Source organism: Haloleucobacter ellipsoideus (assembly GCF_052491725.1).
The window spans coordinates 224,005-278,063 of sequence record NZ_JBQWAR010000017.1 but is presented as its reverse complement, the minus strand read 5'-3'; the positions used below and the strand labels follow the sequence as shown (position 1 = coordinate 278,063).

The following is a 54,059-nucleotide window of genomic DNA, read 5'->3' as shown; positions in this document are numbered from 1 at the left end:
ATATCCCTTCGTAGATGAAGTCCGGCCATTCGCCAAAGTAGAATTCGACCGGTTCGCCGCGACGTAGGGTCATGAAAGCTATAGGAACGGTTGCCAGCAGCACGTAGCTGCGCCAGCGAAAGAGCCAGTGCCCCTGACGGACAATTGTGTCTCTGATCAACTCGAAGCTCCCCAATGCGGATAATAACTGCAAGCGCCTCAGTTGTGGCAATTTTGCGGCAAATCCGTTGGCGCTGAAGTACCTTACATCGAAGTGGCAGCGAGGCCGGACGAGCGTAAACGCGGATAGAGCCCAAGATAGGGTTGGAACCTGCCGCAAGACTGGTCAAAAGTTATGGCTTTGGCGTGAAGGTTGTTGCTCCAACAACATGGAGCACAAGCAATGGAATCGTCCGACCAGCCTACTTGCGTCGATCCGTACATCGCATCGTTCGAAGAAAGTCTTTCAGCCAGGAATTACAAACCAGCCACGCTGAACAACTATCGTTGCCTGCTTCGGCGGTTCGGCCGCTTGCTCGACGCCGAGGGAGTTGCGCCGTCGGCGTTGACGCCAGACCTTGCCGTCGAAGTGGGGCAGCGGTTGCCGGCCACGCCAAAGAGCCAGGTGAAGATCCCCAATCTTGCGAGGCTGTTCGTCACGCACCTGATTGAAATAGGCGTTGCGACACGACCGCCACTAACACCTGCGCAAGCTGAACGCGCCGATCTGCTGGGTGACTTCGAAACCTATCTCGTCCGGCAGCGAGGTCTCAGCCCACGCACGATCTATCATGTGCTCCGGTTCGCGGACCGCTTCCTCGATCATCGCTTCGGCGAGAACCGGCTCGATCTGCCAGCGCTGAATGCTCAGGATATCGCAGCGTTCATGGAGTACCTTGTGACGCGCAAGCGTCCGTTCCGCGACAAGACACCGGCCACGCATCTGCGCAGCTTCTTCCAGTATCTGTTCGCTCAGGGCCTCACGACGACCAACCTGTCGCTCTGCGTCCCTCGGGCGCACAAGCCCTGGGGCGCGAGGCTCCCCCGATACCTGTCGCCTGATGAGGTCGAGGCCGTGGTGGCCTCGGTGCGCCACAATCCGCGGCGCGGGGCCCGGGACTACGCCATGTTGCTGTTGATGGCCCGTCTCGGCCTGCGTGCACCGGAGATCATCGCGATCCAGTTAGATGATATAGACTGGCGCGCCGGCGAACTGATGGTTCGTGGGAAAGGCCAGCAACATGATCGTCTACCTATCCCGCCGGACGTCGGCGAAGCGATCAGCGAATATCTGCGCGAGGATCGCTCCTCCGCAACCACGCGCGCGCTGTTCGTGACGCATCGAGCGCCCAATCGCCCGTTCAAGGACAGCCAAGTCATCAACGCCATATTGAAGGAGGCATTCGCGGCGACGGGTGTGAAGCCGCCAACCCCCTACGTCGGATCGCATGTTCTGCGGCACAGCCTGGCAACGAACATGGTTCGCGCTGGTGCCTCGCTGGAAGAGATCGGCGATCTGCTGCGACATCGGTCGCGGGCGACGACGATGATCTACGCAAAGCTCGACACGGACGGTCTGCGTTCCATTGCCCAGCCCTGGCCGGTCGCGGAGGTGGCACGATGAGCTTCCTCACCGAAATGGAACGATACCTCACCATCAGGCGGCAGCTCGGCGCCGACCTGAGCACCGATGAACGGATATTGCGCCGCTTCGTCACGTTTGCCGACCGAGATAGAGCGCAGCACATCAGCACAAGCCTTGTCATGCGTTGGCTCGAAAGCCTGCCTCTCGCCAGCGCCGGAACCAGGGCGACGCGCTTCAGGGTCGCCCGCCAGTTTGCCGAATGGTTGCACGGTCTGGACCCCAGGCATGAGGCACCTCCGCGGGGAATGGTGCCGGGCCGTGTTCAGCGTTCTCACCCCTATATCTACAGCGATGCCGAAATCGTTACGATCATCGAGCATGCGCGAATGCTGCCTTCCGTCTATGGCCTTCGCGGCCTGACCTGTTCGACGCTGTTCGGCCTGATCGCTGTGACCGGGCTTCGGATCAGCGAAGCTCTTGCTCTTGACCTTGCCGACCTTGATGTTGAACCCGGCGTGCTTCGCATCCGGCAGGGCAAGCTCGGCAAGGAACGGCTGCTGCCGCTGGACCCGAGTGTTGTGCATCGGCTGCAAAGCTACGGTCGCGAGCGGGATCGACTGCTTGGCCGCCGACCAGAGGCATTCTTCGTGACCTGTGAGGGGCGACGCTTTGGCGATTGCAGTGCACGCTACAACTTCGCGCATGTCTGCCAGCAGATCGGATTGCGAGAACCGCAGCTCTATCTCCGGCACGGTCGTGGACCGCGTATCCACGATCTTCGCCACACCTTCGCGGTGCGCACCATGCTGAGTTGGTACCGATCGGGCAAGGACGTCGGCCGCGAAATGATCAAGCTCACGACATGGCTCGGTCATGCGAACCCCGCTCACACATACTGGTATCTGGAAGCAGTCCCGGAGCTGCTGGAACTGGCTTCTGCCCGAATAACCGGCTCAGCGGCGGAGGTGGAAGTCCGATGAAGACGAGCAACTTCTCCGCCCTGATCCAGCGCTTCTTCACCGATCGGCTCTGCACCCAGATGGAGGCAAGCCGTCATACCATCGCCGGTTATCGCGACACGTTCCGGCTGCTGATCCAGTACGCGAGCGCGCGCTATGGAAACCCTACAAGGACACGTCGCGCAAGCGCGCGGCGTTCCACCGCAAGCAGCGCCTCGAACGCGAGGCGCTGCCCCTCTTCGCCGACCAGATCGCCGACGGCCAGCATGACGTCGACGCGGAAATGGCCCGTCGCGCCGTCTGGTGGGACGAGGCCGAGCGCGAACGGCGCCGGATGCGGGCGGCCACCTGGCGCAAGGCCCGCGCGCGCCTCTTCGCGCTGCCCGACGCGCTCAGGCGCACCGTGCGCGAGATCTGGCGGACCTGCCCCTATCCGGCCGATCCGGGCTATTTCGCCGACCTCCTGCACCAGATCGACGTCGGCCGCGTCGATCCGCACCGGCCACCCTGGAAATTCCACCCGGAACTGAAGGCGCGGATCACGCCGGACCCGTCCAGCTTCGATGCGGCTTTCCGCCAGATCGGCCACCGCAAGGTCGGCGGCGGGCCGAAGACCACCGAGGCCGACGAGTTGCTGTTCTGCGGCAATCTCGGCGCCGGCATCCTCTTCCTGCGCTCGCGCGTCCGTCTCATCGAGCGGCACGAGAGCTTCTACACCTCGTCCAACCACCGCCTGCGCGACTCCAAGGTCGGCAGCGGTGGTCATTTCGTGGAGATCGAGGTGACGGGCGATTGCCCGGACGCCGATCTCGCCACGATCCAGCGTATCGCCCAGGCGGCCGACACGCGGCCCGTCGTGGTCCGCCGCGCGGTGCGGCCAGGCCGGGCAAATATCGGGAGGGCGGTGTGATGGTTCCGCATCCCCATCCCCGGCGCCTGCTCATCCTCGCCTGCTCGGCGACTAAGCGCGACGGCGAAACCTACATGCCGGCGATCGAACGCTATGACGGTCCCTTGTGGCGCACGCTGCGCGCCACCGATCCCGACAACCGGCTTGCGCGGGTCGCCTTCCTGTCGGCCCGTCTCGGCTTTCGCGCCGCCGATGCACCGATCAAGACCTACGACGCGCGCATGACCCCGGAACTTGCGGAGCGCATGAAGGCCGGCGGTCTCGGCACCCGCTGGCCGCGCCCGGCGACCCGACGGAACGTCATGCCGGAAGGTGAGCATCCCGGCATGCACATCGCCCCGCTTTGTGATTGGCGCAGGCAGCCTTTCGTGGATGTCGCCCTGGTCGGCGGCCAGTTCTACATCGACGTGATGCGGCATTTCGTCGGTCTGTTCCGCCAAGGCGGATATGTCGCCGCCGAGGCCACGATCACCGAGATCAACGGCCCTATCGGCCGCATGCGTCAGGAACTTCGACGCTGGCTGCTGGCGGCCTCGGCCGGGGAGGTTCGCCATGACTGACCGCCGGCCTCCGTCCGGGCACAATGGCGGGCCGCCGCTCGACGATCCCGCGCCCGACCGGCCGGGCCGATGCCGCGACTGCCGCCATTGGCAGCCGCCGCCGGAGAACCTCGAACGCGACTACGAAGCGTTCCGGCTCGGCCTTTCGCGTCGCCGCGTCAAGCGGCCGGCGGGCTTCTGCGACCGTGTGCTGCTCGACCATGCCAAGATTCCCGCCTTCTCGGCGACGGCGGGGAATTTCAGTTGCCGCAACTTCGAGCCCGCGCCGCCGAAGCCGCCGCCAAAGGGGGGTGGCTTCGTCACCATCTGGAGCGGCAACCGCATCCTCTGGAAAGGCCCCGAGGACGAGATACCGCCGCGGTTCCGGGGCGACGATCCCGATCCCGACGCCTCCTGACGGCCTTCCCCGCCCGCTCGCCTCAAATGCCGCCGGCCATGTCGCGCCGGCGGCCCATCACGATGGAGATTACCATGATGACCCGCGACGCGCTGCGCGCCGCCCTGGCGCGCATGGAAGACGCGCTTGCCGAGACCCGGCGCAACATCGCCGGCGTGGAACGCCGGATGCGCGACCACGCCGAGGGCGAGACGATTCGCAGGCGCCCGAAAGCGCGACACTATCATCGCCGGATGAGCCGATGGACCGGCGCGGACGAGGCCGAATACCAGCGCATCCTCGAAATCCTGGCCGGCGTCACCTTCGCCGAGCTGGCGCGGCTCGACGCCAAGGCAGCGCGGCAGGACCGCGCCATCGAGGCGCTGCGCCGCAAATACGGCGTCAATGAACCTCGGCCGCGCTTCGTGCCGGATTGAATGTCGTTTTCAGGCTGCCCCGGAAGAAAATCCGGGCGAGCGCCCGCAGCCGGTCCACGATCGGGATTCTCGGCTATAGAATGGGCGTCCTCGCTCGAAATCCGCCGCCCCGGCGCGTTGGACGAACTGGAAAGGTCCTCGAACATGCCTGCCCTCGATCACACCCTTGAAACCGCCCGCACGATCGAGGACCACGCGATCCGCTGCGACCGCGAGCCACTGAGCAAAACCCACAATCTGGAGATGCTCCTCCTCGACCTGATCGCCTATGCGCATAAGGAAGGCATCGACTTCGACGAGGTGCTCGACGACGCCCGCACCGTCGCCTATGTCCACATCCCCCGACCCATCCGGGCGCCTGCGGGACGCCATACCGCGCGACAGCCATGGCCGAAATTCGAGGGCGGCCGCACCCTCGAACACTATGTGCAGGACAGGCTGCGATCCGGCCAAAGATACCCCTTCGACACATTCGATTCCGAAGTCGAAGGCGAAGACGGCGCGCTGCCGGAGCCGGGCGATTGGGCCTTGCGCGCGGCGCGCGGCATCATCGCCGACTTCGACGACCGCGGCGCCGAGATGAACGAGGCTTTCCACCCCGAGAAAGTCGCCGAGGAAGATCGCATCGAAATCGTCGACGTCATGGCCGCGATCATGCGTGAGGCGCTCCGACAGGAAGAGGAGGACGCCCCCACGCCGTGAACGATGCCGCTGGTCCTTCGCTGCGCTTCGCCGGAAATCCGGCCTTGTCACGCACGGAATGTCGTTTTTCGGAACCTTCGGCGGTTTTGACGGTTGCGGTTTTCAGCGCAGGAACGACTATAATAGTCGTCGGCGCACATGACCGGAGGTGAAAACAGCCAGGGGGGCTCGCATTGGAAACGGCACCGGACCAACCACAGACCATCCTCGTCGTCGAAGACGACATCCTCATCCGTATCGACATAGCGGACTTCCTGCGCGACTGCGGCTGGCATGTCGCGGAAGCCGGCACGGCCGCCGAGGCGGTTGCCCTGCTCGAATCCGGCGCACCCGTCGATCTCGTCTTTTCCGACATCCAGATGCCCGGACCGATGGACGGCTTCGGCCTCGCGGCCTGGCTGCGCAAGCACCGGCCCGGCATCCGCGTCATCCTCACCTCTGGCGTCATCCAGAAGACCGAAGCCGCCGCGTCGCTCTGCGATGAAGGGCCGATCGGCAAGCCCTACGATCATCAGCGCCTTGCCGAGCGCATCCGCCACCATCTCGGCGCGGCCGCTGGCGGGCCGGCGGGCGCGTAAGCCGGCAGGCGTCGGCGTAGGCGGCGCCGTCCAGAGAAAGAGAGGGGGATGGGATTTTCGTGACGGGTTGATGGTCGAGAGAGTGGCTCTCGGCGCCCGTCGCGGAGAAACCACCATGGCCCGAGCTGCCAAGAAGAAGCCCGTCCTCGAATTGATCGAGTTTTCGCGGGCGCGCGATATTCCCTTCAACCGCATCCATCTGTCGAATGACAATGTGCGCGAGGTCGACGCCGATTTCGGTCTCGATGAGCTTGAGTTCGACGTCGAGCGACGCGAGGATCTGATCCTGGGCATCAATGTCCGCGCGATCCTCGACGCCGACGGCAACGAGACCGGCGATTTCGAGACCCCCGCCGGCGGACGGCGCTATCGCGTCATCGCCCGCCTGGTGGCGAAGGGCCGCTTCCCCGCGGACGGCCTTGTTCCCTGCATCGTCAAGAAGGCCAACGCCAAGACTTCGGCGGTGGACGATTCGCTGGCCGAAAACACGTTCCGGCAGGCGCTGCATCCACTCGACCAGTTCCGCGCCTTCAAGCGGATGGTCGACGGCGGCATGAAGATCGAGGAGGTCGCCAGCGCCTACTTCACCACCGATCGCTATGTCGAGCAGCGCCTGGTGCTCGCCAAGGTCTCGCCCAGGCTGCACGAGGTCTATGCCGCCAACGGCATGACGCTCAAGATGCTGGAGGCGTTCACGGCGCATCCCGATCACGAGCGCCAGGAGCAGGTCTGGGAGGCCGTCAAGCAGACGCACCGCGACGAGCCCTGGCAGATCCGGGACATGCTCACCGAGACCACCGTGCCGTCGTCGGACAAGCGCGCGCGCTTCGTCGGCCTCGATGCCTATCTCGCGGCGGGCGGGCCGGTCCTGCCGCGCTACCTCTTCGACGATGACGAGGACGGTTGGCTGGAGGACGTGAAGCTCCTCGACCGGATGGTCGCCGAGAAGCTGAAGGCCGCCGCCGACGCGATTGCCGCCGAGGGCTGGAAGTGGGTCGCCGCCGATCTCGAACTTCCCTATGGCTACGACCATGACCTGCGCGGCATCGTCGGCACCTTCGCCGAACTGAGTGCGAAGGAACGCCGCCAGCGCGAGAAGCTGCGCGACGAGCAGGAGCGTCTCGAAGCCGAATATGCCGGCCATGAGGAGCTTCCCGACCACATCGACCGACGCCTTGGCGAGATCGAAAAGCAGCTCGATGCCTTCGAGCGCCGCCCGGTCGTCTTCGACCCGGCCGAGATCGCCATCGCCGGCGCCTTCGTCACCGTCGATGAGGACGGCGAGCTTGTCGTCGATCGCGGCTGGGTTCGTCCCGAGGACGAGCCGGTCGAGGCCGTCGAAGCCGGTGACGCGCCGGAGGCCGAGGCCGATGCCAATGACGAGGCGGACACCGAGGCGGAGCCGGAGGCGCAGCGCACGGTCATCACCGTCGGCGGCGAGGCCGACGAGCCCGAGGAAGACGAGAAGGCGGTCAAGCCCCTGCCCGAGCGGCTGGTGATCGAGCTGAGCGCGCATCGCACCATCGCGCTGCGCCACGCCGTCGGCGACAATCCGCGCATCGCCATGACGGCGCTGCTGCACAAGCTGGTCCACGACGCCTTCAAGCGGCAGACGCATGGGGCCGGCCTTCACGTCTCCGTCCGCGAAATATACTGCGGTGAGCAGGGCGTCGATCTCAAGAACGCTCCCTACGCCAAGGCGGTGAACGAGCGGCACGAGAACTGGAAGGCCAGACTGCCGGCCGACGGCGATGAGCTCTGGGACTGGCTCGAGGCGCTCGACGACGACGGCCGCATGGCGCTGCTCGCCCATTGCGTCGCCTTCGGCGTCAACGCGCTCTATGAGCGGCCCAACCCGCTGAGTGCCTCGGGGATCTCCGAAGCGGGCCTTCAGCGCCGCTTGTCGGAAGCCGACCGGCTGGCCATCGTCACCGGGCTCGACATGGCCGAAGCCGGCTTCCGGCCGACCGTGGCGAACTATTTCGGCCGGGTGACGAAGCAGCGCATCCTCGAAGCCGTTGCCGAGGCGTGCGGCGCGAACACCGCCAACCTCTTCGAGCTTCAGAAGAAGGACAAGCTGGGGCTGGCGGCCGCGGCCGAGGAGCGGCTGGCCAATACCGGCTGGCTGCCGGAACCGCTGCGCCTCATCGTCGAGGAGCCGGCGATCGAGCCCGCCGCTGACGCCGGCGAGGCTGACGTCGAGCTGCCCGACTTCCTCGCGGGCGAGGAGGAGACCGACGCGGAATCGGTCATCCCGGCGTTCCTCAAGCGCCGCGACACGGAGGTCGCCGCCGAGCCCGATGCGGACCCCGCGCCGCTCGTCGCCGCCGAATAGCGCGCACCAGCGGGGCGGCTTCGCACGCCCCGCTTCTTTCCCATCCATCGCACGGCCCGGCATCCCGCCGGGCCGTTTCCGTTTCAGGAGACACCTTCCATGTCCGCATCGCTTATCTTCGACATCGCGCCGCTCGGCTCGCTCGTCGCCTATTCGGACGGCACGCCCCGGCCGCCAGCCCGCTTCACCAAGAAGCTCGCCGCCTGGGAGCGCCGCAACGGTCTCGGCCGCCTCGTGCGCAAGGAGCCGGGCCGCGAGCGTCCGACCTATTCGTCTCCGCCCTGCTTCACGCTGCACGAAGGCGACTTCAGCTCGGGCGGCATCGTCCTCGTCACGGTGCCGCGAACCTACGGGATCGACAGCGATCTGCGCTTCCGCGTGGTCGAACGCCCCAGGGTCGGCCAGGTCCGCGTGGTCCAACAGGTCGGCGAAAATGTCGAACTGCTGCATCTCGCCGACAGCCGCGAGGCCGCGGAACTCTGGCTCGCCAAATCGGAACACAGCCGCGCGCGGCTGGAGGAGGTCACGGCCGACGAGGTGGGCGCGGATGCCGTCGAGGGCCGCGCCGCCGCCTGACATTATTTTCCGACCCACCCGGCCCGCCGTCAGCACGGCGAGCCTTTTCGTCTTGAGGAGATCATCATGGCCATTCCCGACCATGCCCGCACCAATTTCAATACGCTGCTGCGCGCCGCAGGCGACGGCAATCTCGCCCTCATGGAGTGCCTGGATGCCGTCACCGGCGAGCATCGCTACGTGCTTTGCGCGGTCGGCCGCGCCGATAACGGCGATGTCGTCATGACACCGTTCGGCCACCTTGCCGACGGCAACCCCTACGACGCCTATCTGCCGCCCGATCCGAACGATCCGAAAGGCCTTCTCCCGAAACCCGATGCGGAGGTGTCGCCATGATTACGGTCGATGAACTCTTCGCCGACGACCGCCGCAACCCTCCCCCGGAGCGATCGCTTCCTTGGCAGGAAACGCGCGGCGGCGTCACCGTCGTCGTGGAGCCGAAACCGCATTGGGCCGAGGATATGACGGCGTTCCGGCTGACCGATCGCGCCTACTGCTACTACGCCGACTGGACCCTGAACGGTCCCCGAGCGCGCTTCTTCCGCCACCCCGAAACGTCCGGCGAGGCCGTGATGGCGAAGGCGCGCGCCATGATCGCGCGTGAGATCGTCGGACGCTGGAGGACCTGATGAAGAGAAAGAGGCCGGGCGGGCGGGGACAGGTTCGGGCGGACATAGAGAGAGCGCCGTCCGGCCTTGTCCCCCTAATCTCTCTGGAGACCAAACGCCATGACGATCGAACTCACCACGCGCCGCCCGGCCACCATCGTTCCCGAAAGCCGCCGCGAGAAGTTCCTGCCGGTCCTGTTCGGCTTCCCGATGATGATCCTGGCCGAAAGCGCCGTCTATGCCTTCATGTCGCGCCTCAGCCCGCGTGACTATGGTGGCGGCTTCTGGAATTTCTACGAGCACCACGGAAAGCCGCTGTTCCTCGCGCCCGCCACGGATCGGCGCTTCCGCATCGAAAGCGACATCACGGAATTTCGCGGCGAGGTGTCGGCCGAAGCGGCCGGCATCATCGCCACGCTCTTCACCTTCTCGCACCTGTCCTTCAAATTCGAGTCCGAACGCCTGTCGGACGGCTACGAGCTGCTGTTTCGCTATTGCGACGGACACCCCGAAGCCTCGGCGATCTTCGCGGCCATCGACTGACCGAAACGAGCGCCCTGCCGCACCGCAGGGCGCTTTTTCCATGCTCGCATGGCCGCCGTTGCCGGCGGCGAGAGGGAGAGAAAGGCCGGTTTGGCCGTGACGGGTAGGAAGGCGGGAGAGAGCTTCCGCCGCCCGTCGCGGAGGCTTTCCCGATGAACCATGACCATCACACCACCTTCAGAAAGATCGGCGATGTCCTCGTCCGGCAGGTCATGCCGGCATTGCATCACGCCGCGAGGTTTCCGCTGCGCGTGAGCTATATCGGCGTGGCCAGCTTCGACGGCTGCGACGAGGCCGACGGCTTCGAGCGCGTCGTCGACATCGGCCTGTTCCCCTCGCCGGAGGAGGCCATGTGCGTCGCCAGCCAGCGCGTCGCGCGCGGCGACATATGCGTCGGCACGGACGCGACGCTGCGCTTCCAACCCCGGTTCGCCACCATCCTCGACCGCGAACACAGCCTGGTTCTCGCCGGCGCGATCCGGGCCGGGATCATCCTCTGGCAACAGCCGGTCGGCTCGAACGCCGAGGCACGCCAGATCGTTGCCGACGCCAGCCGCCTGCGCGGCCGCGCCTTCGCCGCTGAAGACCGCGGCGAGCGTATCTCGGCCCGCGAGTTTCGCTTTTGCGCCGCAATGCTCGAGGCCCGGCTGGTCGATCCCGCCTGGCGCGAGACGGCCGCCGACCTGCTGCGGCTGCCGCAAGCCGCCTGATCTTCATCCCTGTTTCCATCCTTTCCCCGGCCGATAGCCGGTCATTCACCAATGGAGTTTCCCATGCCCAAATTCGTCGTCAGCAAAGGCCACGACGCATTCGCCTATTACGAAACCGTCATCGAGGCCGACACGCCCGACGAGGCGAGAAGCCTCGCGCGGAGCGTCCACTACGATGGCGAATGGCTCGCCACCGGCTACGTGCAGGAGTTCGACGACTACGAGATCGACGAGCATAGCGGCGTTCGCCCGCTCGAAGATGGCGAAATCGTCGAGGCGTTCGTGAGCCTCGCCGTCACCGCCGAGGAACGCGATGCGGCCCTGGCGGGCCTTCGGCTCCTACAGCTCGCCCTCGCACGCGCCGACATGGACCCGGCGCTCAGGAGCATCCTCACCAATGACGGCGCGCATGCCGGCCTTGACCTCGCCAGGATCGACGCCTTGTGCGAACGCATCAACGTCTAGGTGGTCGCCATGTATGCCACCTATCTCCGGCTCGGCGTCCCGGTCTGGGACGGCGAGCGCGCTGTCATCCGCGCCGCTCGCGGAAGGCTCGCACGATCCGCTCTGCGCGACCCCGCCTGGCGGGACGCGCGCAAGCGGTTCTACCGCGAGATGCTCAGCCACCACGCCGATGCCCAGCGGCTGGTGGCGCAGTTCCGCCTCTGACGCCAGCCGCGTCTCCATCCACATCCCTTCCTAGCCCGGCCTCGCGCCGGGCTTTCTCGTTTCAGGAGGCTCCCATGAGCCATTACACCATAGAGACCGCCTATCATCTGCCATGCTACCGGCATCGCACCTATCACGCGAACACCGTCGCAGATGCCTGCCGCCAGGCCGTCGAGGACAAGGACTGGTCCGGCAGCAAGCTCGACCGCGAGTGCATCGGCGAGACCTTCGTTTCGGGCATCTGGCGCGGAGCCGGGGCAGCCTATGCTTCCACCCCGATCCCGGTTCCCTCGCATTTCGAGGAATCCATCCAACGCAGAGCGCGGCAGTTCGAGATCCTGCATGGCCTTCTCAAGATGCTCCTCGCCGATGTCCGGGCCGGCCAGCCGTCCTCCGACGAGTGGATCGAGCGCGCCGCCTCGGCCGTGGCGCGCGGCGAGGCGATCATGGCCGATGCCCGCGATCCGGGCGAGTCTGCGGAGCACGGCTCTCCATCGAGGGAACGGACATGATGTGCTCATCCATGCCGATCTCGCCATCACGGTGCTCGACACCGAGCGCACGGTTCTGCGCGCCGCCGTGAAGCGCGCGCCAGCCTGGATTCGGCGCGACCCACGCCGCCGACCCGCTCGCCGGAGCTTCTTCCGCGAAATGCTGCGCTGCCACGCACGGGCGCAGCGCGGGGCCAGCCCGACCCTGCACTGACCAGATTCCGCCTTCCCCCAAATCCGCCCCGGCCATTGCGCCGGGGTTTCTCGTTTCAGGAGCCCGACATGGCCAATTACTACACCCATTTCTCATGCCTGCTCGACGTCGGCAAGGCGGACAATGCCGCTCGCGCACTCGATCTCTACAACACGCTGTCCGCTGAGAATGCCGCCGAAGATCCGCCCTCGGAAGACTTCGCGCTGTCGATCCAGCCCGAGCATGGCGGCACCAAGCTCTGGATACGCGATGATGTCACCGGCGATCCAGAGCATGTCATCCAGTTCGTCAAGCGTTGCGCTGCCGCCTTCGGCCTCACGGGCAGATGGGGCTTCCAATACGCCTACACATGCTCGCGGCCGCACCCCGACGCCTTTGGCGGTGGCGCGCATGTGCTCGATCTCGCCACCGGCGAGACCGTGGCCTGGACCTATACCGGCGGCTGGCTGGCCGACGTGCTGGCCGGAGGCGATCCCGATGCCTGAGATCATCGAAACCGCCGTCTATCGCTTCGACGAACTTTCCGATCACGCGCGAGACAAGGCCCGCGCTTGGTATCGGGAGGGCGGACTGGACTATGACTGGCACGAGTTCGTCTTCGAGGATTTCCAGCAGATCGCGGAAATCCTCGGCATCCGCTTCAAGACCCGCACCGTCCGCCTGATGGGCGGCGGGACCCGCCAGCAGCCGTGCATCTGGTTCAGCGGGTTCTGGTCACAAGGCGACGGCGCGTGTTTCGAGGGCCGATACGCATATCGGAAATCCGCATCCGCCGCCATTCGCGCCCACGCCCCGCGCGATGCCGAGCTGCATCGTATCGCCGACGGGCTCAAGGCCATCCAGCGCCGCAATTTCTACCAGCTCTATGCCGACATCGACCATCGTGGACATTATTATCACGACGGCTGCATGGAGATCGTCGTGAGACGCGATAGCCCATCCTGGCAGGACATGACCGACGATGCCGAGGAGGCCGTCACCGAGGCGCTGCGCGACCTCGCCCGCTGGCTCTATCGCCAGCTTGAACGGGAATACGAGTTCTTGACCTCGGACGAGTCGGTCGATGAAGTGATCCGCGCCAACCTCTACACTTTCACCGCGTCGGGCGAACGCTTCGGCTGACCCCGCTCAAACTTCCCGCACATCCTCGTAGCCGGCAGCCCTCGCCGCCTTCACGAATTTGCGGTCGAAGCTCGCCATGCCATCGCAATGCGCGGCCTTCCCCAGATGCAGCGCATCGGCGAAATCCATGCCACGCTCGGCAAGGTCGAGCGCGCTCGCCACGACCGCGCCGTCCTCGACGGTGACGGTCGGAAGGCCCGCGAACGATCTCATGGCGCGGGCCACGTCGGTCGGCCGATACTCATAGGTGCTTCGCAGCACCCACTCGACTTCCAGCATCACGGTGACGGAGACGAATACCGCCTCACCGTCGATCAAAGCCCGCGCGCGCGGCGATTGCTTCGGATGATCGTTGGTCAGGTAGCGAATGACGACGTTGGTATCAATCGCCAGCATGTCGCCGCTTCGCTTCGGCCAGGACGCCCGCGTCCATCTCGGCGATCGTCTTCGGCTTGCCCTTGTAGGGCAGCGCGCCGAAGACGTCTTCAGGCCGCGTCTCGGCGAAGGCCGGCGCCGGCTTCAAAAGCACGCCGCCATCCGCTTCCTCGACCGTCAGCTTCGTGCCGGCGCTCCATTCGCGCCGCTGCGGCAACCCGGCCGGCAGGATGATCTGCCCCTTGGTGGAAACCGTCGTGGTCAGTTTTTCGGCACCGGCCATCGGCCTGATCCTTCCCGATGTAAGACGAACGTAAGATAGCGCGTCGCGCACCGCGCTTCAAGGCGTGCCCCTGGAAGGGACAGAGAGCTATCAGGTGAACCGTGCGGCCCCGAGGGAAATCGGATCGCCGGCCGCAGCCGGCGTTGCCCCATCCGCGCCGGCGTCGTCTCGGGCGACCGCGACCATCACCGTGTTCTTGCCCGCGCGCTTGGCCTGGTAAAGCAGCCCGTCGGCGTCCTCCAGATGCAGCGCGCCGTCCTATAGCGCCCCGGCGGGACGATCAGCGCGCCCATGCTGACGGTGACGGCATAGCCCGTCGCTTCAAGGACATGAGATACCCGCTCGTGAATGTGCCGGGCGAGCTGCTTCCCCTCCATGGCCGATGCCGCCTGCAGCACAAGCCCGAACTCATCCCCGCCGATACGGCCGATGCGATCGCTGCGGCGGATTTCCCGCGCCAGCCCGAGCGAGAAGTTCTTCAGCACGGCATCGCCGGCACCGTGACCATGCTCGTCGTTCAACTGCTTGAATCCGTCGAGGTCGAGGACCGCGATCAGCATGGTGGCGTCGGCCGCGCGGTGCCTGGCCAGCATGGCCGCCGCCTCCTGCTCGAAGGCGCTTTTGTTGAGAACGCCGGTCATCTGGTCCCGTTGCGCTGATGCGAGCGTGCGATCATAGAGCCGCCGGAAGCTCAGGACGAAGGCCGCCACGGTCGAATAGGCCAGCGTGCGCGCCGTCGCGCTGCCGACCAGCGACAGAAACTCCGGCGTGCCATAGCTCAGCTCCACCTTGAGAAAGAGGAGCGCGATGGTTGCCGCCGTCACGGTGACGGCATGAACCGGCCGCAGCGTCCAGCAGGCGAGCGCAACCGGGACAACATAGAGCGTCCGAAAATTGGCCGACGCAGCGACGCTCGACAGATCGAGCATGGTCACGGCGACGATCGAGCCGACGACGATCATCCATTTCTGCCAGCTCTCGCAGCGGATCAGCCATAGCGCGGCGGCCTCGAAAGCGTCTATCGCCGCGTCGAGCTTGCCTGGCGCGCGGTCGCCCTTTTCCGGTGTCACATCACGCTCCTCCGTCGGGACCGGGTTCGAGTGCTGTTCGGCGCATCACACCAAAGGCAGCTATAATAGCCGGAGTTTGCTGAACATCCGGTAAAACCGTCCTGCGAAATTTGACACTGGCACCCCGCGGAAAGCGTGGGCCGGGTTCGGGATGGGCCGGTCGCTGCGCGGCATCGCGCGGCTTTGGAAACCTCGTTCGTCGGCAGAGGGAGAGAAAGGCCGGGAAGGATTCGAGCCTGCGCGGTCGAGAGAGAGCGCGGCGCGGGCTCGATCCTGTTCCGCTCTCCCGAGGTTCCCACCATGTCCATGATTTCCGCATCCGCGGCGGCGTCCGCCGCCGCTTCGCTTCCGCTCGGCCACGACAACGACACCGCCGCCAACGTCTTCGCGGCCGCCGGCCTGATGCTACCCCACCTCGAACGTGGCCAGCGGATCGACGCCGCCATGCTGCGCGGCGCGATGGAGACCGCCTTCGGCGCCTCCGACGCCGCCGGGGCATGGGACTGGAAAACGGCCTACGAGGCGTGCGAGGCCGCCACCGTCCTGTTCCTGCGCAAATACGGAAAGACGCTTTTGCGCAAGTCCTGCTCGGCGGCTCAAAGCCTGCCCATGCTTGAAAAGATCGCGGGTCTCCTTCCCACTCACACCCGCCGCTCAGAGGAATCGCAGACCTACCAGCAGTTTTCGACGCCGATCCCGCTCGGCCTGGTCGCGGCAACGGCCGCCTCCGTCACCCCCGCCGATCGCGTGCTCGAACCCTCGGCCGGCACCGGCCTTCTCGCCATCCTGGCCGAGATCTCCGGCGGCAGCCTGGTTCTCAACGAGCTGGCCGACATGCGGGCCAGCCTCCTTTCTTCCCTCTTTCCGGCGCTGTCCGTCACCCGCTACGACGCGGCCCAGATCGACGATCACCTCGACCCGGCCGTGGTTCCGTCCGTCGTGCTGATGAATCCCCCATTCTCTGCGCTAGCCAATGTCGAGACGCGCACGGCAGATGCGACTTTCCGCCATATCGCCTCGGCGCTGGCGCGACTCGCGCCCGGCGGCCGGCTGGTGGCGATCACCGGGGCGAACTTCGCACCCGACAATCCCGCCTGGTCCGATGCCTTCATCGGCATGCAGGAGCGCGGCCGCATCGTCTTCTCGGCCGCGATCGACGGCTCGGTCTATGCCAAGCATGGCACCACGATCGCCACGCGGCTCACCGTCATCGACAAGCTGCCGGCAGACGATCCGGCGATCTTCCCGGCCGCTCCCGGCGTCGCGCCGGATGCCGCGACGCTGCTGGCCTGGATCGGCGCGCAGCTTCCGCCCCGCCCCGCCGTCGAGCTTCCCGGGCTGCCCGTCACGTCGTCGACCTCGGCCGCGCCCCGCACCGTGCGCGGATATATCAACCGCGCCGCCAGGATCGCGCGCCCCGTCGCTCCGGCCGAGCCGGAGGCCGTGCCGCTCGAATACGAGACGCAGGACTGGCAGGCCGCCGAGGGCGGCCATATCAGCGATGCGATCTACGAGGACTACGGCCTTCAGGCCATCCGTATCCCCGGCGCTCAGGCACATCCCACCCAGCTCGTCCAGTCGGCGGCCATGGCGAGCGTCGCGCCGCCAAGGCCGAGCTATCGGCCGCATCTGCCGAAGAACGTCCACGCCCTCCTGTCGGACGCGCAGCTCGAAACCGTCATCTATGCCGGCGAGGCCCATTCCGATCATATCCCCGGCTCCTGGACCGTGGACGCGACGAACGATGTCGTGTCGGTCGCCGCCGAGGATGCCAAGGACGCCGTGCAATATCGCCAGGGCTTCATGATCGGCGACGGCACCGGCGTCGGAAAGGGCCGGGAATCGGCCGCCATTATCCTCGACAACTGGTTTCAGGGGCGGCGCAAGGCGGTCTGGATCTCGAAGTCCGACAAGCTCGTCGAGGACGCCCAGAGGGATTGGGGCGCGCTCGGCATGGAGCGATTTCTGATCGTGCCGCTGTCGCAATTTCCACAGGGCCAGCCGGTCACGCTCAACGAAGGCATCCTATTTACCACCTATGCCACGCTGCGCTCCGACGCCCGCGGAGCAAGGGTTTCCAGGGTCGAGCAGATCGTCCAATGGTTGGGCAAGGACTTCGATGGAGTGGTGATTTTCGACGAGGCGCACGCAATGCAAAACGCTGGCGGAGGTAAAGGAGAACGCGGTGACGTCAGCCCGTCCCAACAGGGTCGCGCCGGGCTGCGCCTGCAACACGCGCTGCCCAATGCCCGCATCGTCTATGTCTCGGCCACCGGCGCGACGACCGTTCATAACCTCGCCTATGCGCAGCGCCTCGGCCTCTGGGGCGGCGAGGATTTTCCGTTCGCCAGCCGCGCCGAATTTGTGGAGGCGATCGAGGCCGGCGGCGTCGCGGCCATGGAAGTCCTCGCCCGCGACCTGCGTGCGCTCGGCCTCTACACGGCCCGCTCGCTCAGCTTCGCCGGTGTCGAATACGAGCTGCTGGAGCACGCTCTGACGCCCGAGCAGACCCGCATCTACGACGCCTATGCCGGCGCGTTCTCCATCATTCACAACAATCTGGACGCGGCGATGCAGGCGGCCAACATCACCGGCTCCTGCGGCACGCTGAACCGGCAGGCGAAGTCGGCGGCCCGCAGCGCCTTCGAGTCCGCCAAGCAAAGGTTCTTCTCCCACCTCCTCACCTCGATGAAGACCCCGACGCTGATCCGCTCGATCGCGGCCGATCTGGAAGCCGGCCATTCGGCCGTGATCCAGATCGTATCGACGGGCGAGGCCCTGATGGAGCGCCGGCTTGCCGAGTTGCCCACCGAGGAATGGGGCGACGTCCGCGTCGACATCACTCCGAGGGAGTACGTACTGGACTACCTCGCCCATTCCTTTCCGGTGCAGCTCTATCAGCCGTTCACCGACTCGTCCGGCAACCTTTCTTCGCGCCCCGTCATGCGCAACGGTCAGCCGGTCGAAAGCCGCGAGGCAGTCGCCCGCCGCGACCGCCTCATCGCCAATCTCGCCAGCCTGCCGCCGGTCCCCGGCGCGCTCGATCAGCTCATCCAGCATTTCGGCACCGATACCGTCGCCGAGGTGACGGGCCGGTCGCGCCGCATCGTGCGCAAGGCCGGCAATGGCGTCACAATCGACCGGCTCGTGGTCGAGAACCGGGCGGCTTCGGCCAACCTCGCCGAGACCCAGGCGTTCATGGATGACGCCAAGCGGGCGCTGGTGTTCAGCGACGCCGGTGGCACTGGCCGCTCCTACCACGCCGAGCTGTCGGCGAAGAACACGCGGCTGCGCGTCCATTATCTCCTCGAGGCCGGCTGGAAGGCCGACACCGCCATCCAGGGACTCGGCCGCACTCACCGGACCAACCAGAAGCAACCGCCGCTGTTCCGTCCGATCTCGACCAATGTGAAGGCCGAGAAGCGGTTTCTCAGCACGATCGCCCGCCGCCTCGACACGCTGGGCGCGATCACACGCGGCCAGCGCCAGACGGGCGGCCAGGGGCTGTTTCGGCCCGAGGACAATCTAGAGTCGCACTATGCGCGCGATGCTCTGCGCCAGCTCTATCTCCTGCTCGTTCGCGGCAAGGTCGAGGGCTGCTCGCTCGAACGCTTCGAGGCCGCCACCGGCCTCAAGCTGATGGACTCCGCTGGCATCAAGGACGAACTGCCGCCGATCACGACGTTCCTCAACCGCCTGCTCGCTCTCACGATTGAACTTCAGGGCGTTCTCTTCACCGTCTTCGAGCAGCTCCTGACGGCGCGCATCGAGGGCGCCATCGCGTCCGGCACCTACGATACCGGACTCGAAACGCTGCACGCCGAGAGCTTCGTCGTCACCGACCGGCAGACGATCTACACCCATCCGCGCACCGGCGCGGAAACCCGCCTGCTCACGATCGCCGAGCGCAAGCGGAACCGGCCGGTCTCGCTCGATGCCGCGCTTTCCGAACTCGCCGATCCGCGCGCCCGGCTCCTCGTCAACGAACGGTCGGGGCGACCCGGCCGACGCCGCATCTTCCTATTGGCGGCACGTCCACAACCGGCTGACCGCCGGTGTGGAACCGCGCTTCTATACGCGCGAGCAGCACGACGCCTGGCGGGCGCGCAGGAGCGTCATGCCATGAGCCCGCGACGCTCCACGCTCCTTGCCATGCTCGCCGGTGCGGCTCTGATCGCCGCGCCTGTCGTCACCGGCCATGCGCCGCGCTTCATCTGGAACGCTTCGGCCAGCGTTCCGATCGGGCTCTACGCGCTCGCCCCGGCCGGTCCGGTCGAAGTCGGCGATCTGGTCACGGTGCTGCCGCCCGACGACCTCGCCGCTTTCCTCGCCATGCGCGGCTACCTGCCGCGCGGCGTGCCGCTCATCAAGCGCGTGCTGGCCCTGCCCGGCGCGCAGGTCTGCCGCCGGGGCGCGTCCGTGATCGCCTACGATCACGTCTATGGCGAGGCGCAGGCCCACGACCGCTTCGGCCGCGAGCTGCCGCAATGGGACGGCTGCCGCGTCATCGCCGATGGCGAAATCTTCCTGATGAATTGGGACGCCCCCGACAGCCTCGACGGCCGGTATTTCGGTCCGCTTCCCCTCTCCTCCATCACCGCCCGGGTGAGGCCGATCTGGACCGACGAGTACGGCGACGGCCGCTTTCGCTGGCGCTTCACCGATCCGGCCCTTGAGCCGTGAGCAACCCGCAACCAGCACACACAGGAGACAAGACAATGGCAGATCTCGGGGACTTCACCCGCACGGAAACCGGCTTCACCGGGCGCTTCCGTGCGCTCGGCATCAACGAGCCGCTCACCTTCGTTCCGGCCAAGCCTTCGGAGGCTGAGAACGCGCCGGCCTACCGAATCCTGCTCGGCGACGAAGACGGCCTCGACATCGGCGCAGGCTGGTCGCATGTCGGCGAAAAGGCCGGTGAGTTCGTCTCCATCGAAATCTACAGCCCACCCATCGGCTGGTTGCGCGCCTACCTCTTCCGCGACGCCGACGACGATACGGCCTGGAGCCTCCAGTCCAACGAGCCGAAAAAGAAGCGGACGGAGAGCTGAACGGTGGCGGCTCAACGTCCTGCGCGCGTCGGACGGTCTTCCGCCGTCCGGCGCTCCGCACTCCTCCTTTCCCTTTCCGGCCTTCTGCTGGGCCTCGCACAAGCGCCCGCGATCCGTGCTCAAACCGCGCAGGCCGCGCAGCCGCCGGTCGGCGGTCCCTATGCCCTGGACATCGCCGAGGCAGCGCACCGCTTCGGCATCCCGGCCGGCTGGATCGCGGCGGTCCTCGGCGCGGAGAGCGACGGCGATCCGCTCGCCGTGTCATCGGCAGGGGCGATGGGCCTGATGCAGCTCATGCCCGCGACCTGGGAAGAACAGCGCGCGCTTCACCAGCTCGGCAGCGATCCGTTCCAGCCGCGCGACAACATCCTCGCTGGCGCGGCCTACCTGCGCGCCATGTGGACCCGCTACGGCAATGTCGGCGGGATGCTCGCCGCCTACAATTTCGGTCCCGGCCGGTATGACGAATACCTTGCCGGCGAACGCGGCCTGCCGCAAGAAACGCGCGATTACGTCGCCGCGCTCGCGCCCGTTCTCGGCGGCGAGCCGCTCGCGCCGGACACCCTCGCCGGCCCGTCGCGCGTCACCGACTGGCGCAATGCTCCTCTCTTCGTCACGGCACCGGCTGGCCCGGAAAATGCACTCGGCCAGCACGGCGAACGCATCGCCGGCGCACCTTCGGATGCGCCAGCCGCGTCGCCCGGTTCGCTCGCACCGGGACCGGCCGAGGCGCTTTTCGTGGCGCGATCTGACACGGGAGGCGCGCCATGAGCTTGATCGCACGGTTTCGTGCTGTAGCGGCGTGCCGGAAAGGAATGGGAGGGTCGCGGGCCGGAGGGGGCACGGCGACTGGAATACGGCAAGGTAAAAGCCATGGCGCAAACCACCGTCAAGCCATTGGAATGGCTTGGTGTTTTGCGCATATGGCGGTCGGTCGTGCATACGCATGGGCGATTTTGCCAGCAAAATCAAAGGCGCTTCATATGGGCGGCTTCGCCGTGCCTCTCGGGGGGCGCGCATGAGCGGCGACGACAACGAGTTTCGCATCCGCCCCGGCAAGCCGCGCTCGACGCGAGCGCCGCGAGCCAAGACCTTCATCAACCAGGTGCTGCGCGCCGCCAAGCAGGCGAGCAACGCGCCAGGCAGCGCGACGGGATCTGGGCCGAGGCGCGGCGGAAGCTCGGCCAGCCGCTCGACCTTCGGCCGCGGCCGCAATGTCGTATCGCGCAGCCGTCTGCTCGGCTCACGCCGCCGCGTCGTCGCCAAGGCGCGCATCGCCCGGCACAAGGGCCGCGCCTTTCGCTCCGCGCCGATCTCGGCCCACCTCTCCTATCTCAAGCGCGAAGGCGTCAGCCGCGACGGCGAGAAGGGCGTCATGTTCGACGCGGAGAATGACCGCGCCGACGATCTCGGCTTCGCCGATCGCTGCCAGGACGACCGGCATCATTTCCGCTTCATCATTTCCCCGGAAGACGCCGGCGACATGGAAGACCTGCGCGCCTTCACGCGGGATCTTGCCAGGCAGATGGAAGCCGATCTCGGCACCCGTCTCGACTGGATCGCCGTCGATCACTGGAATACCGACAACCCGCATGTGCATCTCATCGTGCGCGGCGTCGACGAGACCGGCGCCGATCTGGTCATCTCGCGCGACTATATCAGCCACGGCCTGCGCGGACGGGCCGAGGAGCTGGTCGATGCCGAACTCGGCCCCAAGCCCGAACACGAGATCCGCTCCAGCCTCGCCCGCGAGGTCGATGCCGAACGCTGGACGCGGCTCGATCGGGAGATCGCGCGCCAGGCCAACGAGTTGGGCTATATCGACCTGCGGCCCGAAGCGAAGGGACCGGATGATCCCGAAATCCGCCGGCTGCTGGTCGCGCGGTTGCGCCATCTCGAAAAGATGGGCCTCGCCGTCGATGCCGGTGTCAACGAATGGTTCGTCGAGCCGGGCGCTGAGCGGACCCTGCGCGATCTCGGCCAGCGCGGCGACATCATCAAGACGATGCACCGCGCCTTCGCCGGGCTCGGCGAGGAGCGCGCCGTCGCCGACTTCACGATCGACCCTAGCAAGGACGGGCCGCCGATCATCGGCCGGCTGGTCGACAAGGGCCTCCATGACGAGCTGAACGGCGAAGCCTATGCCGTGATCGACGGCACGGACGGCCGCGCCCATCACGTCCGGCTGCGCGGCATCGAAGCCTTCGAGAACGCCCCTCCCATCGGCGGCATCGTCGAGGTCCGCCGCTTCGGCGGCCCGGACGATCCACGGCCCACCATCGTCCTCGCCAACCGTTCCGACCTCGATCTCCAGAGCCAGATCACCGCGCCCGGCGCGACCTGGCTCGATCATCGGCTGGTCGAACGTGACGCCATGCCGCTCGCCATGGGCGGCTTCGGCCACGAGGTGCGCGAGGCGATGGACGCGCGAGCCGAACATCTCGCCGATGAGGGCCTCGCCCGCCGCGAAAGCCAGCGCATCGTCCTGCAACGCAATCTTCTGGCGACCCTGCGCCGACGCGAGCTCGACGCCGTGGGCGAGCAGCTCTCGGCCGAGACCGGGCTAGCGCATGTGAAGGCACAGGCTGGCGAATATGTCTCCGGCACCTACCGCCGCCAGCTCGCGCTCTCCTCCGGCCGCTTCGCCGTGATCGAGGGCATCGCCCCGGACGGCGGGCGCGGCTTCCAGCTCGTCCCCTGGTCCCGCGAGATCGAACACAAGCTCGGCCAGCACATCTCCGGCGTCGCTCGCGGCGGCGGCGGCATCGACTGGTCGCTCGGCCGCAAGCGCGACCTCGGCCTCTGACGAAAGGAGCTTCCCATGTCCGGCACGAAAATTCTCTGGGGCCAGATCAGCATCGTCTTTCTGATCGTCCTCGTATCGGTCTGGAGCGGCACGCAATGGGTGGCCTTCCGCCTCGGCTACCAGCCCCAGCTTGGGCCGGCCTGGTTCGAGGTCGCCGGCTGGCCGGTCTATTATCCACCCGCGCTATTCTGGTGGTGGTATTTCTACGAAGCCTATGCGCCGCGCATCTTCGCCGAGGGCGGCATCATCGCCGCCTCGGGCGGCTTCCTCTCCATCGCCGTCGCCATCACCATGTCGGTGATGCGCGCCCGCGAGGCGTCCGACATCGACACCTACGGCTCGGCGCGATGGGCCGAGCGGTCCGAGATCGAAAGTGCCGGGCTTCTCGGCCAGGACGGCGTGGTGCTCGGCCGCTACGAGCGCGACTACCTGCGGCATGACGGCGCCGAACACATCTTATGTTTCGCGCCGACGCGATCGGGCAAAGGCGTCGGGCTTGTGGTGCCCAGCTTGCTGACCTGGCCCGGTAGCTGCATCGTCCATGACATCAAGGGCGAGAACTGGCAGCTCACCGCGGGCTTCCGGGCGAAGCATGGCCGTGTCCTTCTCTTCGATCCGACCAACGTGGCCTCGGCGGCCTATAATCCCTTGCTCGAGGTGCGGCGCGGCGAGTGGGAAGTGCGTGACGTCCAGAACATCTCCGATGTGCTGGTCGATCCCGAAGGGTCGTTGGAGAAGCGGTCGCATTGGGAAAAGACCAGCCATTCGCTGCTGGTCGGCGCGATCCTGCACGTCCTCTATGCCGAGAAGGACAAGACGCTCGCCGGAGTCGCCGCCTTCCTCTCCGATCCGCGCCGCACGATCGAGGCCACGCTGGATGCGATGATGGCGACACGCCATCTGGGCGAGGCCGGGCCACACCCCGTCGTGGCGTCATCGGCTCGCGAGCTGCTCAACAAATCCGACAATGAACGCTCCGGGGTGCTCTCGACCGCCATGAGCTTTCTCGGCCTGTATCGCGATCCGGTGGTCGCGGCCGTTACCTCGCGCTGCGACTGGCGCATCGCCGACCTGATCGCAGACCCGCAACCCTCGACGCTCTACCTTGTGGTGCCGCCCTCGGACATATCGCGCACGAAGCCCTTGATCCGCCTCGTCCTGAATCAAATCGGGCGCAGACTGACCGAAGATCTCCACGCCAAGGACCGCCGGCATCGCGTGCTGCTGCTGCTCGACGAGTTTCCTGCGCTCGGCAGGCTCGACTTCTTCGAGTCCTCGCTGGCGTTTCTCGCGGGCTACGGGATCAAGAGTTTCCTCATCGCCCAATCCCTCAACCAGATCGAGAAAGCCTACGGCCAGAACAACGCCATCCTCGACAACTGCCACGTCAGGGTGAGCTTTGCCACCAATGACGAGAGGACCGCGAAAAGGGTCAGCGACGCCCTCGGCACGGCGACCGAGATGAAGGCGATGCAGAATTACGCCGGCAGCCGTTTGGCGCCCTGGTTGGGGCACATCATGGTGTCGCGCTCCGAAACCGCTCGTCAGCTCCTCACCCCCGGAGAGATCATGCAGCTCCCGCCCGACGACGAGATCGTCATGGTGGCGGGCTCTCCACCGATCCGGGCGAAGAAGGCGCGCTACTATATCGACCCACGGCTGACCGAGCGCATCCTGCCGCCGCCCGACCCCGCGACGATCGCCAGCTCGGCACGGCCCGATGGATGGTTGGCGCTGAAGCCGCTTGCGCCCGACGCCGCGCTGGTCGCGGTCGCCGAAGAAGCCGCGAGGAAGAAGGAGGAGGACAAGGCCAATTCCGGCCTGCGCCGCGAACCGGACATGCCCCAGCATGTCGAAATCGTCCACGAGAAGAAGGAGCCCGCATGCGCGAGGCCGCCTTCACGCGCCGCCTCGATCGCCTGTCGCGCCAGACGTCACGGCTCGAGCGCGATATGCGGCTCACCGCCGACACGCTCGCGCTGTTCATCCGGCACTGGCTGACCGTCACCCCGCAGCTTCCGCCCGAGGAGAACGCGACCGCCCACACCAGGGGCCTCAAGCGGTTCGACGGCTTCATCCAGACGCTGGGCATGCGGCTTCAGCAGGGCAACAGCTTCCTCAACGAGATCCCCGACGACATCGCCGCGAAACCGGAAAAGGAAGTCAATCCGGACGGCCTGCGTTGAAGGCCGGACGACCACCCCTGGAGGTCGCATGCGCCGCGCAGGGTGATGTTCTCATTGACAACACGAAGACACCGCTGATATGGAGAACAACATGGATGCGGTATTGATCGCCAAGGAACGCACGTCACTTAGCGAAGATGCCTTCTATGAAATCGTGGTCTGGCAGGTGCCTTCCCCGGTTCCCGGCAGCGGCCATGGCTTCAAATACCGTCTCGCCCTCGTCGTGCGTGGGGAATGTATTCTTCGCTACGACAATGAGCGCGGCAAAGGCGATCACCGCCATATCGGCGAACGCGAGGAACCCTTCGCGTTCACCACGCTGGAGGCGCTGCTGGCCGCGTTCGAGCGCGACATGGAAAGGATGCTGGCATGAAGACCTTGACCGTTCGCTTGGGTGGCATGGCCGAGATCCGCAACCGTATCGCCGCGGCCAGCAAGAAGGCGCTTGCCGGTCAGCCCGTCGATGTTCAGCCCTGCCTCAATTTCGGCACCTACGAGGACATGCACCGCGTTCTCGCCCCCTCCCGCCTTGCCATCGTCAAGACGCTTGCCGGGCAAGGCGCGCTGTCGATCCGCGAGGTCGCCCGGCGCGTCGGCCGCGACGTGCAGGCCGTCCATCGGGACGTGACCACGCTCATCAATGCCGGCGTCATCGACCGCACCGAAAGCGGCGTAGAGTTTCCCTACGAGACCATCCATTTCGACTTCGACGTGAGCGCAGCCGCTTGATGGCCTGACCCATCCCTCTTCTGCGAGCCGGCTCGAAGCCCCCGGCGATCGCTTTACCGGGCCGCGCCATGACGTCCGGCTTGTCGCCGCGGCAAAACTGCCCTTCTCGCCCCACCGACTGATTCGGCCGCCACAATGCCAGCCGCACGGTCTCGGCGCGGGACCGAATCCGCCGTGCTCCTGTATTATTGCGCTGCACTACTACTACGACCGAAACTTGTTGAATCGGCCCGTTTTGCCGTTCTTTTAGTCATCCCCATCCGGGGACCGCCTTCGCCCTCCTCCCCGGAAACGGGGATGAGATGGCAGGCAACAATCGCAAACAGGCGACCTACGAACGCGGCGCGCGCATGCTCCGCACCGCGCTCGGACCTGCCATCTCAAACCTGCTGCTCGACAGGTCCATCGTCGAGGTGATGCTGAACCCGGATGGCCGCATCTGGGTCGATCGTCTCGCCGAGGGGCTGGAAGACACCGGCGAGCGGCTGACCCCGGAAGATGGCGAGCGCATCGTTCGCCTCGTCGCCCATCACGTCGGAGCCGAGGTCCATGCCCGCTCCCCGCGCGTCTCGGCCGAGCTGCCGGAAACGGGCGAAAGATTCGAGGGCCTGCTTCCGCCTGTCGTCGCCGCGCCGACCTTCGCCATCCGCAAGCCGGCCGTCGCCGTGTTCACGCTCGACGATTATGTCGCCGCCGGGATCATGGCCGAGGCGCAGGCCGCCGCGCTGCGCCAGGCCGTCTCGGCCCGCGCCAATATTCTCGTGGCCGGCGGAACCTCCACCGGCAAAACCACGCTCACCAATGCGCTCCTGGCCGAAGTCGCCAAGACGGCCGATCGCGTCGTCATCATCGAGGACACCCGCGAGCTGCAATGCGCCGCCCCGAATCTGGTGGCGATGCGAACGAAGGATGGCGTTGCGAGCCTGTCGGATCTCGTCCGCTCCTCCCTGCGCCTGCGCCCCGACCGCATCCCCATCGGTGAGGTGCGCGGCGCCGAAGCCCTCGACCTTCTCAAAGCCTGGGGGACAGGCCACCCCGGAGGCATCGGCACCATTCATGCCGGCTCCGCCCTCGGCGCGCTGCGCCGCCTTGAGCAACTCATCCAGGAGGCCGTCGTCACGGTCCCGCGCGCGATGATCGCCGAGACAATCGACCTCGTTGCGGTGCTGTCCGGCCGCGGCGCTGCCCGTCGCCTTGCCGAGCTTGGTCGCGTCGACGGGCTCGGCCCTGACGGCGACTACCGACTTTCCCCCGCCCTTCCAGTCCCGACCCCCAACCACGATCAAGGAGATCCTGCATGATCCGCCGTGCCTTCCGCGTCCGCCACCACATCGCGACCGCCGCCGCCTTCACCTGGGTTGCGCTGCTGACTTCGCCGGCCCTGGCCTCGGGCTCCTCCATGCCCTGGGAAGCCCCGCTCCAGTCGATCCTCGAATCCATCGAAGGCCCGGTGGCGAAAATTGTCGCCGTCATCATCATCATCGTGACCGGCCTGACGCTCGCCTTCGGCGATACCGGCGGCGGCTTCCGGCGGCTGATCCAGATCGTTTTCGGCATTTCGATCGCGTTCGCCGCCAGCTCCTTCTTTCTCAGCTTCTTCTCCTTCGGCGGCGGGGCGGTGATCTGATGGCGGTCGTCCTCGAACAGCTCGACGCCGTGCCGGGATTCACCGCCCCGGTTCACCGCGCGCTCAGCGAACCCATCCTGCTGGGCGGCGCGCCGCGTTCGGTGGCGATCCTCAACGGCACGCTCGCCGGGGCCGTCGGCCTCGGCCTTCAGCTCTGGCTCGCCGGCATCCTCATTTGGGCCGTCGGCCACCTCGCTGCCGTGTGGGCGGCCAAGCGCGATCCCCTCTTCGTCGAGGTCGCGCGCCGACATCTGCGCGTGCCCGGCCATCTTTCGGTGTGAGGCGCGCAAGATGATGAACCTCGCAGAATATCGCCGCACCGCCGCGCGCCTCGCCGACTACCTGCCCTGGGTGGCGCTGGTCGGTCAGGGCGTCGTCTTGAACAAGGACGGATCGTTCCAGCGCAGCGGGAAGTTCCGCGGGCCGGATCTCGACTCCGCGGTCGCGGCCGAGCTGGTCGGCGTCGCCGCGCGCCTCAACAATTCCTTCCGCCGCCTCGGCTCCGGCTGGTGCATCTTCGTAGAGGCGCAGCGGTCCGAGGCTGGCACCTATCCCAACGACGTCTTTCCCGATCCGGCCTCCGCTCTGGTGGACGCCGAGCGCAAGGCGGATTTCGAGGAGGAAGGCAGCCACTTCGTCTCCGACTACTATCTGACCTTCCTCTGGCTGCCGCCGGCCGAGGAGGCCGCCCGCGCCGAAAGCTGGCTCTATGAGGGCCGCGAGACCTCTGGCGTCAATCCCTGGGAGCTGGTGCGCGGCTTCGTCGATCGCACCGATCGGGTGCTGGCGCTCCTCGACGGTTTCATGCCCGAGTGCCGCTGGCTCACCGACGCGGAGACGCTGACCTATCTTCATTCGACCGTCTCGACCAGACGGCACCGCGTCCGTGTGCCGGAGACCCCGATCTATCTGGACGCGCTGCTCGCCGACGAGGCGCTGACCGGCGGGCTCGAACCGCGCCTCGGCGCCGCGCATCTGCGCATCCTCACCATCACCGGATTCCCGAGCGTCACCACGCCTGGCCTGCTCGATGACCTCAACCGGCTGGCTTTCCCCTATCGCTGGTCAACCCGCGCCATCCTGATGGACAAGACGGACGCGACCAGGCTGCTCACGAAAATCCGCCGCCAGTGGTTTGCGAAGCGCAAGAGCATCGCCGCCATTCTGAAAGAGGTGATGACGAACGAGCAATCGGCACTCGTCGACACCGACGCAGCCAACAAGGCCGCCGATGCCGACCTGGCGCTACAAGAACTCGGCGCCGACGTCGCTGGCATCGCCTATGTCACCGCGACCGTCACCGTCTGGGACGAGGATGCCCGCCGCGCCGACGAGAAGCTGCGGCTGGTCGAGAAGGTCATCCAGTCCCGCGATTTCAGCGTCATGGTCGAGACGGTCAACGCCGTCGACGCCTGGCTCGGCTCACTGCCGGGCCACGCCTACGCCAATGTGCGTCAGCCTCCGATCTCGACGCTCAACCTTGCCCACACGGTCCCTTCGTCCGCCGTGTGGGCGGGGCCGGAAAGGGATGACCACTTCGGCGCACCCCCGCTGCTCTATGGCAGGACCGAAGGGTCGACTCCTTTCCGGCTCTCCCTTCATGTCGGTGATGTTGGCCACACGCTGATGGTCGGTCCGACCGGCGCCGGCAAGAGCGTGCTGCTCTCGCTCATGGCGCTGCAATTCCGGCGCTATCCCGGTGCGCAGATCTTCGCCTTCGATTTCGGGGGCTCCATCAGGGCCGCAACGCTGGCCATGGGCGGCGACTGGCACGACCTCGGCGGGCGGCTTACGGAAAGTGCGGACGGATCGGTCTCGCTCCAACCGCTCGCCCGCATCGAGCAGACGCAGGACCGCGCCTGGGCCGCCGACTGGATCGTGGCGATCCTCCAGCGCGAAGGCGTCACGATCACGCCCGAAGCCAAGGAGCACATCTGGACGGCGCTGTCCTCGCTCGCCTCGGCCCCGATCGAGGAGCGCACCATCACCGGCCTGTCGGTGCTGCTCCAGTCCAACGACCTCAAGCTCGCTATCCAGCCCTATTGCGTCGGCGGCCCCTATGGGCGGCTGCTGGACGCCGAGGGTGAAAACCTCGGCGACGCTTCGGTCGTGGCGTTCGAGACCGAAGGGTTGCTCGAAACCGGCGCGGCCCCCGCCGTCCTGGCTTACCTGTTCCACCGGGTCGCCGACCGCCTCGACGGCCGCCCGACGATGATCATTATCGACGAGGGCTGGCTGGCGCTCGGCGATCCGGCCTTTTCCAAGCAACTGGCCGAATGGCTGGTCACGCTGCGCAAGAAGAACGCCTCCGTCGTCTTCGCCACGCAATCCCTCGCGCAGCTCGAAAAGAGCAGCATCGCGCCGGCGATCATCGAAAGTTGCCCGACGCGGCTGCTTCTGCCCAACGACCGCGCCGTTGAACCGCAGATCACCGCCATCTACAGGCGCTTCGGGCTGAATGATCGGCAAATCGAGATCCTGGCCCGCGCCATCCCGAAGCGGGACTATTACTGCCAGAGCCGACGCGGCAACCGGCTGTTCGAGCTGGGCCTGTCCGAAGTCGGCCTCGCGCTCTGCGCGGCGTCCTCCAAGTCCGACCAGGCATTGATCGCCGACATCCTCGCCGAGCATGGCCGCGACGGTTTCCTCGCCGCATGGCTCACGGCGCGCGGCGTCGAATGGGCGGCCGATCTCATTCCCAACCTCACCAACATCGCCGCCGCTGCGGAGCCCCTCGCGCCAGACGCGGCGCTCGCGGCGGCGCTCGACCTCACCGAAGCCCTTGAACTCGACCCAGAGGAGATCATGCCATGACCCGACACCACTTTCCCCGTCTTGCCGGCGCTTCGCTGCTCGCGCTGTCCCTTGCCGCGCCGATGGCGCTTTCGCCGGTCTTCACCACTCCGGCCCACGCCCTCTTCGGCTTCGGCCGGATCGTTTACGACCCGAGCAACCATGCCGAGAACCTGCTGACCGCGGCGCGGACGCTGGAGCAGATCAACAACCAGATCACGTCGCTCCAGAACGAAGCGCAGATGCTCATCAACCAGGCAAGGAACCTGGCGAGCCTCCCCTTCAGCTCGCTTCAGGCGCTTCAGCAGAATGTGCAGCGCACCCAGCAGCTTCTCGGAGAGGCTCAGAACATCGCCTTCGACGTGCAGTCGATCGACAGCATGTTCCAGCAAGACTACGGCAAACTCTCCCTCTCGGCCACCGACAGCCAGTTGATCGCTGATGCGCGCAGCCGCTGGGAAACCACCGTCGGCGGCTTGCAGGACGCGATGCGTGTCCAGGCCGGGGTGGTCGGCAACATCGACACCAACCGCTCGCAGATGTCGGCCCTCGTCGGCGAGAGCCAGGGCGCAACGGGCGCGCTTCAGGCGACCCAGGCCGGCAACCAGCTCCTCGCGCTGCAAAGCCAGCAGCTCTCCGACCTCATTGCCGTGATCTCGGCCAATGGCCGGGCGGACGCCTTGTCCGAGGCTGAACGCGCCACGGCGGCCGAGCAGGGCCGCATCCAGCGCGAACGCTTCCTGACGCCCGGCTCCGGCTACCAGCCGGGCAATGCGAGCATGTTCAACAACTGACGGGCCGGAAGGGGGACATCATGGACGGCAAGGTGCTGGCCCGGATCGCGGCCATCATATTCGTCGCCGTCGCCATCACGGCGACGATCATCGAAATGACCCGCGAGGAAAAGGCCGGGCCAGTACCGGCCGCGCCCGTGCTCCAGCCCGCAGCAGACCCGCTAAGGCTGGAGCAGCGCCGTTGCCAGGAGCTGGGTGAAGCCGCCGCAAATGACGCCGCGTGCCTGCGCGTCTGGGCCGAGACCCGCGATCGCTTCCTCGGCCGCTCGCCCGCACCGTCGGCTCCTGCCCCGAACGAAGGGCGGTGAGCCATGGGCGGGACCGGCGTAATCGACAACTTCCTCGGCATCTTCACCAGCTACATCGACAGCGGTTTCGGCCTGCTCGGCGGTGAGGTCGCCTTCATCGCCACGACCTTGATCGTCATCGACGTCACGCTGGCCGCCCTGTTCTGGGCGTGGGGCGCCGACGACGACATCATCGCCCGCCTCGTCAAGAAGACGCTGTTCGTCGGCGTCTTCGCCTACATCATCTCCAACTGGAACAATCTCGCCCGCATCGTCTTCGAGAGTTTCGCCGGCCTCGGCCTCATGGCCTCCGGCACCGGATTCTCCACCGCCGACCTTCTGCGCCCCGGCCGCGTCGCCCAGACCGGCCTCGATGCCGGCCGGCCGCTACTCGAATCCATCAGCGATTTGATGGGGTGGATCGCGGTCTTCGAGAACCTCGTCCAGATCCTCTGCCTGTTTTTTGCCTGGGCGCTCGTCATCCTCGCCTTCTTCATCCTCGCGGTGCAGCTTTTCGTTACGCTGATCGAATTCAAGCTGACCACGCTCGCGGGGTTCGTGCTGATCCCGTTCGGGCTATGGGGCAAGTCGGCCTTCATGGCGGAGCGCGTTCTTGGCAATGTCGTCTCCTCGGGCATCAAAATCCTTGTCCTGGCGGTCATCATAGGGATCGGCTCGACCCTGTTCGGCCAGTTCACCGCCGGCTTCGGCGGCGCAACCCCGACGATCGACGATGCGATGGCTATCGTCCTTGCCGCCCTATCCCTTCTCGGCTTGGGGATTTTCGGCCCCGGCATCGCCACCGGCCTCGTCTCCGGTGGCCCGCAGCTCAGCGCCGGCGCCGCCGTCGGCACCGGCCTTGCCGTCGGCGGTGCTGCGATCGCGGCAGGCGGCGCGACCATGCTCGCCGCGCGAGGTGGCGGCGCCGCACTCTCCGGCGGGGCCGCGCTCGCGCGCGGCGGCGCATCGGCCGCCGGAGCCGCCTCCTCAGCCTACACCCTCGCCTCGATGGGCGAGTCCGGCGCCTCCGGCGTCGCGGCGGGTCTCAGCGGCGTCGCCCGCGCCGGAGCGTCCGCCGCGGTCTCACCCCTGAAGCGCGCGGTCTCCCGCGCCGCCGACAGCCTCAAATCCAGTCATAGCGCAGGCGTGAAAGGCGGCTTCGAGACCACCGGCGGCAGCTCCACGATGGGGACGGTCGGCGGCGGTCCAGCCCCCTCGCCTGCAAGCGCGCCCGCTCCCAATGACGCGCCAGCCTGGGCGCAGCGCATGCGCCGCAGCCAGGCCCTGAGCCACGGCGTCTCGGCCGCCGCCCATGCCGTTCGTTCGGGCGACAGCCATGGCGGCGGCTCCTCCATCAGCCTTTCCGAAAGCGACCGCACATGAACATCTTCAGACGGCCCACCACCCACTACGGCAAGACGCCGGAACCCGTCACGCCCTATCAAAAGGCCGCCCAGGTCTGGGACGAGCGCATCGGCTCGGCCCGCGTGCAGGCCCGCAACTGGCGCTACATGGCCTTCGGCTGCCTGATCCTCTCGGCCGGCTTCGCCTCGGCTCTGGTCTGGCAATCGGCCCGAGGCACTGTCGTCCCCTGGGTGGTGGAAATCGACCGCCACGGCGAGGCTCGCGCCGTCGAATCCGCCGTCGCCGACTATCGGCCGACCGACCCGCAAGTGGCCTGGCACCTTGCCCGCTTCATCGAGCAGGTCCGCGGCCTGCCCTCGGACCCCATCGTCCTGCGTCAGAACTGGCTCCGCGCCTACGAGTTCACCACCGACAGGGGCGCGGTGGCGCTGAACGAATATGCCCGCTCGAACGACCCCTTCACGCGCGTCGGCCGCCAGCAGGTCTCCGTCGAGGTTTCCAGCGTGATCCGCGCATCGCCCGACTCGTTCCGCGTCGCCTGGTCCGAACAGCACTACGAGAACGGCCAGCTCTCGCGCACCGAACGCTGGACCGCAATCCTCACCATCGTCCTTCAGCAGCCGCGCACGGCCGAGCGCCTGCGCGCCAATCCCCTTGGAATCTATGTGAACGCGATCTCCTGGTCGCGGGAGATGTCTCAATGATCCGCAAATCCCACAAAGCCGGACCCACGGCTTTCCGTAAATCCGCCTTGGCGGCTTTGCTGGCCGCAACCATGCTCGCCGGCTGCGCCACCAACCGCCCCCCGCAGTTCAGTTACGACGACAACGTGCCGGCTCTTCCGGTCGTCAGGACGGCCGTCACCGATGGCGCGCCGCGGCCGCTGCATACGCCACCCGGTTGGACCGTCGCGCGCGGCGGCGCGGCAGCCGGCACACCGGAGGCCCGCGTCGGCAACGCCAATGCAGCCGCGCGCGTCGAGCCGCGGCGCGAAGGCTACTATAACGCCATCCAGATCTATCCCTGGTCGGAAGGCGCGCTGTTTCAGGTTTATGCCGCCGTCGGGCAGATCACGACCATCGCTCTCGAACCCGGCGAGAGCCTGACCGGCGCCGGTCCGATCGCGGCGGGAGATACAGCCCGCTGGATCATCGGCGACACCGAAAGCGGCTCCGGCATGACGCGCCGCGCCCATGTGCTTGTCAAGCCCACCCGCGCCGGCATCTCCACCAATCTGGTAATCACCACGGATCGCCGCACCTATCTCGTGGAACTGCGCGCGAGCGAAGACACTTGGATGCCGGCGATCGCCTGGGCTTATCCCGCACCGCCTGCAAGCCAGCGCGTCACCGCGCCCGCCGCTCCGATCATCCCGGTCGAGGCCGCGCGCAACTACCGCTACAGTCTTACCGGCGACAATCCCCCCTGGCGCCCGACCACCGTGTTTGACGATGGGCGGCGCGTTTACGTGGTGTTCCCGCGCGGTATCGTCCAGGGCGAGATGCCTCCCCTGTTCCTGATCGGCTCGGGCGGCGAACCCGAGATCGTCAATAGCCGCATCTATCAGAACGTCCTCATTGTCGATCGCCTCTTCGGCGCGGCCGAACTGCGGCTGGGCTCCAGCAACCGGCAACAAACCGTCAGGATCGTCCGCGTTCGGCCCGGCCAGACCGCCGCAACCAGCGGACAAACCACGGCAACGGGAGGAGCGCCGTCATGAGCGACTCCGAAGGCCGGAAGGAGGAAGAGATAGAGCTGGCCGGAGCGGCCGACAACAAGGCGGGCTCCATGCGCCTGCGCGCCGAAGCACCGCGTGTCACGCGCATCTCGCGCAAGGTTCTCATGGGCGCGGGCCTGGTTGCCGGTATCGGCATCGGCGGCGCACTGATCTATGCGCTTCAGGGCGTCGATCGCGGCGGCCAGCCCGAGGAGCTGATCTCGACCGATCGCCGCCAGACCGCAGACGGCTTGCAGGGGCTGCCCGGCAATTATGGCGACGTCCCTGTCCTCGGCCCGCCGCTGCCCGGCGATCTCGGCGGGCCGGTGCTGCGCGCCCGCGAGGAAGGTCAGCCCATTCCCGCGACCCCGATGCCGGTTCCCGCGGCCGATCCCGAGGAGCAGCGCCGCCTCGCCGAGCTGGAAGCGGCCCGCACCAGCGAAATCTTCTTCCAGATCAGGGCCGGCCAGAACACCGGCTCGCCCTCGATCCCGGCCGTTTCGGGCATGCCCAGTCTGACGGGCGCCGGAACGCAGGACAGGCACCTTGCGTTCCTCAATGCCGAGGTGGATCGGCGTACCGTTGCGACGGATCGCGTCATGGCGCCGGCCTCGCCCTACATCCTTCAAGCCGGCGCGGTGATCCCTGCCGCGCTGATCACCGGCATCCGTTCGGATCTGCCGGGACAGATCACCGCCCAGGTGACGCAGAACGTCTATGACAGCCCGACCGGCGCGCTCCTTCTCATCCCGCAAGGAAGCCGCCTTATCGGCGAATACGATTCCGGCGTGACATTCGGTCAGCGCCGCGTGCTCTTGGTGTGGAACCGCCTCATCCTTCCCAACGGCCGGTCGATCGTGCTGGAGCGGCAGCGTGGCGCCGATGCCTCCGGCTATGCCGGTCTCGAGGACGGAGTTGACTACCATTGGTGGGATCTGATGAAGGCGGCGGGCCTCTCCACGCTTCTCGCCGTCGGCGCAGAGCTGGCGACCAGCGATGAAGACCGGCTGGTTCGCGCGATTCGCGACGGCGCGCAGGATACGGTGAACCAGGCCGGCCAGCAGATCGTCCAGCGGCAGCTTCAGGTCGCCCCGACGCTCACCATTCGCCCCGGCTTTCCCGTCCGGGTGATCGTCGCCCGCGATCTGGTCCTCGAACCCTACGGAGCCCACTGATGAGCAATCTCAAACTCGGCCCGCTGCCCAAGCTCGGCATCGTCCGCATGACCGTTCCGATGCCGGAACCTCTGAAGGAAGAACTCGACCTCTATGCAGCCGAATACGGCCGCCAATATGGTGAGGTCGATTCCACCACGCTGATCCCGCACATGCTGGAAGCCTTCCTGCGATCCGACCGCGGCTGGCGCAGCCGCAAGGCCAAGCGCGCCGGCAAGGCCGAATCCGCCCGCATCGACAAGTCGAATGCAGCCTCGACCGATCATTGATTGCGGCGGGCACGGCGGCGCGCGGCCAGCTCTCGCGCGAAGCTCAGGAAGCGGCGCAGCGCCGGATTGTCGCTCGCTGGCGACCATACCGCGCTGAACGGCACGATGTCTTCGCGGGCCGTGAGCGGACAAAGGACCAGATCGGGATAAACCATGCTGGTCCAACCTTCCGAAACCAACGTGATGCCCTCGCCGATGGCGACCATGTGCATCAGGGTCTCCTCAGTGACATGATGATAGGTCACATCTGGATAGCTGCTGTAGTCGGCAACCCGACGCACGATATAGTCATGCACTTCCGGTCCCGGTTCCAAGGCCGAGACGATGAAATGTTCCTCTCGGAGCTGCGGCCAGTCGAGCGAATTGCTCGCAGCGAGGGGATGCCGGACGGCAATCGCCACGTGAACCCGCTCATGCCAAAATTCCTCGACCTCACAGCCTGCCAGCGGCGCGTTACCGGTGAAGAAGGCGACATCGAGCTGGCGCGAGCGGATCGCACGTAGATGGTCCCGCCGACCGCCATCCAGAATAACGAGCGCCACACCCGGATAGCATTGCCGATAGGAAGAGATCAGTTCGCGCAGGAAGCCACCTGCCAGCGTCGTGATGATGCCGACCCTAACGGTGCCTTCCTCGACCCGGCCGGCCGCGCCCGCTCGCTGGAGGATGGTTTCGGCCATCTGGAGAACGGGGACGATATCGTCGAGAAGTCGCCTCCCACCATCGGTTAGGCGTACCCCGGATGGGGTGCGCTCGAACAGAGAGATACCAATCGCGTCCTCGAAATTGCGAACTCGTCGGCTGACACTCGAAACCTTCATGCCGAGAGCGTCGGCAGCAGCCGAAAAACTCGTTTGCTCGGACGCCGCCAGCACATAGCGCAGCGGTCTCATATCAAATGGAAGCCCTTTCGCCGGCCAGCGTACGGGGCGCTCGATCAAAGGCGCATCCACAATGGTCGAGCCAATATTGCGACCAAGCCGGCTTTCTGTAGTTGATGGTTCCTGTCCGCGTTTCAAAAGATATCCCCCAACCACAGGTAACTAGTGAGCGTCGCCATGATCATGGGAAGGATCGAATATCGATCCAACCGTTTTGGACTGAAGCGTGCTTTCGGCACCACGCAATAAAAATAGCGCATTCAGGCGCTCGCGCTCGGCAAGCTGCGTTCCGGCTTTCGGGCCGAGGACCATCAGAGCCGTAGCCCAGCCATCGGCTTCTGCGCAGGTTCGCGCGATGACGGTGACGGAAGCCGGCGGTTCAGGCAGCGGCGCCCCGCGGCGCGGGTCCATCGTATGCGACAACCGTCGGCCTCCGGCCATGAGCCAATGCCGGTAGTCGCCGGAGGTTGCGACTGCTGCGTCATGCAAGGCAAGGATCGAATGCGGAGCGCGGCGGTCGGGATCGGGCGCCTCGACGGCGATCACCCACGGCTCGCCGGCGGGATGCAGGCCGAATGCGCGCATCTCGCCGTCAATCCCGACCAGACCTGAAGCGATGCCGAGGCCGTGCAGCACCGCAGCCAGCCTGTCCACGCCGTAACCCTTGGCGATGCCATTGAGGTCGAGGTCTACGGGCGCCAGTTTTCGTACCCTTCCGCCCTCGACATCCAGGTCCACGATCTCATGCGCGGGCGGATGCCGCATTTCGAGCGCCTTTCGAATCCGGACCTCGTCGACCGCTTCCGGACCGAACCCCCATGCACGCACGGCCGCACCGACGCCTACATCGAACGCTCCGCCCGAGGCGCGGCCGATATCGAGGGCGAGCCGCAGCACCTCCATCAGGCAGGGCGGAACTTTCACCCACGCACCGGCACGCCCGGCATTCAAGCGCATGAGATCGCTGTTCGGATTCCAGGTCGACATTTGTGTGTCGACTTCATTCACGGCGGCTTGCAGCGCCTGCCGGACCGCTTCCGAGTCAAGGCCATCCGGCGCATAGAACGACGCCGACCAGCGTGCGCCCATCGTCGGTCCGTTCATTGAGAGCCGGTTCTGTTTAGTAGATGTCTTCAACATAGCGTCCCTGCGCCTTCAGCAAGCTCGGCGTTAGCCCCATCGGGGCAAGAATGTCGCCGAGCGCGGTGGAAACACCGGCCGCCATATCCCGGCCGCCGCAGACCATAATCCGGGCGCCTTCGCGCACGAGACGCACGATCTCCGTCGCCTCGTGGCGCAGACCATCCTGCACGTAACGAGGGTTTCGCCCGCGCGAGCAGGCGGTCACGATCCGCCGGAGGTGCCCTTGCGCCTGCCAGGTCGCAAAATCCTCGCGATAGAGAAAATCGCTATCGGGATGGCGCATGCCGAAAAACAGATAAACCGGCCGGCATCGCGTATTGGCGCGCACGAACCCCGCAAGAGGACCGATCCCCGTTCCGGCTCCGATCAGGATCAGCGGCCTGCGCGTGGTTCCGACATGGAAGCCGGGATTGCGCCGAACGAAGCCCCTGATCCGATCGCCGGGCCTCAGTTCGAAGAGTTGACCCGAGCACAAGCCGGCAGGATGCTTCTTCACGACGATCTCGACAAAGCCGTCGCGGCGGCCCGAAGCCAGCGAATAGAACCTGGGAACGGCTGAACCTTCGGGCAGGATGCCCAGTAGATCGCCGGCGACAAAATTGCCGGGCGCGCGGCTGACAAGCCGCTGCCAGAGCGCAGCCTGTGGCAAGGCAAATCGTAGGATGACCATGGGAGCCTGCACCTCGGCGCCATAGTCGCGGCGCGAGACGAGCGTCAGATCGATAGAGGCGGGTTGTACCGGCTGATGGACGAGATCGAGGTCGAGACCTGTCGCCGCGCCCAATGAGAGGCCCCAACGGGCGAAATCCTGTGGTGACTGCCGATCCACCGTGTCGAAGGGAATGAGCGTCTCCCAGCCTTTACGCTCCGCGGTTTCGGTAACGGCTCGCGCATAGGCGCAATAGCCGGGAAAGCTGCGGTCGCCGAAGCCAAGCACAGCCATGGGGATCGCCGGAGCGGCGGCAAGAGCGTTCATGCGTTCGAGGAACCCTTTAGCAGAGGCAGGGGCATCGCCATCGCCATAGGTGGCAGCAAGGATAAGGATACGCCTGGCCCGCCCGTAGCGCGCGGGATCGAAAGCGGACATCGGGGCGGCGTGGACAGTCTGTCCTGCCTTGGAGAGCACCGCATGAAGCGTTGCCGCAAATCCCCAGGTGCTGCCGCTCTCGCTGCCGACCAGCAGGATCGTCTCGGCACGGCTGGCAGGAACATTGCCGCGAATGCGAGGTCGCCCGCGCCACCCGGCAAGCCACAGGACGAAGCCCGTCACAGCCATGACCGGAACACCGAGCGCCATCAGTCCGAGAACCAGTCCCAACGTGGCCGCTCCTCGTCCGGTGTGCAGCATGTAGATCGTTTCCGTGGCTCGCTGCCATCCGGTAAGATCGGTCCATGCTAGGAGCTTGCCATCGCCCTGATCGATGTAGCCGGTTCCTCGATCGGTTTTCAGCGTGAAGACATCGCCCGCATCATCTGGCGTGGGAAACGACAGGCTACGCAATTCGGCAACAGGTATGGCCCGAAGGGCGGCCATGTCTGCGATAGCCATGCCCGTTCGACCGCTCGCATCCGTCTGCGCAATCGGAGATGCGGCTTCATCCGGCAAAAGATCGAAGGTCGAGGCCGTCATCCACAGCGCCGTGGCTGAGGACAGCAACAATCCAGCGACCACCAGCCGTGCGATCTCGACATGCAGTCTTCCGGAAAACGGGCCGCGCATCGGCGAGAACCAACGCTGCCAGCCTCCGGCCCGGCGGGCGATAAGCACCACTCCGGAAATCGCCAGCACCAGCATTGCGGCCGCGCCCGCGGCTGTCACCATGCGGCCTCCATCTCCAAGAAACAGCGACCGATGCAGGTTCGTCAGCCAGCGTTCGACCGGATTCGGATCGGCAGAAGCGATGCTTTGCCCTGTCGCCGGATCGATCACCGCCGCCTGTGCGGCGCCGTTCTCGAACCAATAGGCAGTGATCCGGCCCGACGGCGCTCGCCGGATCTGTTCCAGTTCTGGATGGGCGGCCTGGAGGCGCCCCGCCACATCGGCGACGGACACCGCCGCCGTGGCCTGCGGCGAAGACAGGCGCTCGACGGCCGGGAAAATCGAAAGGGCCGCGCCGCTAAGGCTGAGCATCAGAAGCAGAAGCCCGGCGATGAGCCCCGGCCAGCGGTGAATGAAACGAGACATACCGTTCACCGCCTAGCGGGAATAGGCGAGCGAGGCGACATAGAGCCGGCCACGCGCGGGCGTCCCTGCGCCGTCACTCGTCAGCGGGATCGCTACGTCGTTCGGGCTGTCGCGCATGTCTTCCACGGCGGCATCGACATGCAGCGTATAGCCCGCGTCGAATAGCGCATCGGCCAGGTCGAGCGAGATTTCCAGTGTGCGCCCAGCACCAACGCTGGCGCCGGTGATACCATCGATCCCGGAGGGATTACCGCCCGTCGCACGATACCAACCCGACAGGTGCCCGTAATACTTCGACTTGCCCCCGGCGACCCAGACCGTGCCTGCGTACTTCCCCTGTGGATCGGTGACATAGAAGGCGAGATAGGCCCCGTCTCCGCCATACTGGTTCAATGTGGTCGTCACGGTGATGGGACGGGCCACCGCGAGGCTAGGAAGGGTCAGCGCCGTCGTCAGCGCCAGTGCCGCAAAAATGGATTTCATGCCGATCTGCCTTTTCCAGAGAAGCGGATCGCGGATAACCAATTGGTTCGAGATCCGACGCCCCACTCTGGCAAGGCCACCTGAGCATCACCTGACAGCATAAATATTTTTGCTTCAGTGTTTCGTCAGGAAGCGATGAAATACCAAACGCCTAGAAAGAACAAAACCGCAGATCGGTGGTCAGGTCAGCGGTCGTGTTCCTAGCGAACGCCATGCTCGGTGTTTGTCACGGACGCGAAATCTGAAGTTGCGCTGGTATTGGTCTAGCCGTGGGCATGCGGAATAAGGCCAAGTGCCGTTACCTCAAGTGTCGGAGTTCCATCCGAGAAGGCGTCCGTAATCCTGATCAAGCCAAAGGGGATGGTCCTGGCTTGCCAGTGGAATTCGCATTGGCTTAGCCGGATTGTTTGCTTGGCGGAGAACGACCGGAATGCCTGACGGGCTCCGAACCGCATCGAGCCAGTTTGCGTCAGCCGAACCGCTTCGTCCGCAAACACTTCTCGAGCGCCCAGGCGCTTGGCAAGATCCCCGACACCGTAGGCAATGGCGGCGGGGACCCTGGCGGCTTGTTTATCGCAGGCTTCAATCGGAAACACTCAACGCAGGGACATGCGCCGCAGCGTGCCGTCGCGCAGGACGAACTGGTGCCAGATGGCCATCAGGGCATGCAGTCCGGCAAGGATGAGGATGATGGTTCCGGCATTCTCATGCAATTCGGCGATCAGGCCGGGTCGCCCCTGAACGGGCGCGGTGAGCGCGGGAAGCTGCAAGCCGAAGAACGATACTGGGACACCCATGCGTGAAGCGGCGTACCAGCCAGTGATCGGCAGTGCGATCAGGAACAGGTAGAGCACCGCGTGCCCGGCCTTCGCGGTAGCCGCGAGCCAACCTTGCGCATCGGCTTCGGGCGTGCGGCCGGCCACTCGCAGGACTAGCCGGGGCAGCATCAGGGCGAGTACAGCAAGCCCGAGCGAAAAATGGAGCAGGGGCAGGTTCTCGGCGATCTTGCGACCGCCCTCGGCCGTGAACCAGGCGCCGAGCACCAGAAGGGCGGTTAGCCAGTGGATGACGATCATGCTCGCCGAATAGCGATGCGACTTGTCGGGCATATTGTGGTCTCCTTGAGATGCGCCGGAGCGAAAGTGCGGCGTCTTATTTCACGACAGCCTTTGGCCGTGTATTCGTCCCGAGCAGGCCGTCCGCAGACGTCTCGCCGGCGGTTTCCGGCCCGATGCCCTGCGTCCGTTGGCGCTTTGCTCCGTGATGGTCGTCATCCCGATCTTTGTAGCGCAGCTTGACGATTTCGAGCGTTGCAGGGTCGATCTTGGCTTTGAAGGGGCGACCTCCTTCATCGGTTCCGCGGATTTCGTAGCAGCCGTCGTCGATCTTGATCCGGGTAACGGTCCAGCCTCGCCCAGCCGCCATCGTCTGCACCGCCTCGCGCGGCTGCCACCTCTCCATCGGAACGTGACAATCGTCGTCCGCCCTTGCGGTTCCTAACCCGGCCAACGTCAGAACGAGGATTGCCGCCGCCATCTGCTTCATCATCTGATTGTTCCCGATCAACGCGATATAGCCACAACTATGGCAGGTTATGCTGACGAATCGCTGAAGCAGCGGCTGATACCCCTTCAGCAAACCGACAGGTTCAAACCGTAGAAAAACAGCAGAAAGGGGAACCGATCCCAAGATGAGAGTCTTGCTCGTTGAAGACGATGCGATCCTCGGCAAGGCCGTTCGCGATCACATCGCCGCCAGCCATTCCGTCGATTGGGTGATCCGGCTCGACGCCGCGCGCGAGCATCTCGACAGCGCGGCCTACGACCTCATCCTGCTGGATCTGATGCTTCCCGACGGGCTGGGTGTCGGCTTCCTGCGAAAACTGCGTGCTGCAGGAAGTGTGACCCCAGTCATCATCCTGACGGCGCTTGACCAGATTTCCGACCGCATCGAAGGACTCGACGCCGGCGCCGACGATTACATGATCAAGCCCTTCGATCTTTCGGAGTTATCGTCGCGTTTGAACGCCGTAGCGCGGCGCTACAGCGGCAATCCCAATCCCCTCATCGAGATTGGCGACCTGTGCGTCGATCTTGCCGCCAAAACCGTGAAGCGCGGCGGGCGCTCCGTCGAACTGACCGGACGGGAATGGGCGCTGTTCGAGACCTTCCTGCAACGGCCGGGCGTCGCGCTGACCAAGGCCCAGCTCGAGGACCGGCTCTATGCGTTCGGTGCCGAAGTGGAGAGCAACACGATCGAGGTCCATGTCAGCCGGCTGCGCAAGAAGCTAGGGCATGCCGTCATCGATACGGTTCGCGGCATCGGTTATCGTCTCGGAAGCGCGCGATGAAGCGCCCGAAAAGCCTGCAATGGCGGCTTTCGCTGTGGCTCGGCCTTGGCATAACGGTGCTTTGGGCGGTCGCCGCCGTGGTTACGGTTTACAGGCTGCACAACGAGATGAACGAAGTCTTCGACAGCGCGCTCGAGGAGACCGCGCAACGGATTCTGCCGCTTGCGGCGCTCGAAATCCTCGGGCGCGATGCCGACGATTCGGAGCAGCGCGTGGCGACGCTGCGTCAGCATGACGAATACTTCACCTATATCGTGCGTGACGAAGCGGGCAAGGTTCTGCTCAGCTCGCACAATGCGGATCTGGCGGTTTTCCCGCCATTCTCGGGAATGGGCTTCACCGATACGCAAACCCATCGGCTCTATTCCGACGCCGCGCTGCAAGGCAGCCTTGCGATCACCGTCGCCGAACCGCTTTCACATCGGCGAATGGCGGCAGAACACGCCTCACTGGATCTCGCCCTGCCACTCGGCATTATCGTTCCCCTCAGCCTCCTCGGTGTCTGGCTCATCGTTCGGCTGTCGATGGCCCCTGTCCGGACTTTCCGATCACAGATCGAGGCGCGTGGCGGCGGCGATCTTGCTCCGGTCAAAGCTGACAACCTGCCTTCCGAGATCGAACCTGTTGCCCATTCGGTGAACCTGCTTCTTGAACGTCTGAAACGGACATTGCAGGCGGAGCGTACACTGGCGGCGAAATCCGCCCATGAACTACGAACTCCAGTCGCGGCTGCGCTGGCGCAAGCGCAAAGGATGATCATCGAGGCTCCCGATGACACGACTCTCGAACATGCTCGCGACATGGAAACCGCCCTGCGGCGTCTTTCCCGACTGACCGAAAAGCTGATGCAGCTTGCAAGGGCCGAGGGCGGCCGCCTGCTGGCGGAGAAGCGCGCCGACATTACCATCATCCTGCGCATGGTCGTCAGCGAGTTCGGCGAACACACCCCTGGCGCTGGTCGGATCGAGGTGACGCTTCCCAACAATGCGGTCTCCGCCAATATCGATCCGGACGCCTTCGCCGTTCTGGCGCGCAACCTCATTGAAAACGCTCTGAAGCATGGCGATCCGAAGGAGCCTGTCAGCGTCACGCTATCGGCTGAGGGCATCCTGCAAGTCACGAATGCCGGTCCGGCCGTACCGGCGGAGACGCTTGCCCGACTGTCTGAGCCTTTCGAGCGGGGCCAGTCCGAGGCGGACGGAGCGGGTCTCGGCCTGGCCATCGCGAAAACGATAGCCGTTGGCACGGGCGGCAGCCTTGATCTGATCTCGCCGATAGAGGGGCGGCAGGACGGTTTCGCGGCCGTATTTTCCCTGGGCAAGCAATAGCGCAACCAGCAGCCTGCTCCCGTTATTCCAGATACGGCGAAGGCACGCACGCCTCAGAATGAATGCCTTTGCCGACCATCTGGACGCGTCTCGACTACGCGTGGCCCTACTTCTCCTTCCGTGACGCACTCCCATCGTCACCGAAGCGTTTGACCTTTCCATCAATGACCTCCAGGGTCGCCGGGTCGACTTTGACCTTGAGGATGTTACCGCTGGCATCGGTCACCCGAAGCTCGTAACAGCCGTCGTCGATCTTCATCCTGTCGATGGTCCATTCGAAGTCGCTTGCAAGCTTCGCCAGCGCTTCGAACGATTGCCTCTTTTCGAGCGGTACATCGCACGCCTCACCGGCAAGGGCGGCGCCGGCCGGCAGCATCGCCAGCAATGCAAGCATCGTGAAAGACTTTTTCATGGTTCCAACTCCTCAGTTACGATCATCTACGCATGGAACCATGCGACGCTTTGCTGATGGGCTCCTGAAGAACGATAATAATTCCTGTCAGCTTTCCGTCAGTCAGGATGCACGGCAGCCGCCATAGACGACAGGCTGAAGTTGATCACTCTTGCAGAGAAAAGGAGCAGCAATGCCGAAGCGGCATGGGCTACCGCCATTGCCGCAGGATGCGATATTTCATGCCGGCCTGTCGGGCGTTGATGTTTTCGATGGAAGCGCAGACAGGCTAGGGTGCGTCGCTGCCCGATGAGCGGAACCTGCCTCACCCGCGTTCCGCCGGATACGGTCCGAGAGAAGGCGCAGGCCGTTCAGGACGACCAGTACGGTCCCGCCTTCATGTCCGACCACCGCCAGCGGCAGCGGCAGATCGAAGAACAACCCTCCTGTGACAAGCACCAGCATGGCGCCGATCGCGACGGTGAGGTTCTGCCGGATGACAGCGGCAGTCCGCCGCGCCAGCCGGTGCGCCTCTGCCAGTTTCTTCATGTCCTCCGACAGCAGGGCCACATCGGCCGCCTGAAGGGCGACATCCGAACCGGCTGCGCCCATGGCGATGCCGACATCGGCCCGCGCAAGGGCGGCCGCATCGTTCACGCCGTCGCCCACGAAGGCGACCTTGCCGCGTTCCGCCAACTCGGCGACGCGGCCCACCTTGTCCTGCGGCAGCATTTCGGCGTGGATCTCGTCCGGGCCGAGACCGAGTTCCGCGCCGATGCGCAGGGCCACCGGCCGGCGGTCGCCGGTCATCATGACGATGCGGCGCACGCCGCCGGCACGCAGGGCGGCGAGCGCCGGGGCGGAACTCGCCCTCGCCTCGTCCGCGACGCTGACGGCGCCCAGAATGGTCGATCCTCGCCCGAGATAGACGACGGTTTGCGCGTTCTCCTCCAGTTCGCGGAATTCGGCGCGATCAGTGGACGCATCCATTTCCCTGGTGAGATAAGAGTTTCCAGCCCAGACCGGGCCAACCTCGTCCCGCCCGACGATTCCGGCGCTGGGACGGGAGCTGACATCCATGACCTGCGCCGGTTCGATCCCGTGTATGACCGCCTCGCGGCGGATCGCTCCGGCGATGTGATGCTCGGAATGAGCTTCGAGCCCGGCCAGCAGGGACAGGAAGCGCCGGTCCTCACCGTTCAGCGCAATAATCCGTGTCACCTCCGCACGACCGTTGGTCAGCGTGCCTGTCTTGTCGAAGGCGAAGGTATCGACGGCTGCCAGCATTTCGAGCGCGCCGCCGCCCTTGAAAAGAACGCCGCCCCGCGCCGCCGCCGAGAGCGCCGACAGGATCGCCGCCGGCACCGATATGACGATCGCACAGGGGCTGGCCGCGACCAGCAGCGTCGCGGCCTTATAGAGCGCCTGCTCCCAATCTCGCCCGAGCCAGTAAAAGGCGACGAAGGCGAGAACAGCGCCGAGTAAGACCGCGACGGTATAGCGCTGTCCGAACCACGCGCTGAAACGCTCGGACGGCGCTTTCGCCTCTTGGGCCTCGGTGACCAGCCGGATCATGCGCGCGATCGTGCTGTCGCCGATCGTTCTCGCTATCGTCACTTCCAGGATGCCGTCGAGATTGACGGTGGCTTCGAACACCTGCTGGCCCGGCTCCTTGGAGACGGGCATGGATTCGCCGGTGATGTTGGCCTCGTCGATGCCGCCGCGCCCTTGCAGGATCACACCGTCGGCGGGCACGCGCGCGCCCGGCCGCAGGATCACGACGTCGCCGACGGCAAGCTCCGCGGCGGAAACCTCCGCAACCGCACCGTCCGCGTTCTTCCGAAACGCCGTCTCCGGGCGGAGCGCCATCAATGCCTCGACCGCGCGGCGCGCGCGCCCGAGCGCCTGATGCTCGAGCGTCGTCGACACGCTGAACAGCGTCAGCAGCACCGCGCCTTCGAACGGCGCGCCGACGATTGCCGCGGCAATCGCGGCGACCACCATCAGGAGGTCGATGTCGAGGATATGCTGCCGCCAGAGCGCCGACAGGGCCGTCCACGCGGCGGGAAGCCCGCCGGCGGCATAGACGAGCACCAGGCCCGGCCACCGCAGGACGGCAAGCCCCTCGACCGGGGGCCAGGTCCCGACTGTCGCCAGGATCATGCCCAGCACCGTCAGGAGCGACATCAGCATCGGGATATCGAACGAGAAGCGCCTCATGATCAGACCGCCCGGCCGATAAGGGCGCCGATGGCCGCTGTCGACGCCATGGCCACCGCGCCCCAGAAGACGACCCGAGCAGTCGGTTTCCAGACGCTGGCGCCGCCTGCGCTCGCACCAACCGCCCCGAGTGCGGCAAGCCCGACGAGACAGGCGATGGATACGGCCCATGCGACCGTTCCCGCCGGCGCGAGCAGCGCCACGATCAGCGGCAGCGCCGCGCCCACGGAAAAGGTCGCCGCCGATGTAAAGGCCGCCTGGACGGGTCTGGCCATCACATGGCTCGACAGTCCGAGTTCATCGCGCGCATGCGCCTCGAATGCGTCCTTCGCCATCATTTGCCTGGCCACCTCGAGGGCGAGATCCGGCGCGACACCGCGCTGCTCGTAGATCGCAGCGAGTTCGGCCAGTTCCGCCTCCGGCTGCGTGGCCAGTTCGCGGCGCTCACGCGCCATGTCGGCCTCTTCCGTGTCCGCCTGCGAACTGACCGAGACATATTCGCCGGCCGCCATCGACATGGCTCCGGCCACCAGCCCGGCAACGCCCGCCACGAGGACCTCGTGAGGGCCGGCGGTCGCCGCCGCCACGCCGACGATGAGGCTCGACGTCGAGATCAACCCGTCATTGGCCCCAAGTACCGCTGCCCGAAGCCAACCGATGCGTTCGATAAGATGATTCTCTTTGTGCACAGTGCGCATGAAATTTGTTCCAGAGTGCTATCGGTCGGCTCCGAGGCGCCGCCCATTCCACGGGCGCTCGTAAAAGTGCAGCCGATCGATTGTCCGTCGTTCACATTAGAATTATTCTAAATATGTGGCATAGGCATTGAGATTGGTCAATAAGTTAGAATTATTCTAATCTGTAAGACATCATCCATAGAGCACGCTGGCGTTTGAAACGCCCGATCGTCAGATCGACGGGCACCAATCCCGGAAGATCTGGCACGCCGAGGCCGTTATAGGGAGCCACCTGCCGGCTGCGGCCACCGCAAGGTCGAGAACAGTGATGACTGAGCGGACCAGCGGCAGGTCGATCGGCAAAACGCGTCATTTCAGGCTCCTGGCTGGTCCGGTCACGGCCTCGGCCGCCGGCACTTGCTGGGTAGGGAAATCGTCAGGCGGCTTTTTTGCACCGCAGCGCAAGTATCGCGATGACGATCCAGACGCCGGTGCGCAGGATCATCGCGCCCATGGTGCGCGCCTCCCACGCGCCGCCGGAGCCGACATGCCACAGAAAGGCGGCGAAGACGGCCGCCGTTATCACGGCGATGGCGAGCGACAGCATCGGCGCCCAATTCGTGCCGCGCCACAGGCCGATCCCGGCGAGGGCATAGGCAAATCCCGCGACGAAGTTGAACCATAGAACGAAGGGCACCACAGCCCCCATGTCGACGCCGCCAAACAGCGCCCTGCCGCCCGAGACGATTGTCAGCAGGCCGAAGACCACCGCGACGGCGGCGGCGATGGCGAGGGTACGGGATCGTCTTGCGGGCATGGGACGGCTCCGGGTCAGGCGTCGGCGAGGCGGCCGTCGCGCAGGTGGATCAGGCGGTCGAAACGGTCGAAGATCTTTTCGTCGTGGGTGACGGTGACGATGCAGGCTTCCTGCTCGACGGCGAGCTTGCGCATCAGGTCCATCACCAGCCCGGCCCGCGCGCCGTCGAGCGCGGCGGTGGGCTCGTCGGCGAGGATGATGCGGGGGCGGTTGGCGAGCGCGCGGGCAATCGCCACGCGCTGCGCCTCGCCGCCGGAAAGGAGCGCAGGCTTGACCTTTGCGCGGTGGCCGACTTCCAGATAGTCCAGCAATTCGCGTGCCCGCGCCCGGCCTTCCTCGGCGGGCAGACCGGCAAGGTCGAGCACGACCGCGACGTTCTCCTCGGCGGTCAGGAAGGGCAGGAGGTTGTGCGCCTGGAAGATGAAGCCGATCTTGTCGAGCCTGAGACGTCTCAGGTCGCGACGCAGCCATCTGCCGTCGAACACCGGCTCGCCGTCGAGCACCACCCGTCCCGCCGAGGGGGCGAGGATGCAGCCGATGATGTTGAGCAGCGTCGTCTTGCCCGAGCCCGAGGGGCCGAGCAGCGCGATCACCTCGCCGGCCCGCACAGTAAGATCGACGGAACGCAGGGCGTCGACGCGGGTCTCGCCCTCGCCGAAATGCTTGGCCACGCCCGAGACCTCGATGAGGATGTCGCCAAGCGCCATGTCAGCTCCCGAGCGCGGTGGCCGGGTCGACCTTCATCGCCGCCCGCACGCCGAGCGCCGAGGAGAGCAGGCAGACCGCGGCGATGATGCCGGCCAGCACCAGGGCGTTGAACGGCTCCAGCACCACGCGGCGCGGAAAATAGTCCTTCACGACGAGGATCGCCATCAGCCCGATTGCCCAGCCCGAGGCGCCGAGGATCAGCGCCTGCTGAACGATCAGCGCGACGATGGTGCGGTCGGGCGCGCCGATCAGCTTCAGCGTGGCGATCTGCTTCAGCTTCTCCATCGTCATCGTGTAGATGATCAGCGCGATCACCACGGCGCTGACGGAGAGCAGGATGCCGAGGAACAGCCCGATTTGGCGGCGCGCCTTGTCCACCACGGAGACGAGTAGCAGTTCCTCCTGCTCGGCCTGCGTCATCGCGGCGAGGTGCTTCCACTGGCGCACGGTGGCGGTCAAGAGATCGACATCGGCGCCGGGCGCCATGCGAGCGATGATTGCGGCGACCGACGCGGACTTGACGGAAGCGGCCCCGCGCGCGGCCTGCACCCGTTGGGCGGCCGGGTCGAGTTCGGTCTGGAGCGCCATCGCGTCGGCGAGCGTCACGTAGACCGCCGGGTCGCCGCCTGAGTTCATCGCCCCCTCGACCAGTCCGACCACGGTGAAGCGGTCGCGACCGAGCCGGATCGTCTCGCCGGGCAGAAGGCCGGTCTTGCGGTCGGCGACCAGCTCGAAATGGCCGGCGCCGATGCCGCGCCCCTCGGCGATCGCCTGCGGTCCGCCGGGCCTGCCCAACTCGTAGCCGACGACGTAGAGCCTGAGCGTGCGCCCAGCATGGGAAGCCTCGACATTCTGATAGTTGACCGCGCCCGCTTCGGCGACGCCCGGCATCCGCGCGACCGCGTGGCGCGTATCGGCGGGAATGCTGGAAGCTTCCGCAAACGGACCCTTGGTGCCGGCCTCCACCACCCAGACATCGGCTACCGGCGCTTTCACCGCCGCCAGTGCGTCCGAGACGAGGCCGTTGTAGATGCCGATCATCGCCAGCACGACCGTCATCAGAAGCCCCAATCCGAGACAGGTGAGGACGAAGCGGAACAGACCGTGGCGGATGTCCTTGAGCGCAAGGTTCATGGCGCATCCCCGAGGTGGGCACGTCTACCCTCGGCCCCGCCCTTCGGCGGTCGGGCGACGATCGCCGCCCCTTCGGGCAGGCCGCCCGCAACTTCGACGCGGCCGCGATCGTCGCGAGCGCCGAAGGTCAGTTGCACCCGCGCGAGGCGTCCGTCCTGCACCGTCCACACCGTGCCGCGATGGCCGTCGAAGCCGGTGATCGCCACCTCGGGAACCATAAGCGCGCTTTCCCGGCTACCGGTAGTGATACGCACCTCCGCCTGTTCGCCGAGAAACATCTCGGCGGGACAGTCGGTGCAGGTCAGCCAGACGCGGCGTTCCTCGTTCACACGATCGCTTTCGATGCCGATGCGGACGATTGTACCGTGGAACTCGGCCGACGGCTGCGAGCGCAGCCCGATCGTGCCCGGCTGGCCAGGAGCAAGCTGGCCGGCGCGCTCCTCGTCGACATAGGCTTGAATCCAGATGGTGGCCGGGTCGATCAGCGTAAAGATCGGATCGCCTGCCTTCACCACCGTACCCGGCTCCGCGTGGCGGGCGACGACCAGCGCATCATAGGGCGCGACCAGCCGGTGATGGGCGAGAAGGGCTTCCTCCTGTCGCAGGGCCGCCGCCGCGTCCAGGCCCTGCGCCCGGATCACCGCCAGATCGGCTTGCGCCACGGCCAGATCGGCGCGCGCCACGTCCTCGTCGCGCTGCGCTTCCTCGGCGCGCTGGGCCGAAGCGACGTCGCGCTGCACCAGCCCCTGCTGACGACGGTTCGCCGTCTCGCGCTCGGCGAGCACCGCGCGGGCGCGCACGACAGCGGCATCGGCCTTGGCGAGATTGGCCTTATTAGCCGCCACTGCCGCATGGGCGCGCGCCACCCGCGCCTCCTGTTCGGCAGAGTGAAGGACGGCCAGCTCCTGCCCTCGGATCACGCTGTCCCCGGCATCGGCGGCAAGAGAGGTCAGGGCTGCACCCACCTCGAAGCCGACGCGGCTGAGAATCCGCGCCTCGACGGTGCCGAGTCCGTAGATGCGAAGGGCGACATCGCGTTCAGGTTGAACGACCGTCACCGCCAGCGGCCGTTCGGTGAAGAATAGAAAGCCTACTCCGACAGCCAAGGCCAGAAGAATACCCGAAAGCCAGATGCGTCGCATCGCCTATTCTCCCCTTGCAGCCAGAAGACGGCATTGCACGTCGAACAGCCGCACCCCCTCTTCGCGCAGGTCGAAATCGCGCGCGCCGAGCGCCCAGCGGATCGCCACACCCTGCACGAGCGACGTCAGCAGCACCGCCACATCGTCCGGCATGACATCGCCCCGCAAAATCCCTGCTTCCTGTCCCGCGCCGGCCTCGCGCGCGAGCAGGCGGTGAAAAGCCTTGAGCGTGCTGTTGAACGTGGCGCGCAGCTCTGCATTGGTGACATTCAGCTCGCGCGAGAACAGCAGCATAGGAAGTGCGGGGGTGGCAGCGATCTGAGCGAACTGCGCGGCAATCAAAGCACGCAACTTGGCCACAGGCTCATCGCCACGGCTCAATGCGTCGCCCCATGCCTCCTCCAGACCTTCGGCCACATGCTCGGCCACAGTCTGCCAAAGCGTGTCCTTGGTCGGGAAATGCCGGAATAGCGCCGCTTGAGTGATACCGATCGCCGACGCCACCGCTCCGGTCGTCACACGGTCCGGCCCGATGCTGTCAGCCAATTCCAAGAGGGTGGCGACGATCTCGGCCTTGCGAAGCTCCGCCCGCTTACGCATGGATTTCCCTATTTGTTAGTTATCAGACACTAACTAATATGATAGACCCTTACGCTATGTCAATCGCAAGCGACCTGAATGAATTGTCGGACGTCATCGAGAACGCGCCGTGGAGCGCGAACCGCCTCGCCTCGAACGAGGGAGGCCCGCCTTTCACGCTTCGGCGAACGCCTTGACGCTCTCCGCATATCGCGCTCGCTTCACCTGCTTCATGGAGAGCAGTTCACCCCCGTCGAGCAGTCGGGCAATCTCGGCCGCGACCTGATCAGCAGCAATCACCAGCGCGGCATCGAGGTGGACATTTGTATCACGCGCGAATCTGGACGTTGCCCTGGGCGAAGACGCCACACCCGAGCCTCACACCATGTCCGTCACGGCCTTTCTGCCACCGACGCGGAGCGCCGGTAGGAGGGAGTATCTCGAATATTGAGAAGGAAAAGCCGGAGTTGGTCCTACCGCTATTGGCAATCATCACGCGGATTGATGAGAAAATCGCCGCCGTCATGGCGGCCGACGTGAACGGGCTTTCGCTCGTCGTGGCTGACGTCACGGTCAACTGAGGCGAAAGGCGGCATCAAGCTATGGGTCTTCAACGTGGAAGGTTCCGGCGCTTACAAACAGGCCGGGACCAACAAGATCACGTTGAAGTTCAATGCACGGACGGGCTAGGGATCGCAACCTTTCCGATGTTTATCCCTCGTCCCGCAGTATCCCTACTACGACCGAATCCGGCTTCACGTTTGGCGAAAGCTGCGGTCCACTCCTACGTGCGTCAACGGTATGAGGAGATACGGACCATGACTGAACCGAAATATCTGACCCCGGAAGAGGTTTCCGATCGCTACCGGGGAGTGATCTCAACCGGGACGCTGAAGAACTGGAGATCGCAGCGGATCGGCCCGCCCTTCATCAAGGTCGGAAAATCCGTCCTCTACTCCGCCGAGCAGCTCGATCTCTGGGACCGGAAGAACGTCGTGACCTGCCGTGCCACCAAAGTCGGCCATATGACCGCAAGGGATCAACGATGACTGGAACGGGGACGGCCCACTATTGCGTACCCAAAAACCGCCCCCACTTTCCACCGCATAACCGAATTATTAATTATTTACCGCTACTTAGAGAAATGCGACGGGTGATCCACAACCACCCTTCCGGCGACCCGACCCCCTCGCGCGCGGATATCGACATGACCCATCGCATCATCGGCGTGGCCAAGCCGCTGGGTATCGAGGTGCATGACCATATCATTGTGGGCAAGGACGGCCATGCCAGCCTGCGCGGGCTGGGCATGATGTAAGGGCAAAATGCCTGCCCGGCCGGAACAGAAAACAGCGGGTGGACAGAAAATGGCGGGCAGATGAGGCCGGCAGCCCCATGCCGGCCGAATAATCCTGCCGGCCGAATGATCCCGCCCATGAAAAAGGGCGCGGCCGGGAAGGACGCGCCCTTTTTCATGAAAACACCCAAGATCACTTCAGGTCGCTGAAACCGACATCGAAGGAAAGGGAGGCCAGGAAGCGGTCACCGCAGCTCTTGGCGTTCGCAACCATGATGACGCACTGGTCATCATCGAGATCAGAGCCGTGATAGCGCAGGTCCAGCGTGGCGGCCTTGTAGCTGAAGCTGGTGCCGACATTCCAGTAGCTGTAACCGGAGACATCGACATAATAGGGCACGCCGATGATGGGCGTGAAGAAAGTGGCGTTCCACGCGCTGCTATCCAGCCACTGGTAACCGAACTCGCCCGAAACCGTCCACTCGATGGCGTTGGAGGGACCGAAGCTCGGCAGGGCGATCTCAGCCAGACCGGCCAGATATGTGCCATCCGTGCTGGAGGCGGCAAAATCCGTCGTGTAGTAGAGGTGCAGCGCCAGGTTCAGCCAATCGGTCACCTGATAGCTCGGCTTGAAGTGGACTTCCCAGTAATTGAGATCCGTATCGGCATCACTGCCGGGATACAGATAGCCGGTGATGCCGACATCAAGGGTCAACTTGTCCCAGGTGTGGCGCAGGCCGCCATAAACATCCACTTCCGCCGATCCGGAGCCCAGAAAGCTGACATTGGACCCCCATGCGCCCACATAGATCCAGTCGAACAGCATCAGCTCGGCATAGCCCT

The 54,059-nt window shown here is 65.7% G+C and carries 64 protein-coding genes and 1 pseudogene (2 of these 65 only partly in view); 44 read left to right on the top strand and 21 right to left on the bottom strand.

From position 1 onward, the window contains the following. A protein-coding gene (locus ACT6QG_RS06565; RefSeq protein WP_167874359.1) for a methyltransferase family protein crosses the window boundary here: on the bottom strand, nt 1–160 show its beginning. It extends 584 nt beyond the left edge of the window; only the first 160 of its 744 coding nucleotides appear in the window; the start codon lies at nt 158–160; its stop codon lies beyond the left edge, outside the window. 222 nt (nt 161–382) lie between these two features. Here ACT6QG_RS06565 and ACT6QG_RS06560 point away from each other — a divergent pair, with 222 nt between their 5' ends. The 20 genes from ACT6QG_RS06560 (at nt 383) to ACT6QG_RS06465 (ending at nt 13,354) form a co-directional block, all read left to right on the top strand. Then, a complete protein-coding gene (locus ACT6QG_RS06560; protein ID WP_444976761.1) occupies nt 383–1,603 on the top strand; it encodes a tyrosine-type recombinase/integrase in 1,221 nt (406 codons plus the stop codon). After that, complete coding sequence (locus ACT6QG_RS06555; RefSeq protein ID WP_167874357.1) at nt 1,600–2,544, top strand: tyrosine-type recombinase/integrase; 945 nt, start codon at nt 1,600–1,602, stop codon at nt 2,542–2,544. The genes ACT6QG_RS06560 and ACT6QG_RS06555 overlap by 4 nt, the downstream gene beginning before the upstream one ends. A gap of 262 nt (nt 2,545–2,806) precedes the next feature. Further along, nucleotides 2,807–3,433: a hypothetical protein gene (locus tag ACT6QG_RS06550; RefSeq protein ID WP_444976760.1), complete on the top strand. Its 627-nt coding sequence runs from the start codon at nt 2,807–2,809 to the stop codon at nt 3,431–3,433. Beyond that, nucleotides 3,433–3,993 carry a hypothetical protein gene (locus ACT6QG_RS06545; RefSeq protein WP_444976759.1) on the top strand — a complete coding sequence of 187 codons (561 nt, stop codon included), beginning with the start codon at nt 3,433–3,435 and terminating at the stop codon, nt 3,991–3,993. The genes ACT6QG_RS06550 and ACT6QG_RS06545 overlap by 1 nt, the downstream gene beginning before the upstream one ends. Further along, on the top strand, nt 3,986–4,390 hold the full coding sequence (locus ACT6QG_RS06540; protein WP_444976758.1) for a hypothetical protein: 405 nt from the start codon (nt 3,986–3,988) through the stop codon (nt 4,388–4,390). The genes ACT6QG_RS06545 and ACT6QG_RS06540 overlap by 8 nt, the downstream gene beginning before the upstream one ends. 74 nt (nt 4,391–4,464) lie before the next feature. Continuing rightward, nucleotides 4,465–4,806: a hypothetical protein gene (locus ACT6QG_RS06535; RefSeq protein ID WP_444976757.1), complete on the top strand. Its 342-nt coding sequence runs from the start codon at nt 4,465–4,467 to the stop codon at nt 4,804–4,806. Nucleotides 4,807–4,950: 144 nt separating this feature from the next. Beyond that, nucleotides 4,951–5,508, top strand: coding sequence for a hypothetical protein (locus ACT6QG_RS06530; protein WP_444976756.1), 558 nt, complete (start codon nt 4,951–4,953; stop codon nt 5,506–5,508). A gap of 173 nt (nt 5,509–5,681) precedes the next feature. Further along, nucleotides 5,682–6,086 (top strand): response regulator, encoded by a 405-nt coding sequence (locus ACT6QG_RS06525; protein WP_444976755.1) that lies wholly within the window; start codon nt 5,682–5,684, stop codon nt 6,084–6,086. Between the two features lie 115 nt (nt 6,087–6,201). Beyond that, nucleotides 6,202–8,421 (top strand): ParB/RepB/Spo0J family partition protein, encoded by a 2,220-nt coding sequence (locus ACT6QG_RS06520; protein ID WP_444976754.1) that lies wholly within the window; start codon nt 6,202–6,204, stop codon nt 8,419–8,421. 99 nt (nt 8,422–8,520) lie between these two features. Continuing rightward, nucleotides 8,521–8,997 carry a UCP036055 family protein gene (locus ACT6QG_RS06515; protein WP_444976753.1) on the top strand — a complete coding sequence of 159 codons (477 nt, stop codon included), beginning with the start codon at nt 8,521–8,523 and terminating at the stop codon, nt 8,995–8,997. 66 nt (nt 8,998–9,063) lie between these two features. After that, complete coding sequence (locus tag ACT6QG_RS06510) at nt 9,064–9,333, top strand: DUF6117 family protein (RefSeq protein WP_444976752.1); 270 nt, start codon at nt 9,064–9,066, stop codon at nt 9,331–9,333. Further along, on the top strand, nt 9,330–9,626 hold the full coding sequence (locus ACT6QG_RS06505) for a hypothetical protein (RefSeq protein WP_444976751.1): 297 nt from the start codon (nt 9,330–9,332) through the stop codon (nt 9,624–9,626). The genes ACT6QG_RS06510 and ACT6QG_RS06505 overlap by 4 nt, the downstream gene beginning before the upstream one ends. A gap of 99 nt (nt 9,627–9,725) precedes the next feature. Beyond that, nucleotides 9,726–10,148: an antirestriction protein gene (locus ACT6QG_RS06500; protein WP_444976750.1), complete on the top strand. Its 423-nt coding sequence runs from the start codon at nt 9,726–9,728 to the stop codon at nt 10,146–10,148. 152 nt (nt 10,149–10,300) lie between these two features. Continuing rightward, the gene (locus tag ACT6QG_RS06495; protein WP_444976749.1) at nt 10,301–10,858 is read left to right on the top strand and encodes a hypothetical protein; all 558 of its coding nucleotides are present in this window, start codon (nt 10,301–10,303) and stop codon (nt 10,856–10,858) included. Nucleotides 10,859–10,921: 63 nt separating this feature from the next. After that, a complete protein-coding gene (locus ACT6QG_RS06490) occupies nt 10,922–11,323 on the top strand; it encodes a hypothetical protein (protein ID WP_444976748.1) in 402 nt (133 codons plus the stop codon). A 9-nt stretch (nt 11,324–11,332) separates the two neighbouring features. Beyond that, complete coding sequence (locus tag ACT6QG_RS06485; RefSeq protein ID WP_444976747.1) at nt 11,333–11,527, top strand: hypothetical protein; 195 nt, start codon at nt 11,333–11,335, stop codon at nt 11,525–11,527. A 74-nt stretch (nt 11,528–11,601) separates the two neighbouring features. After that, nucleotides 11,602–12,039 carry a hypothetical protein gene (locus ACT6QG_RS06480; protein ID WP_444976746.1) on the top strand — a complete coding sequence of 146 codons (438 nt, stop codon included), beginning with the start codon at nt 11,602–11,604 and terminating at the stop codon, nt 12,037–12,039. 1 nt (nt 12,040) lies between these two features. Beyond that, nucleotides 12,041–12,232 carry a hypothetical protein gene (locus tag ACT6QG_RS06475; protein ID WP_444976745.1) on the top strand — a complete coding sequence of 64 codons (192 nt, stop codon included), beginning with the start codon at nt 12,041–12,043 and terminating at the stop codon, nt 12,230–12,232. A gap of 68 nt (nt 12,233–12,300) precedes the next feature. Beyond that, nucleotides 12,301–12,717 carry a hypothetical protein gene (locus ACT6QG_RS06470; RefSeq protein ID WP_444976744.1) on the top strand — a complete coding sequence of 139 codons (417 nt, stop codon included), beginning with the start codon at nt 12,301–12,303 and terminating at the stop codon, nt 12,715–12,717. Beyond that, a complete protein-coding gene (locus tag ACT6QG_RS06465) occupies nt 12,710–13,354 on the top strand; it encodes a DUF8835 domain-containing pootine (protein ID WP_444976743.1) in 645 nt (214 codons plus the stop codon). Before ACT6QG_RS06470 ends, ACT6QG_RS06465 begins: the two co-directional genes overlap by 8 nt. Nucleotides 13,355–13,360: 6 nt before the next feature. Here the strand turns inward: ACT6QG_RS06465 and ACT6QG_RS06460 are convergent, their stop codons facing one another. The 3 genes from ACT6QG_RS06460 to ACT6QG_RS06450 all read right to left on the bottom strand — a co-directional run bounded on the left by ACT6QG_RS06460 (nt 13,361) and on the right by ACT6QG_RS06450 (nt 15,082). Next, nucleotides 13,361–13,750: a type II toxin-antitoxin system VapC family toxin gene (locus ACT6QG_RS06460; RefSeq protein ID WP_444976742.1), complete on the bottom strand. Its 390-nt coding sequence runs from the start codon at nt 13,748–13,750 to the stop codon at nt 13,361–13,363. After that, nucleotides 13,737–14,012 carry an AbrB/MazE/SpoVT family DNA-binding domain-containing protein gene (locus ACT6QG_RS06455; protein WP_444976741.1) on the bottom strand — a complete coding sequence of 92 codons (276 nt, stop codon included), beginning with the start codon at nt 14,010–14,012 and terminating at the stop codon, nt 13,737–13,739. Before ACT6QG_RS06455 ends, ACT6QG_RS06460 begins: the two co-directional genes overlap by 14 nt. A gap of 185 nt (nt 14,013–14,197) precedes the next feature. After that, a complete protein-coding gene (locus ACT6QG_RS06450; RefSeq protein WP_444976740.1) occupies nt 14,198–15,082 on the bottom strand; it encodes a GGDEF domain-containing protein in 885 nt (294 codons plus the stop codon). Between the two features lie 300 nt (nt 15,083–15,382). On the opposite strand from ACT6QG_RS06450, the gene ACT6QG_RS06445 reads away from it, so the two are divergent. From ACT6QG_RS06445 to ACT6QG_RS06355, 19 genes are all read left to right on the top strand, one after another. Beyond that, nucleotides 15,383–19,765: a strawberry notch-like NTP hydrolase domain-containing protein gene (locus tag ACT6QG_RS06445; protein ID WP_444976739.1), complete on the top strand. Its 4,383-nt coding sequence runs from the start codon at nt 15,383–15,385 to the stop codon at nt 19,763–19,765. A 35-nt stretch (nt 19,766–19,800) separates the two neighbouring features. Beyond that, a complete protein-coding gene (locus tag ACT6QG_RS06440) occupies nt 19,801–20,133 on the top strand; it encodes a DUF736 domain-containing protein (RefSeq protein WP_444976738.1) in 333 nt (110 codons plus the stop codon). Between the two features lie 3 nt (nt 20,134–20,136). After that, the gene (locus ACT6QG_RS06435; RefSeq protein ID WP_444976737.1) at nt 20,137–20,904 is read left to right on the top strand and encodes a lytic transglycosylase domain-containing protein; all 768 of its coding nucleotides are present in this window, start codon (nt 20,137–20,139) and stop codon (nt 20,902–20,904) included. A gap of 247 nt (nt 20,905–21,151) precedes the next feature. Continuing rightward, nucleotides 21,152–22,939, top strand: a complete 1,788-nt coding sequence (locus ACT6QG_RS06430) for a relaxase/mobilization nuclease domain-containing protein (protein ID WP_444976736.1) — start codon at nt 21,152–21,154, stop codon at nt 22,937–22,939. A 15-nt stretch (nt 22,940–22,954) separates the two neighbouring features. Further along, the gene (locus tag ACT6QG_RS06425) at nt 22,955–24,940 is read left to right on the top strand and encodes a conjugal transfer protein TraG (protein ID WP_444976735.1); all 1,986 of its coding nucleotides are present in this window, start codon (nt 22,955–22,957) and stop codon (nt 24,938–24,940) included. Then, the gene (locus ACT6QG_RS06420) at nt 24,892–25,125 is read left to right on the top strand and encodes a hypothetical protein (protein WP_444976734.1); all 234 of its coding nucleotides are present in this window, start codon (nt 24,892–24,894) and stop codon (nt 25,123–25,125) included. Before ACT6QG_RS06425 ends, ACT6QG_RS06420 begins: the two co-directional genes overlap by 49 nt. 91 nt (nt 25,126–25,216) lie before the next feature. Further along, a complete protein-coding gene (locus tag ACT6QG_RS06415) occupies nt 25,217–25,498 on the top strand; it encodes a toxin-antitoxin system TumE family protein (RefSeq protein ID WP_444976733.1) in 282 nt (93 codons plus the stop codon). Further along, nucleotides 25,495–25,854: an HVO_A0114 family putative DNA-binding protein gene (locus tag ACT6QG_RS06410; RefSeq protein ID WP_444976732.1), complete on the top strand. Its 360-nt coding sequence runs from the start codon at nt 25,495–25,497 to the stop codon at nt 25,852–25,854. The genes ACT6QG_RS06415 and ACT6QG_RS06410 overlap by 4 nt, the downstream gene beginning before the upstream one ends. 302 nt (nt 25,855–26,156) lie before the next feature. Next, nucleotides 26,157–27,155, top strand: coding sequence for a P-type conjugative transfer ATPase TrbB (gene trbB / locus ACT6QG_RS06405; protein ID WP_444976731.1), 999 nt, complete (start codon nt 26,157–26,159; stop codon nt 27,153–27,155). Continuing rightward, a complete protein-coding gene (locus ACT6QG_RS06400; RefSeq protein WP_035022518.1) occupies nt 27,152–27,481 on the top strand; it encodes a TrbC/VirB2 family type IV secretion system protein in 330 nt (109 codons plus the stop codon). The genes trbB and ACT6QG_RS06400 overlap by 4 nt, the downstream gene beginning before the upstream one ends. Continuing rightward, nucleotides 27,481–27,762 carry a VirB3 family type IV secretion system protein gene (locus tag ACT6QG_RS06395; protein ID WP_035022521.1) on the top strand — a complete coding sequence of 94 codons (282 nt, stop codon included), beginning with the start codon at nt 27,481–27,483 and terminating at the stop codon, nt 27,760–27,762. The genes ACT6QG_RS06400 and ACT6QG_RS06395 overlap by 1 nt, the downstream gene beginning before the upstream one ends. Before the next feature lie 10 nt (nt 27,763–27,772). Next, on the top strand, nt 27,773–30,295 hold the full coding sequence (gene trbE / locus ACT6QG_RS06390; protein WP_444976730.1) for a conjugal transfer protein TrbE: 2,523 nt from the start codon (nt 27,773–27,775) through the stop codon (nt 30,293–30,295). After that, on the top strand, nt 30,292–31,068 hold the full coding sequence (gene trbJ, locus ACT6QG_RS06385; protein ID WP_444976729.1) for a P-type conjugative transfer protein TrbJ: 777 nt from the start codon (nt 30,292–30,294) through the stop codon (nt 31,066–31,068). Before trbE ends, trbJ begins: the two co-directional genes overlap by 4 nt. A gap of 20 nt (nt 31,069–31,088) precedes the next feature. Further along, the gene (trbK-alt, locus tag ACT6QG_RS06380) at nt 31,089–31,376 is read left to right on the top strand and encodes a putative entry exclusion protein TrbK-alt (RefSeq protein ID WP_444976728.1); all 288 of its coding nucleotides are present in this window, start codon (nt 31,089–31,091) and stop codon (nt 31,374–31,376) included. A 3-nt stretch (nt 31,377–31,379) separates the two neighbouring features. Next, on the top strand, nt 31,380–32,738 hold the full coding sequence (gene trbL / locus ACT6QG_RS06375) for a P-type conjugative transfer protein TrbL (RefSeq protein WP_444976727.1): 1,359 nt from the start codon (nt 31,380–31,382) through the stop codon (nt 32,736–32,738). After that, a complete protein-coding gene (gene trbF, locus ACT6QG_RS06370; protein ID WP_444976726.1) occupies nt 32,735–33,424 on the top strand; it encodes a conjugal transfer protein TrbF in 690 nt (229 codons plus the stop codon). The genes trbL and trbF overlap by 4 nt, the downstream gene beginning before the upstream one ends. Continuing rightward, on the top strand, nt 33,421–34,440 hold the full coding sequence (gene trbG, locus ACT6QG_RS06365; RefSeq protein WP_444976725.1) for a P-type conjugative transfer protein TrbG: 1,020 nt from the start codon (nt 33,421–33,423) through the stop codon (nt 34,438–34,440). Before trbF ends, trbG begins: the two co-directional genes overlap by 4 nt. Continuing rightward, nucleotides 34,437–35,612, top strand: a complete 1,176-nt coding sequence (locus ACT6QG_RS06360; protein WP_444976724.1) for a TraB/TrbI/VirB10 family type IV secretion system protein — start codon at nt 34,437–34,439, stop codon at nt 35,610–35,612. The genes trbG and ACT6QG_RS06360 overlap by 4 nt, the downstream gene beginning before the upstream one ends. Continuing rightward, complete coding sequence (locus tag ACT6QG_RS06355) at nt 35,612–35,881, top strand: DUF2274 domain-containing protein (RefSeq protein ID WP_444976723.1); 270 nt, start codon at nt 35,612–35,614, stop codon at nt 35,879–35,881. Before ACT6QG_RS06360 ends, ACT6QG_RS06355 begins: the two co-directional genes overlap by 1 nt. Here the strand turns inward: ACT6QG_RS06355 and ACT6QG_RS06350 are convergent. From ACT6QG_RS06350 to ACT6QG_RS06320, 7 genes are all read right to left on the bottom strand, one after another. Beyond that, nucleotides 35,875–36,900, bottom strand: coding sequence for a LysR family transcriptional regulator (locus tag ACT6QG_RS06350; RefSeq protein WP_444976722.1), 1,026 nt, complete (start codon nt 36,898–36,900; stop codon nt 35,875–35,877). The two genes, ACT6QG_RS06355 and ACT6QG_RS06350, sit on opposite strands and share 7 nt — an antisense overlap. A gap of 24 nt (nt 36,901–36,924) precedes the next feature. Further along, on the bottom strand, nt 36,925–37,902 hold the full coding sequence (locus ACT6QG_RS06345) for an FAD:protein FMN transferase (RefSeq protein WP_444976721.1): 978 nt from the start codon (nt 37,900–37,902) through the stop codon (nt 36,925–36,927). After that, entirely contained in the window at nt 37,883–40,090 is a 2,208-nt protein-coding gene (locus tag ACT6QG_RS06340; protein ID WP_444976720.1) for a PepSY domain-containing protein, read from the bottom strand. The genes ACT6QG_RS06345 and ACT6QG_RS06340 overlap by 20 nt, the downstream gene beginning before the upstream one ends. Nucleotides 40,091–40,102: 12 nt before the next feature. Next, nucleotides 40,103–40,573 (bottom strand): DUF2271 domain-containing protein, encoded by a 471-nt coding sequence (locus tag ACT6QG_RS06335; protein WP_122523088.1) that lies wholly within the window; start codon nt 40,571–40,573, stop codon nt 40,103–40,105. Between the two features lie 263 nt (nt 40,574–40,836). Next, nucleotides 40,837–41,070, bottom strand: a complete 234-nt coding sequence (locus ACT6QG_RS06330) for a DUF6920 family protein (RefSeq protein WP_444976896.1) — start codon at nt 41,068–41,070, stop codon at nt 40,837–40,839. A 99-nt stretch (nt 41,071–41,169) separates the two neighbouring features. Beyond that, a complete protein-coding gene (locus ACT6QG_RS06325; protein ID WP_444976719.1) occupies nt 41,170–41,682 on the bottom strand; it encodes a cytochrome b in 513 nt (170 codons plus the stop codon). A gap of 43 nt (nt 41,683–41,725) precedes the next feature. Then, a complete protein-coding gene (locus ACT6QG_RS06320; protein ID WP_444976718.1) occupies nt 41,726–42,121 on the bottom strand; it encodes a PepSY domain-containing protein in 396 nt (131 codons plus the stop codon). Nucleotides 42,122–42,263: 142 nt separating this feature from the next. Here ACT6QG_RS06320 and ACT6QG_RS06315 point away from each other — a divergent pair, with 142 nt between their 5' ends. Together ACT6QG_RS06315 and ACT6QG_RS06310 are read left to right on the top strand one after the other, a co-directional pair. Then, the gene (locus ACT6QG_RS06315; protein ID WP_267211459.1) at nt 42,264–42,923 is read left to right on the top strand and encodes a response regulator transcription factor; all 660 of its coding nucleotides are present in this window, start codon (nt 42,264–42,266) and stop codon (nt 42,921–42,923) included. Next, nucleotides 42,920–44,251: an ATP-binding protein gene (locus ACT6QG_RS06310; RefSeq protein ID WP_444976717.1), complete on the top strand. Its 1,332-nt coding sequence runs from the start codon at nt 42,920–42,922 to the stop codon at nt 44,249–44,251. Before ACT6QG_RS06315 ends, ACT6QG_RS06310 begins: the two co-directional genes overlap by 4 nt. Before the next feature lie 106 nt (nt 44,252–44,357). On the opposite strand, the gene ACT6QG_RS06305 is transcribed toward ACT6QG_RS06310, so the two are convergent. The 9 genes from ACT6QG_RS06305 to ACT6QG_RS06265 all read right to left on the bottom strand — a co-directional run bounded on the left by ACT6QG_RS06305 (nt 44,358) and on the right by ACT6QG_RS06265 (nt 52,288). Next, a complete protein-coding gene (locus tag ACT6QG_RS06305) occupies nt 44,358–44,663 on the bottom strand; it encodes a PepSY domain-containing protein (protein ID WP_444976716.1) in 306 nt (101 codons plus the stop codon). 219 nt (nt 44,664–44,882) lie between these two features. After that, nucleotides 44,883–46,862 carry a heavy metal translocating P-type ATPase gene (locus tag ACT6QG_RS06300; protein ID WP_444976715.1) on the bottom strand — a complete coding sequence of 660 codons (1,980 nt, stop codon included), beginning with the start codon at nt 46,860–46,862 and terminating at the stop codon, nt 44,883–44,885. Nucleotides 46,863–46,864: 2 nt separating this feature from the next. Continuing rightward, complete coding sequence (locus tag ACT6QG_RS06295) at nt 46,865–47,560, bottom strand: VIT1/CCC1 transporter family protein (protein ID WP_444976714.1); 696 nt, start codon at nt 47,558–47,560, stop codon at nt 46,865–46,867. Nucleotides 47,561–47,975: 415 nt separating this feature from the next. Then, a complete protein-coding gene (locus ACT6QG_RS06290) occupies nt 47,976–48,356 on the bottom strand; it encodes a hypothetical protein (RefSeq protein ID WP_444976713.1) in 381 nt (126 codons plus the stop codon). A 14-nt stretch (nt 48,357–48,370) separates the two neighbouring features. Further along, on the bottom strand, nt 48,371–49,063 hold the full coding sequence (locus tag ACT6QG_RS06285; protein ID WP_122522897.1) for an ABC transporter ATP-binding protein: 693 nt from the start codon (nt 49,061–49,063) through the stop codon (nt 48,371–48,373). A 1-nt stretch (nt 49,064) separates the two neighbouring features. Then, nucleotides 49,065–50,198, bottom strand: coding sequence for an ABC transporter permease (locus ACT6QG_RS06280; RefSeq protein ID WP_444976712.1), 1,134 nt, complete (start codon nt 50,196–50,198; stop codon nt 49,065–49,067). Beyond that, nucleotides 50,195–51,340, bottom strand: coding sequence for an efflux RND transporter periplasmic adaptor subunit (locus ACT6QG_RS06275; RefSeq protein ID WP_444976711.1), 1,146 nt, complete (start codon nt 51,338–51,340; stop codon nt 50,195–50,197). Before ACT6QG_RS06275 ends, ACT6QG_RS06280 begins: the two co-directional genes overlap by 4 nt. Before the next feature lie 3 nt (nt 51,341–51,343). Next, a complete protein-coding gene (locus ACT6QG_RS06270; RefSeq protein WP_444976710.1) occupies nt 51,344–51,940 on the bottom strand; it encodes a TetR/AcrR family transcriptional regulator in 597 nt (198 codons plus the stop codon). A 153-nt stretch (nt 51,941–52,093) separates the two neighbouring features. Beyond that, nucleotides 52,094–52,288 carry a hypothetical protein gene (locus ACT6QG_RS06265; RefSeq protein ID WP_444976709.1) on the bottom strand — a complete coding sequence of 65 codons (195 nt, stop codon included), beginning with the start codon at nt 52,286–52,288 and terminating at the stop codon, nt 52,094–52,096. 246 nt (nt 52,289–52,534) lie between these two features. On the opposite strand from ACT6QG_RS06265, the gene ACT6QG_RS06260 reads away from it, so the two are divergent. The 3 genes and pseudogenes from ACT6QG_RS06260 to ACT6QG_RS06250 all read left to right on the top strand — a co-directional run. Next, the gene (locus ACT6QG_RS06260; protein ID WP_444976895.1) at nt 52,535–52,609 is read left to right on the top strand and encodes a hypothetical protein; all 75 of its coding nucleotides are present in this window, start codon (nt 52,535–52,537) and stop codon (nt 52,607–52,609) included. A gap of 128 nt (nt 52,610–52,737) precedes the next feature. Then, nucleotides 52,738–52,968, top strand: a complete 231-nt coding sequence (locus tag ACT6QG_RS06255; RefSeq protein WP_444976708.1) for a DNA-binding protein — start codon at nt 52,738–52,740, stop codon at nt 52,966–52,968. A 104-nt stretch (nt 52,969–53,072) separates the two neighbouring features. Then, nucleotides 53,073–53,237: pseudogene (locus tag ACT6QG_RS06250) on the top strand (JAB domain-containing protein); the annotation flags it as partial. A gap of 172 nt (nt 53,238–53,409) precedes the next feature. Here the strand turns inward: ACT6QG_RS06250 and ACT6QG_RS06245 are convergent. Continuing rightward, nucleotides 53,410–54,059, bottom strand: the 3' portion of a protein-coding gene (locus tag ACT6QG_RS06245) for a TorF family putative porin (RefSeq protein WP_444976894.1). It continues 160 nt past the right edge of the window; 650 of the gene's 810 nt are visible here — the last part of the coding sequence; its start codon lies beyond the right edge, outside the window; it ends in the stop codon at nt 53,410–53,412.

Coding starts and splice junctions, on each gene's coding strand:
- ACT6QG_RS06560 (WP_444976761.1), top strand. CDS start 383: ATGGAATCGTCCGACCAGCCTACTTGCGTCGATCCGTACATCGCATCG.
- ACT6QG_RS06555 (WP_167874357.1), top strand. CDS start 1,600: ATGAGCTTCCTCACCGAAATGGAACGATACCTCACCATCAGGCGGCAG.
- ACT6QG_RS06550 (WP_444976760.1), top strand. CDS start 2,807: ATGGCCCGTCGCGCCGTCTGGTGGGACGAGGCCGAGCGCGAACGGCGC.
- ACT6QG_RS06545 (WP_444976759.1), top strand. CDS start 3,433: ATGGTTCCGCATCCCCATCCCCGGCGCCTGCTCATCCTCGCCTGCTCG.
- ACT6QG_RS06540 (WP_444976758.1), top strand. CDS start 3,986: ATGACTGACCGCCGGCCTCCGTCCGGGCACAATGGCGGGCCGCCGCTC.
- ACT6QG_RS06535 (WP_444976757.1), top strand. CDS start 4,465: ATGATGACCCGCGACGCGCTGCGCGCCGCCCTGGCGCGCATGGAAGAC.
- ACT6QG_RS06530 (WP_444976756.1), top strand. CDS start 4,951: ATGCCTGCCCTCGATCACACCCTTGAAACCGCCCGCACGATCGAGGAC.
- ACT6QG_RS06520 (WP_444976754.1), top strand. CDS start 6,202: ATGGCCCGAGCTGCCAAGAAGAAGCCCGTCCTCGAATTGATCGAGTTT.
- ACT6QG_RS06515 (WP_444976753.1), top strand. CDS start 8,521: ATGTCCGCATCGCTTATCTTCGACATCGCGCCGCTCGGCTCGCTCGTC.
- ACT6QG_RS06510 (WP_444976752.1), top strand. CDS start 9,064: ATGGCCATTCCCGACCATGCCCGCACCAATTTCAATACGCTGCTGCGC.
- ACT6QG_RS06505 (WP_444976751.1), top strand. CDS start 9,330: ATGATTACGGTCGATGAACTCTTCGCCGACGACCGCCGCAACCCTCCC.
- ACT6QG_RS06500 (WP_444976750.1), top strand. CDS start 9,726: ATGACGATCGAACTCACCACGCGCCGCCCGGCCACCATCGTTCCCGAA.
- ACT6QG_RS06495 (WP_444976749.1), top strand. CDS start 10,301: ATGAACCATGACCATCACACCACCTTCAGAAAGATCGGCGATGTCCTC.
- ACT6QG_RS06490 (WP_444976748.1), top strand. CDS start 10,922: ATGCCCAAATTCGTCGTCAGCAAAGGCCACGACGCATTCGCCTATTAC.
- ACT6QG_RS06485 (WP_444976747.1), top strand. CDS start 11,333: ATGTATGCCACCTATCTCCGGCTCGGCGTCCCGGTCTGGGACGGCGAG.
- ACT6QG_RS06480 (WP_444976746.1), top strand. CDS start 11,602: ATGAGCCATTACACCATAGAGACCGCCTATCATCTGCCATGCTACCGG.
- ACT6QG_RS06470 (WP_444976744.1), top strand. CDS start 12,301: ATGGCCAATTACTACACCCATTTCTCATGCCTGCTCGACGTCGGCAAG.
- ACT6QG_RS06465 (WP_444976743.1), top strand. CDS start 12,710: ATGCCTGAGATCATCGAAACCGCCGTCTATCGCTTCGACGAACTTTCC.
- ACT6QG_RS06460 (WP_444976742.1), bottom strand. CDS start 13,750: ATGCTGGCGATTGATACCAACGTCGTCATTCGCTACCTGACCAACGAT.
- ACT6QG_RS06455 (WP_444976741.1), bottom strand. CDS start 14,012: ATGGCCGGTGCCGAAAAACTGACCACGACGGTTTCCACCAAGGGGCAG.
- ACT6QG_RS06445 (WP_444976739.1), top strand. CDS start 15,383: ATGTCCATGATTTCCGCATCCGCGGCGGCGTCCGCCGCCGCTTCGCTT.
- ACT6QG_RS06440 (WP_444976738.1), top strand. CDS start 19,801: ATGGCAGATCTCGGGGACTTCACCCGCACGGAAACCGGCTTCACCGGG.
- ACT6QG_RS06430 (WP_444976736.1), top strand. CDS start 21,152: ATGAGCGGCGACGACAACGAGTTTCGCATCCGCCCCGGCAAGCCGCGC.
- ACT6QG_RS06425 (WP_444976735.1), top strand. CDS start 22,955: ATGTCCGGCACGAAAATTCTCTGGGGCCAGATCAGCATCGTCTTTCTG.
- ACT6QG_RS06420 (WP_444976734.1), top strand. CDS start 24,892: ATGCGGCTCACCGCCGACACGCTCGCGCTGTTCATCCGGCACTGGCTG.
- ACT6QG_RS06415 (WP_444976733.1), top strand. CDS start 25,217: ATGGATGCGGTATTGATCGCCAAGGAACGCACGTCACTTAGCGAAGAT.
- ACT6QG_RS06410 (WP_444976732.1), top strand. CDS start 25,495: ATGAAGACCTTGACCGTTCGCTTGGGTGGCATGGCCGAGATCCGCAAC.
- trbB (WP_444976731.1), top strand. CDS start 26,157: ATGGCAGGCAACAATCGCAAACAGGCGACCTACGAACGCGGCGCGCGC.
- ACT6QG_RS06400 (WP_035022518.1), top strand. CDS start 27,152: ATGATCCGCCGTGCCTTCCGCGTCCGCCACCACATCGCGACCGCCGCC.
- ACT6QG_RS06395 (WP_035022521.1), top strand. CDS start 27,481: ATGGCGGTCGTCCTCGAACAGCTCGACGCCGTGCCGGGATTCACCGCC.
- trbE (WP_444976730.1), top strand. CDS start 27,773: ATGATGAACCTCGCAGAATATCGCCGCACCGCCGCGCGCCTCGCCGAC.
- trbJ (WP_444976729.1), top strand. CDS start 30,292: ATGACCCGACACCACTTTCCCCGTCTTGCCGGCGCTTCGCTGCTCGCG.
- trbK-alt (WP_444976728.1), top strand. CDS start 31,089: ATGGACGGCAAGGTGCTGGCCCGGATCGCGGCCATCATATTCGTCGCC.
- trbL (WP_444976727.1), top strand. CDS start 31,380: ATGGGCGGGACCGGCGTAATCGACAACTTCCTCGGCATCTTCACCAGC.
- trbF (WP_444976726.1), top strand. CDS start 32,735: ATGAACATCTTCAGACGGCCCACCACCCACTACGGCAAGACGCCGGAA.
- trbG (WP_444976725.1), top strand. CDS start 33,421: ATGATCCGCAAATCCCACAAAGCCGGACCCACGGCTTTCCGTAAATCC.
- ACT6QG_RS06360 (WP_444976724.1), top strand. CDS start 34,437: ATGAGCGACTCCGAAGGCCGGAAGGAGGAAGAGATAGAGCTGGCCGGA.
- ACT6QG_RS06355 (WP_444976723.1), top strand. CDS start 35,612: ATGAGCAATCTCAAACTCGGCCCGCTGCCCAAGCTCGGCATCGTCCGC.
- ACT6QG_RS06345 (WP_444976721.1), bottom strand. CDS start 37,902: ATGTTGAAGACATCTACTAAACAGAACCGGCTCTCAATGAACGGACCG.
- ACT6QG_RS06340 (WP_444976720.1), bottom strand. CDS start 40,090: ATGTCTCGTTTCATTCACCGCTGGCCGGGGCTCATCGCCGGGCTTCTG.
- ACT6QG_RS06335 (WP_122523088.1), bottom strand. CDS start 40,573: ATGAAATCCATTTTTGCGGCACTGGCGCTGACGACGGCGCTGACCCTT.
- ACT6QG_RS06325 (WP_444976719.1), bottom strand. CDS start 41,682: ATGCCCGACAAGTCGCATCGCTATTCGGCGAGCATGATCGTCATCCAC.
- ACT6QG_RS06320 (WP_444976718.1), bottom strand. CDS start 42,121: ATGATGAAGCAGATGGCGGCGGCAATCCTCGTTCTGACGTTGGCCGGG.
- ACT6QG_RS06315 (WP_267211459.1), top strand. CDS start 42,264: ATGAGAGTCTTGCTCGTTGAAGACGATGCGATCCTCGGCAAGGCCGTT.
- ACT6QG_RS06310 (WP_444976717.1), top strand. CDS start 42,920: ATGAAGCGCCCGAAAAGCCTGCAATGGCGGCTTTCGCTGTGGCTCGGC.
- ACT6QG_RS06305 (WP_444976716.1), bottom strand. CDS start 44,663: ATGAAAAAGTCTTTCACGATGCTTGCATTGCTGGCGATGCTGCCGGCC.
- ACT6QG_RS06300 (WP_444976715.1), bottom strand. CDS start 46,862: ATGAGGCGCTTCTCGTTCGATATCCCGATGCTGATGTCGCTCCTGACG.
- ACT6QG_RS06295 (WP_444976714.1), bottom strand. CDS start 47,560: ATGCGCACTGTGCACAAAGAGAATCATCTTATCGAACGCATCGGTTGG.
- ACT6QG_RS06290 (WP_444976713.1), bottom strand. CDS start 48,356: ATGCCCGCAAGACGATCCCGTACCCTCGCCATCGCCGCCGCCGTCGCG.
- ACT6QG_RS06285 (WP_122522897.1), bottom strand. CDS start 49,063: ATGGCGCTTGGCGACATCCTCATCGAGGTCTCGGGCGTGGCCAAGCAT.
- ACT6QG_RS06280 (WP_444976712.1), bottom strand. CDS start 50,198: ATGAACCTTGCGCTCAAGGACATCCGCCACGGTCTGTTCCGCTTCGTC.
- ACT6QG_RS06275 (WP_444976711.1), bottom strand. CDS start 51,340: ATGCGACGCATCTGGCTTTCGGGTATTCTTCTGGCCTTGGCTGTCGGA.
- ACT6QG_RS06270 (WP_444976710.1), bottom strand. CDS start 51,940: ATGCGTAAGCGGGCGGAGCTTCGCAAGGCCGAGATCGTCGCCACCCTC.
- ACT6QG_RS06255 (WP_444976708.1), top strand. CDS start 52,738: ATGACTGAACCGAAATATCTGACCCCGGAAGAGGTTTCCGATCGCTAC.